The organism is Aporhodopirellula sallentina SM41, from assembly GCF_000346505.1.
In the GTDB taxonomy this organism is placed as follows: domain Bacteria; phylum Planctomycetota; class Planctomycetia; order Pirellulales; family Pirellulaceae; genus Rhodopirellula; species Rhodopirellula sallentina.
On sequence record NZ_ANOH01000074.1, the window covers coordinates 1 to 41,593 of the forward strand.

The 41,593-nt window shown below is 57.7% G+C and carries 27 protein-coding genes; 16 read left to right on the plus strand and 11 right to left on the minus strand.

Going from position 1 to position 41,593, the window contains the following annotated elements; all coding sequences use genetic code 11:
* Window positions 1-1,243: 1,243 nt before the first annotated feature.
* From RSSM_RS03900 to RSSM_RS03920, 5 genes are all read right to left on the minus strand, one after another.
* The gene (locus RSSM_RS03900; protein WP_008674770.1) at window positions 1,244-2,914 is read right to left on the minus strand and encodes a Kelch repeat-containing protein; all 1,671 of its coding nucleotides are present in this window, start codon (window positions 2,912-2,914) and stop codon (window positions 1,244-1,246) included.
* A gap of 113 nt (window positions 2,915-3,027) precedes the next feature.
* The gene (locus tag RSSM_RS03905; protein WP_008674772.1) at window positions 3,028-3,462 is read right to left on the minus strand and encodes a hypothetical protein; all 435 of its coding nucleotides are present in this window, start codon (window positions 3,460-3,462) and stop codon (window positions 3,028-3,030) included.
* Entirely contained in the window at window positions 3,459-4,379 is a 921-nt protein-coding gene (locus RSSM_RS03910; protein ID WP_008674774.1) for a DUF1559 domain-containing protein, read from the minus strand. The genes RSSM_RS03905 and RSSM_RS03910 overlap by 4 nt, the downstream gene beginning before the upstream one ends.
* A 388-nt stretch (window positions 4,380-4,767) precedes the next feature.
* Window positions 4,768-5,544 carry a hypothetical protein gene (locus RSSM_RS03915; RefSeq protein ID WP_044300989.1) on the minus strand — a complete coding sequence of 259 codons (777 nt, stop codon included), beginning with the start codon at window positions 5,542-5,544 and terminating at the stop codon, window positions 4,768-4,770.
* Between the two features lie 62 nt (window positions 5,545-5,606).
* Window positions 5,607-6,830 (minus strand): prenyltransferase/squalene oxidase repeat-containing protein, encoded by a 1,224-nt coding sequence (locus RSSM_RS03920; RefSeq protein WP_236620918.1) that lies wholly within the window; start codon window positions 6,828-6,830, stop codon window positions 5,607-5,609.
* 616 nt (window positions 6,831-7,446) lie between these two features.
* Between RSSM_RS03920 and RSSM_RS03930 the strand changes: the two genes are divergently transcribed.
* The 7 genes from RSSM_RS03930 to RSSM_RS03960 all read left to right on the plus strand — a co-directional run bounded on the left by RSSM_RS03930 (window position 7,447) and on the right by RSSM_RS03960 (window position 16,995).
* A complete protein-coding gene (locus tag RSSM_RS03930; RefSeq protein WP_044300993.1) occupies window positions 7,447-8,082 on the plus strand; it encodes an EF-hand domain-containing protein in 636 nt (211 codons plus the stop codon).
* Window positions 8,083-8,488: 406 nt separating this feature from the next.
* Window positions 8,489-10,708, plus strand: coding sequence for a peroxidase family protein (locus RSSM_RS03935; RefSeq protein WP_008674785.1), 2,220 nt, complete (start codon window positions 8,489-8,491; stop codon window positions 10,706-10,708).
* A 166-nt stretch (window positions 10,709-10,874) separates the two neighbouring features.
* Window positions 10,875-11,342 carry a hypothetical protein gene (locus tag RSSM_RS34490; protein ID WP_236620919.1) on the plus strand — a complete coding sequence of 156 codons (468 nt, stop codon included), beginning with the start codon at window positions 10,875-10,877 and terminating at the stop codon, window positions 11,340-11,342.
* Between the two features lie 174 nt (window positions 11,343-11,516).
* Complete coding sequence (locus RSSM_RS03945) at window positions 11,517-13,244, plus strand: prenyltransferase/squalene oxidase repeat-containing protein (protein ID WP_008674790.1); 1,728 nt, start codon at window positions 11,517-11,519, stop codon at window positions 13,242-13,244.
* Between the two features lie 124 nt (window positions 13,245-13,368).
* Entirely contained in the window at window positions 13,369-13,947 is a 579-nt protein-coding gene (locus tag RSSM_RS03950; RefSeq protein WP_144059554.1) for an RNA polymerase sigma factor, read from the plus strand.
* 330 nt (window positions 13,948-14,277) lie between these two features.
* The gene (locus tag RSSM_RS03955; RefSeq protein ID WP_044301012.1) at window positions 14,278-16,350 is read left to right on the plus strand and encodes a matrixin family metalloprotease; all 2,073 of its coding nucleotides are present in this window, start codon (window positions 14,278-14,280) and stop codon (window positions 16,348-16,350) included.
* Window positions 16,351-16,602: 252 nt separating this feature from the next.
* Window positions 16,603-16,995 carry a hypothetical protein gene (locus RSSM_RS03960; protein ID WP_008674796.1) on the plus strand — a complete coding sequence of 131 codons (393 nt, stop codon included), beginning with the start codon at window positions 16,603-16,605 and terminating at the stop codon, window positions 16,993-16,995.
* A gap of 416 nt (window positions 16,996-17,411) precedes the next feature.
* Here the strand turns inward: RSSM_RS03960 and RSSM_RS03965 are convergent, their stop codons facing one another.
* The gene (locus RSSM_RS03965) at window positions 17,412-18,812 is read right to left on the minus strand and encodes an outer membrane protein assembly factor BamB family protein (RefSeq protein ID WP_236620920.1); all 1,401 of its coding nucleotides are present in this window, start codon (window positions 18,810-18,812) and stop codon (window positions 17,412-17,414) included.
* Window positions 18,813-19,106: 294 nt separating this feature from the next.
* Here RSSM_RS03965 and RSSM_RS03970 point away from each other — a divergent pair, with 294 nt between their 5' ends.
* The gene (locus RSSM_RS03970; protein ID WP_044301014.1) at window positions 19,107-19,454 is read left to right on the plus strand and encodes a DoxX family protein; all 348 of its coding nucleotides are present in this window, start codon (window positions 19,107-19,109) and stop codon (window positions 19,452-19,454) included.
* A 165-nt stretch (window positions 19,455-19,619) separates the two neighbouring features.
* On the opposite strand, the gene RSSM_RS03975 is transcribed toward RSSM_RS03970, so the two are convergent.
* The 3 genes from RSSM_RS03975 to RSSM_RS03985 all read right to left on the minus strand — a co-directional run bounded on the left by RSSM_RS03975 (window position 19,620) and on the right by RSSM_RS03985 (window position 24,621).
* Window positions 19,620-20,285 carry a hypothetical protein gene (locus tag RSSM_RS03975; protein ID WP_236620921.1) on the minus strand — a complete coding sequence of 222 codons (666 nt, stop codon included), beginning with the start codon at window positions 20,283-20,285 and terminating at the stop codon, window positions 19,620-19,622.
* Between the two features lie 62 nt (window positions 20,286-20,347).
* Entirely contained in the window at window positions 20,348-22,195 is a 1,848-nt protein-coding gene (locus RSSM_RS03980) for a polyprenyl synthetase family protein (protein ID WP_044301023.1), read from the minus strand.
* A 113-nt stretch (window positions 22,196-22,308) separates the two neighbouring features.
* Window positions 22,309-24,621 (minus strand): prenyltransferase/squalene oxidase repeat-containing protein, encoded by a 2,313-nt coding sequence (locus RSSM_RS03985; RefSeq protein WP_008674805.1) that lies wholly within the window; start codon window positions 24,619-24,621, stop codon window positions 22,309-22,311.
* Between the two features lie 476 nt (window positions 24,622-25,097).
* Here RSSM_RS03985 and RSSM_RS03995 point away from each other — a divergent pair, with 476 nt between their 5' ends.
* From RSSM_RS03995 to RSSM_RS04030, 8 genes are all read left to right on the plus strand, one after another.
* Window positions 25,098-26,165 (plus strand): 3-deoxy-7-phosphoheptulonate synthase, encoded by a 1,068-nt coding sequence (locus tag RSSM_RS03995; protein WP_044301027.1) that lies wholly within the window; start codon window positions 25,098-25,100, stop codon window positions 26,163-26,165.
* Between the two features lie 173 nt (window positions 26,166-26,338).
* Window positions 26,339-27,037 carry a metal-dependent hydrolase gene (locus RSSM_RS04000; RefSeq protein ID WP_008674807.1) on the plus strand — a complete coding sequence of 233 codons (699 nt, stop codon included), beginning with the start codon at window positions 26,339-26,341 and terminating at the stop codon, window positions 27,035-27,037.
* Between the two features lie 119 nt (window positions 27,038-27,156).
* Window positions 27,157-28,215, plus strand: coding sequence for a histidinol-phosphate transaminase (gene hisC, locus RSSM_RS04005; RefSeq protein WP_081613685.1), 1,059 nt, complete (start codon window positions 27,157-27,159; stop codon window positions 28,213-28,215).
* Window positions 28,216-28,873: 658 nt separating this feature from the next.
* Entirely contained in the window at window positions 28,874-30,205 is a 1,332-nt protein-coding gene (locus RSSM_RS04010; RefSeq protein WP_008674810.1) for a PQQ-binding-like beta-propeller repeat protein, read from the plus strand.
* 111 nt (window positions 30,206-30,316) lie between these two features.
* Complete coding sequence (locus tag RSSM_RS04015) at window positions 30,317-31,585, plus strand: hypothetical protein (protein ID WP_008674811.1); 1,269 nt, start codon at window positions 30,317-30,319, stop codon at window positions 31,583-31,585.
* A gap of 753 nt (window positions 31,586-32,338) precedes the next feature.
* Window positions 32,339-35,869: a DUF1553 domain-containing protein gene (locus RSSM_RS04020; RefSeq protein WP_236620922.1), complete on the plus strand. Its 3,531-nt coding sequence runs from the start codon at window positions 32,339-32,341 to the stop codon at window positions 35,867-35,869.
* Window positions 35,866-37,407, plus strand: coding sequence for a DUF1501 domain-containing protein (locus RSSM_RS04025; protein ID WP_008674813.1), 1,542 nt, complete (start codon window positions 35,866-35,868; stop codon window positions 37,405-37,407). The genes RSSM_RS04020 and RSSM_RS04025 overlap by 4 nt, the downstream gene beginning before the upstream one ends.
* 167 nt (window positions 37,408-37,574) lie before the next feature.
* Window positions 37,575-37,964: an anthrone oxygenase family protein gene (locus tag RSSM_RS04030; protein ID WP_008674814.1), complete on the plus strand. Its 390-nt coding sequence runs from the start codon at window positions 37,575-37,577 to the stop codon at window positions 37,962-37,964.
* 527 nt (window positions 37,965-38,491) lie between these two features.
* Here RSSM_RS04030 and RSSM_RS04040 read toward each other — a convergent pair.
* Complete coding sequence (locus tag RSSM_RS04040) at window positions 38,492-39,421, minus strand: hypothetical protein (RefSeq protein WP_008674815.1); 930 nt, start codon at window positions 39,419-39,421, stop codon at window positions 38,492-38,494.
* 256 nt (window positions 39,422-39,677) lie between these two features.
* The coding region (gene glgB / locus RSSM_RS04045) for a 1,4-alpha-glucan branching protein GlgB (protein WP_044301005.1) at window positions 39,678-41,593 on the minus strand (1,916 nt) is incomplete at its 5' end.

Below are 41,593 nucleotides of genomic sequence, written 5' to 3' on the forward strand. Positions count from 1 at the left end.
AGCAATCGCAACCTTCTTTGCAGTTGCCGCATGCACAATAGTCGGCCTTCGCAACCGGGCAGTTGGCTTCGACGCAGCATGCTGTTTTGGCTGCTTCTTCACCACCTTCGTGGTGGTCTGCCGAAACGATGAGGGCCGGGAACACCAACAGGATCGTCATCAAAATACGCATTTATTCATCTCACTATTAAACGGTTTGGTCGCGGGAATCTCCCGCATGGGAATTAGGAAAGGTCAGGAGCGCAGCGGGCGCTCAACCGATGTACTTCCTAAATCAACCAGCGTTGCAGCGTGATGCAGAAGCCTCGACCGGGCGACTGTACGCGTATCAGAGAAGAAGTTTTAGTGAGTGATCGCGATCGCAAAATTGCGGACGAATCGAATCTCCCGTCGGTATCGATATACCAACAGAAGTTATCGTGAGAGTCACTGCGTACTTCCACGTTGCCGATGATCGCATGGCTGTCCGCCTGGACTTCGCACGTGCAAGAAGGTTTGCCTCCCGCGGTGGTCGGCCGGCAATGATTGCGACAACATCGGTGCGGTGTGCTGGGGTGAACGTTTTCGAACACCACTGCTGAAGACTGTGCCTCGGCTTGGTTTCGATCGGCGCTGGCACCATGGTCATGACAGCAGGACGAAGTACACGTTGCCGCTGAGTTGGCGTGTGCGGATTCCGGGCCTGCAGAATCACTCCGAACCGCTGCACTCGCGGTGTGTCCAGTGTTCTCGTGACAGCAACACCGCATCGTCGCCCCGAGAGGCTGCGCAGCGACTGCCCACATAATCACGAACGCAACCAGAGGTCGCAGTCGATCCGAGTGGGGCAGAATTTGCATGCGAAACAGGGCGAATGGTTTGCTGGTGGGAAAACGGGTCAGCGAAAACGATCGCATCACCGGCAGATCCGATGTACCAGGCACCGGCGATGAGCGTCAACGTTGTTCCGTACCATACCCCATCTTACCGAGGTGTACGGGCGACACGCAGCGTATTTTCTTGCAAATTTCGCCACGCCGGACACAACTTTGCGAACGATGCGGTAAAGAATGAAACTTCAGAAAAATCGGACGCCGGTCCGCGATTCCTCGACACTTGTGTCTCCACCGCCCGATCGCCAAGGCATCCTTCCCGCAGCAACCCTTCCGAGACCCCCGTTTAGGAGCCCCGTTTTAGGAATCCGACGGTGGAACTGCGATTCCGATCGCCGCGATATCCGGCAACCTCAGTTGGACACCCTCGTTCAATCATCGCCGCCGAGTTTCACCACATCGATGTCGGTGAATTTGCCGATCTGCATGTTGGCACCGCCAACGAGCAGCAATTCTTGGTCCCCACGCGGGAGCATCCGGTGGAAGAACCGTGCCGGGTCGCATTGGGCGATCGTCTCCCAACCTTCTCCGTCTTTGCTCAGACGGTGGATGTATCCGTCCATGGTGTTGACGTACAGTCGACCGCCGGTCACATAGGAGGCGGTACCGAACCCGGCCATGCCTTTGCCGGGAAGTGCGGGGGCATCCGTCCACGAATCCGCCGCAGGGTCGTACACGTCGACTCGCGTAGTTGGTCCGTTCTCAGGGTGCATTCCGCCGAGCACATAAAGTTTGCCCTCGAAAGCCGCGGCACTGATCGCACGTCTGCGAAACGGAGGTGTCGCGAGTGGTTGCCAGGTCGCGTTTGCGTCGCTGAGGTCGAGCGACCAGGCGGTTTGATGCCACGTGCTCCCGTCACTCTCGCCTTGCAGGCTCCATCCGCCAAACACGTAAACCGTGTCACCCAAGACGGCCGCATCGAGAGACGACCGTGGTTCGGGAAGATCCGCGAGAGGTGTCCATGTCTTCGATGCCGAATCGAATCGGGCGACCGACGTTTGCGACTGCAGATCGTGCTCCTCGCCTTCTTCGTTCAACGCTGTGAAACCACCGATCCGGATGACGTCGCTGCCGTGTGGCACGAGTGCGAGACCTTGCAGCGAAGGACCGGTCGCCAACTCTTGCCACTGTCCCTTTTCCGAGTCGCCAGCAGCGGAAAGGTCCAACGCCCAAAGCCGGTTCGACTGTTCGGCGGTGGAGTAGGAGTGTGCACTGCCGGTGTGTCCGCCGTAGACATACAAGGTCTCGCCCGCGATCGCTGCACCGAAGCTAGTCAATTCCTCCGGCAGTTCCGGAAGGTTCGACGAAGTGATCGTTGCGGTGCTGTCTTCGCTGACCTCCGGTGCAGGTTTTGGTGAAACACGAAAAGTCGCCGTCAGGTAGTCCGTCGTGCTGTGGTAAACGTCGCCGTCGTGCGTTCCCGATGCTTCTTTATTGGTGAATCCGACCACAATCGCATTGAGCCCCTCTTCCACCTCATCGTTGGCGAACCGAACGACGCCCTCATCGTTGGTTTCCCGCGATGCTTCTTCGTGGCCCTCTTCGCAGTACAGAGCGACTTTGGTGTTGGCCAGCGGTTTGCCTTCGTGCAGCACGGTGACTTCGACTGTCCCGTCGTCCTCTGCATGAATGAGGGTTTGCAGGCTCGCGTCTTCGCGAGGTTTTGACGGCCAATCTTTCGAGTTTGGCTCGGCGATATGTTCGACGTGGTAGGTCAATTTCGTTCCATGGTAGAGTCCGTAGGTGACCGATCCTGAGATCTCCGATCCGAGATCAACGGTCTGGTCGGATCGAATTCCAACAAAGTCGTCAGAGTCGATCGTTGTTGTCGGAATCGCCTTTTCCGACGCTCCCGAAGTCAGCGTGATCGATTGGATCGACGCGGGCATCGGATAAGTGCGGTCATCGGGCGATTCGCCGAACCACATCATGACTTTGCCGTCGTCATCGGTCGATAGCCATGGGAAATGTGCATACACCGGGCCGGACGCGATCATTAAGAACGCCGCGGCCATCGGAAACGACTTGGATAGGTATTTCATGATTGTTGTGTAGGTATTGATTATTGAACAGGTATGCAGGTGGAGCGCGACGCGTGCCGGATGTTTCTATTGTTTCCCAGCGGGAAGCGACGCGGGGGTTCTATTTCAGAAATTTAACGAGTGGTTAATTCAAAACGGCATTGGTTGTCCGCGCCCGCGACGACGGTGGCGTGCAGCGATCCAGCACGTTGATACTTTGCAGGAATGGTACGTGCGTTGAGCGGATCTCGTTCCCCCGCTTCGATCGCCGCCATCGCCTCGGTCAACTCGGGGTTGTTGGGCGTCACAATCACGTCGTAATCCCCGGAGGCGAGGCCGTTGTCTCGCTGGATTTGGAACATTCCGTTTTCGACGATCGTGACCGCGTCCCTGTTCCGTTGGTTGGAAATGAAGCGGATGGTGGCCGAGGAAACCGGACGCTTGTCGAGCGTGACTTCACCCGAAACCGGATACCGCTCGACCGTGGGTTCGGAATCGCATCCGAGCAGCATGATCGACACAATCGCGAGCGTGATCAGGCAGCATACGTTGTCGAACCGTACACTCATTGCGCCACCTCGATGACTTCGTGGCCGTTACGAGTCGCCAGCGAATCGAGTAGCTCGCGATCGAGAAACTCGGTCGCAAACCGGACGCTGCCGTCACCGTAGAGCATGTGAACGCCACCAGGATGCATGCTTTGAAAGCCGCCGTTGTTCGCCGCGGTATGAACATTCAGCTCTTTCTGCGACGTCCCCAGAGAAACGGCAGGGTAGCCAACGACCCAACGTGCCGTTCCCCATTTGATCTGCCCGGCCGATGGCGCCGGTGCCGTCCAAAGGTAGTCACGCATGTCATAGGTGGTTTCGCTGAAAGCCAATGTGTTGCTCGTTCCATCGGTGATGTCGCGAAACGCGGTGGCCGGGTTGTTGAATCCGTGCGGTACCCAGTTCAAACCAAACATTCCATCATTCTTTGGCATGTACGATCCCGTGCCCTCGCATGCAAGGTAACTCGATGGGCCACCGGTTTCCCCGTTGCTCGTATCGGGAACCAATCGCGGCAGCGGCATCGAGGGACACAAGTAGGTAGCGATTTCTTGCGCGGCGACTTCTTGGTTGTACGGATCCGAATACGATTTGCTGAAGTCGAACTGCGAGTAAGTGTTGCCCTCTTCGAGGTAGGGCAGGATGGCGGCGAGCGGGCCCATGAAGTTGCTCAATCGCGAACCTTCGGGGAACTTGTTGAAGCTGCCGTGATAGTTGTGCAGAGCGAGTCCGATCTGTTTCAAGTTGTTGCCGCACGACATGCGACGAGCCGCTTCACGGGCTGCTTGGACGGCCGGCAACAACAGCCCAACGAGCACGCCGATGATCGCGATCACCACCAACAACTCGACCAGAGTGAACGCGGTACGTGAACGACGAGTGGACCGCGAAACCGCGTTTGCGGATACGGATGATTGAGAAACATTGCATGCGGGCATGCATACATACAAGCACTTCATAGAGAGCTCCAGCGAGAGGGCACACGAAAGATAGATCAATCTCGAAAACCAATTTCGAGATGGGATCGAGCGTGGCTGGCTGGAGGGCGGAAGACGGCCTCTTGCTTGCTGCGTCGTCGAACGAACTGTCGCTTATTGCGAATCAGTCGCGATAAGTTTGCCTGTTGGTCAGAATCTTTGCAAGTGTTGGCGAGAAAAAAATTGGGAAGATACTGGAATGCTTCACGGCGAGTCTCTCACCAGGGTTTGAGGTGATCAATGACATTGAGCGTTCTTAAATATGACGTATCCGATGTCGTCATACTTCGGAGGTCTGAATTCAGGCGGATCCAGCGACGGGCCGCGAGCCCGTTCGTTTCAGATTGCTCTAGATAGATGCGATCTCGGCACGACGTTCGGTCGACCGTCGCTGCTCGGGCGCCGCGTAACGGACCAAGTACCATTGGCGTCCGACTTTGGTTGCCGTGACGATCTGGTGCGAATCGCCGAGCCCTCCAACGAACGATTCGGGTCGGCTCGCATCGGGATGCCACTCGGCCCAGTCATCATGTGATGATCCGCTGAGTTGAAACCGAATCGGTCCGTGTTCGTCCCCTTCGACGGCGGCGATGCACAGTTCATCGCCAGCCAGCAGTGGCGACTGCAACAGGATCAGCGTCGTCGGACGTCCGAACGGATACGCCATGAATGGACCGACGCCGGGCAATTCACCATCGCGCAACGGCCATCGCTGGCGGAGCGGTTCGGCGAGTGTTTCGAGTCGATCCACTTGAATCGCCATCCGCGCACGTTTGCCTTGCCACGCGAGCGACGATCGATTGATGAACACTCCGCACCAAACCGCAACGATGGTTGTGATTGCGAGCAGCGAAATGATCGAACGGGCTCGAGAGAAGTGTGCCGAGTGAAAGAGTCTGACAAACAGAGCAACCAACGATGACGCGGCTAGCAGAAGCGTCAACAGCAACAAGACGACTCGAACCGTACCGCTATCGTCCAACGTGCTCTGAAACGTCACCTGCGGATCCGACACGAAACGCGAAAGCGAACGCAGCAGCGGCTCGAACCGCAGGTCCAATGCTGCCCATAGGGTGACACCCATGAGTGTCAGGGCATGAACGATCCAGAGCCACTTTGTTCGCATCGACTGTTTGTTTTCCTCGGTAGGTTGATCCGCCGTGGGCGTATGATTTTTCGGATTGGTTGTTAGTCGCAGTACGCGAGTGCCATCAAGGCGAATGAGGTTGCAAGGTTTTTGTCGTTTTCAAACCATCGCTGATTCTCATTGCTCCACGATCCGTCTTCGTTCTGCCGCTCGGCCAACTCGGCGATCAAATCGGCACGCCAATCATGTTCTTTACCGTCTGAATCGGTCAGCGACTGAACGCCGGCGGCGTCGAGTGCAGCGGCGAAGGTGTGGTAGTAGTAATACAAACCCGCCGAACCCATGCCTGGATTTTTCTCGACGGTGTAGTGATCCCCGATCCACTTCACGGCGGCTTTCACACGTTTGTCTTCCGCGGTCAGGCCGGCAAAGATCATGCTCTTCAGACCTGTGTAGGTCATCGAACCGTAACTGCGCAAACCGCCGTTGTCGGTGTAACGTTCGTCCGACGTGCTCGGGTCGATTTTGGTCGTGGGTATTTCATAGTAGAAACCTCCATCGTCGACTTTGGCAGCGAACGCGGTATCGTTGTGTTCGGAATCCAGGTTTTGGCAACGCGACACGAACGCCAACGCACGTTGGATCGCCGGATCGGATGCTTCCGTCTCCGCGGCCCGCAAGGCTTCGATCATGTACGCCGTGTTCGACAAGTCGGGTCGCCCGGCACCACCGTAGCCAACGCCACCGTACCACGGATCCGAGGGGTCACGTTCGCCTCCGCCGTATTGCATTTCGGTGACAAATGCCTTGGCTCGCTGGAGCAGATTGTTGTACTTGCCGGTTTTGTTCGCTTCGGCAAAGCAGACCATCGCGACGCAGGTTTCGTAATTCTTGATGCGGCCGTTGCCATAAATCCCGCCGTCCGGTTTGACGTATCCTTCGAGCGCCTTCAGTCCCGCAGCGACCATCGGTTCATCGAGGGAGTGACCGTTGCGGAGGGCAGACGTGATCGCCAGAGCGGTGACTCCCGGTCCGGCCCGATCGGAGAACGTGCCCGCGTCAGACTGCCCTTGCTGGGCAAGAAAGCGGAGTCCCTTCTCGACGATTTTTCGTCGTTGTTTTTCACTCTCACTGACCTGCGCGTTTTCGCTCGACGCGTCCGCCACAGTTGTACCACTCGAGCGCGCTTTCGCCGTAGATACGTCCTGAGCGGCGAGTTGCCCGACAAGTTGCCCCGGCAAAAGTACGCCCATACCGAGAGCGGCCAATGCGGTGGCGCGGACAAAATTGCGGCGAGTGCGGTGGAAATTCCGTCGAAGGGGCATCGGTTGTCTTTCCGTTTGTTAAGAGACGATTGAGACTGGCTCTTGTGGCCACGTAGCGAAACGAGTTGAGAGCTTATCCGAAAACCACAGGAAATGATCGAGACAGTCAAAACGAGATCGACTGGTATGCACAACCTGTGCCGATCGGCGAAGAGCCGCGGCGGAGGAGTGCTTGCCTGTCCGCGTACCGGCGAGCAGATTTGGATTCGAAGGGCTCGACCGATTCGCGTTTCGGCTTGTTGCTTTCGCCGCCCCCCCGCCAAAAGGTCGTGCAGTTTTACTTCACCGTCCCTTTGAGAGGCTGATGACAAACGTCTGGCAATACAAAACTGAACAACCGCACGACCTCCCAACGAAAGGGTATTGGCTCGATGCAAAAGCAAGTGGTTGTGTGATGCCTCGATAGCGCGGCGGGCTAGCAAAACCACAGGCCGTTTTATGCATTCGCGAAAGACCGAGAAAATGGGAATGTCATAATTTTCAAAAACGCGCGGCGGGTTTTGGTTAGCGACGCAACTGGTCCTACGGCACGACGTCGAAAGGCGTCGTCCTCACGTTGTTGGAACAGCGTTGGTGGCAGGTCCAGACTTCTCTATCTCTTCCCAAAAAAAGCACCATGAGAACTTTCGCAAAACTCCTATTCGGTTTATCCGTCTTCGCAACGACCGGCTACGCATTCGCTCAACCGCCTGGCGGACGAGGTCGTGGTGGCGGTGGCGGCTCACCGGTTGATCGGATGATGATGATGGACGCCAACGGCGACGATCAGTTGACGCCAGATGAGGTAACCGACGATCGCGTGAAAAACATGCTCTATCGTGCCGACTCCAACCAAGACGGCGTGGTCACTCGAGCCGAATTGACCGTGATGGCGGAACAGTTCGCCGGCGGCGGGAATGCCCGTGGTCGCGGTGGTGCGATGCGTGGCGGAATGATGCAAGAAGGCGGACCTGGTGGAGGCGGCGGACCTGGAGGTGGACCGGGCGGAGCGGGCCCGGGCGGCCCTCCTCCGATCGGACAAATTATGCCTCCGTTTGCAGCCGAAGAGTTGCAACTAACCTCGGCTCAACAAGCCGCGATTGCGGAACTGCAAGCCTACGTCGACTCCAAATTGGCTGACATTTTAACCGATGAGCAAGAGCAGCAGATTGCCGACGGCGAATCGAACTTGCAGCGTGGTGGCCCGCCCGGTGGCGGCAACCAACGCGGTGCGAACCAGCGTAGCCAAGGCCGACAACGGATCGGTCGCTAGAGCGTTTTGAACAATGACGTTTCCGATGTGATCTCCAGTGCCGCCAGACGTCAGTGGGTTGAATCAAGCAGTTTGAATTCGGCCGACAGAATACGGTGAACAGAATTCGGTGAACAGAATTCAAAGAGCCTGAATTCGGGCGAATCCAGCTAACAGGATCGGACACGTTCCATTTCGAAATTCTCTCACATGCCTGCGACTTGAGTCACGCGAGAGATTCTCTTACGGCAACACACCCGTCCTCAAGGATGGGTGCGAGGAATTTTTCTGCGCCGGCGCGTGACATATTTTATCGCAAACCTCCCTGTTGAATGAGTGGCACTGCCTACGGCAGTGTTCCGGTTGTGGTGTTTCGCCCCACGGCCCCTTTTCTTCCCCACTCTTCGACAGCACGAGGACGCTAGCGATGCGACCCTACTCCACCTCGATTCAAAATTTCGTGGACGGTTTGACTCAACGGAACAAACCGCCACGAAAGCGTCCTGGCAAACCGAATCGGAAACACCGACGTCGCTTGCGAGGCGAACCGTTGGAAGCCCGTCGCCTGTTTGCGGCTGACTTCGAAGGGTTCCGGCATAACGCCTTCGACGCCGAGGACGTCAATGACGACGGCGAGGTATCAGCCGTCGATGCGTTGATGATCATCAACGCGATCAACCGCCACGATGCCGGCGATGGTGACATGTTCACCGACGTGAACAACGACGGCAAACGAAGCGCACTCGATGCACTCCGTGTCATCAATCGTCTTAATCGGGGACACACACCATCGGATCCCGACGACTCTCGCGGTGACCGAAACGATTCCGGCGAAACGCTGCCTGATTTGCCCGATGAAGTTCGCTCGATCGACGGAACCGGTAACAACCTAGACGATCCAGATCTCGGTTCGGCCGGACAACCGCTTTTGCGAATCGCCGACGCGGACTACGCCGATGGAATTTCATCTCCCGCAGGAGAAGACCGTCCGAGTACTCGCGAAATCAGCAACGCGTTGTCGGATGTTGTCGGGGAAGAGGTCATGAATGAGCGTGGGCTGACCGCGTTTCTCTATGTGTGGGGCCAATTCATTGACCACGACCTCAGTTTGAACGAGCAGGCCGAGGGGAACGATTCGTTCAACATCGAGGTCCCCGCGGGTGATCCGTTGTTTGATCCGGCGGGAACCGGCGAAGTCGAGATCGGGCTAACCCGGTCAACGACAGCAGAAGGAACCGGCACATCGGAAGACAACCCGGCCGAGCAAATCACGTTGATCACTTCCTACATCGACGGGTCGCAGGTTTACGGGAGCGATCAAGCAACCGCCGACGAACTACGCACGTTTGAAGGCGGCAAACTGGCGATAACCGACGACGGTTTGTTACCGCTCGACGAATTCGGAATGGTGATCGCGGGAGATATCCGTGCGAGTGAAAACATCGCCCTGGCGGCAATCCAAACACTGTTTGTTCGCGAACATAACCGGCTCGCCGATCAGATTGCCGCGGAGAATCCGGATGCGACCGATGAGGAAATCTACCAACAAGCTCGCGCGATCGTGATCGCGGAAATTCAAGCGATCACGTACAACGAGTTTTTGCCCGCGCTGTTGGGCGAGCGTGCGATCGACCGGTATGACGGATACGATTCGTCGGTCGATCCGGGCATCGCGAATGAGTTCTCTACCGCGGCGTTTCGGTTCGGACACAGCACGCTGAACGATGACATTGAGTTCTTCGATAACGAAGGACGACCGGTGCGGGATGAAATCGAACTCAAAGATGCCTTCTTCAATGCGTCGTTGTTGGAAGAAACCGGCATCGATTCGATCTTGAAATACGATGCGTCTTCGTTGTCGCAGGAGATCGATCTCGAAGTCGTCGACAGCCTGCGCAACTTCCTGTTCGGGGCTCCCGGTGCGGGCGGGTTTGATTTGGTCGCACTGAATATTCAGCGAGGCCGAGATCATGGCTTGAGCGACTACAACTCGACCCGCGTTGCCTATGGACTCGATGCGGTCGAATCGTTTGACGAAATTACCAGCGACGTTGAACTGCAAGAGAAACTCGCGGAGCTCTACGGCGACGTGAACAACATCGACCTGTGGGTTGGTTTGATGGCCGAGGATCATTTGCGTGGTGCCTCAGTCGGCGAGTTGACCAGCACGATCATCGCGGACCAGTTCGAGCGGACCCGGGACGGCGATCGTTTCTACTACGAAAACGTGTTCTCCGGTTCCGAATTGGCGATGTTGAATCGAACATCACTCGCCGATGTGATCGAGCGCAATACCGATGTCGAAGGTCTGCAGGAGAACGTTTTCTTCCTGCAGGCTCAGGTCAGCGGAAAAGTGACCGCGGTCGTGGCCAGCCAAGCGTCCCAGTCGCGGCATGGCGGCGATCGAAACGATTCGAGAAGGACGCAGCGAACCGGGGTGGAGGACGTCACGGTGGAACTGCTTAACGACGAAGGCGAGGTCGTCGAGGTCACCACCACCGATTCCCGAGGCTACTACCGATTCCGGTCGTTCTCCGAGACCGGCGACTACCAGATTCGCGTGCCATTCACAGGCGAAACACTGGACGTTTTGGTTTCCAACGGCGAGGCCCGGATCAGCGGGATCGATTTCGAGCTGGAACTCTAACGCACGAATTCGCAACGGAGTGTGACATTCGGTGGAAGGAACCTTCCTTCTAAATTGGACGACGAATCGGCGACAACACATGCGGGCCGGCATCTTCAGGCCTGGCCAGGGTTTCCGATTCGCCTCTCTTCGGCGACTCTTTTCTTGACCCAGTACGGAGGTGGACATGTTCCACACACGCAGTTTCCTCGGCAATGTTCGGATCTTCTCGGTTGCGTTGGGGATCGCAACGGTGTTTGTTTTGACCGGTAGCGAAACCATGGCACAGTGCAGCGGAGGCGGGGGCGGTGGTGGCCGCATGCCGACGGGCAGTCCCACAACCTTCAATCCGAATGCCGCCTACGCATCCAGTCCGTTGATTCAATCGACATCCAACCCGTTGGCGATGCAATATCAGCAATCGGTGCTGGCACAGCGGCAAGCCTACGCGATGGCTTATCAGAATTCGCAGCAGCAACGGTTGGCGCTGAGGCAGCGCAACGCGGAGCTATACGAAACCCGTTTGGCGAACGCGGAAGCAAAGCGGGCGGCGAAGGCGGAACGAATCGCGGCACGTTTGCGGGCTCGAAATCAATCAGCGAGTTCGTACATGTTGACGTCGGCCGAGATCGACACGGAAGACGAATCGTTGTAGCGAACGGACGTTCCACAAACCACGTGGACAATGTGAACGCGGTTCCAACGGAGTCGCGAGAGAGGGCGTTTCCTGGCGAAACATCTTCTCGCGCGGGTTCTTTTCGGAGCCGCTCAATCTCGCTCACTCATCATTCGGCACGCATGGATGCAACGCCCGTACCGGCCTCCATCGATGCAAGCGCCACCTCCACCACCGAAGACGATTCCGCCGCCCCAAAGCGTTGTGGCGACGGGGCGACGTGTCGTGCCGGCACCGCCGAAACCACCGCAACCGGCTTCGCTCGATCGCCGCGTTCGCTCACGAGCGTCGAGTGGCGAGGTACCAAATACTGCGCCGAAACGCAACGCGATTCAGCCACCTGTCGTATCAACAACACCTCCGCAACAAAACGATCATGAACAACCGCTCGCAAAAGAATCCCCGGTTGCGGTTCTGCTGCGTGTCGTTCAAGGGGTGCAGGCAAGCATCTTCGACGCGCCCGAGTGGATGATCAGCTTGGTGTTTCATGTTGTCGTGTTGTTGGTGTTGGCTTTGCTGACGACATCGACTGAGACTGTTGGGCGGATCGTGATCACGATGCAACAAGGCGAGGTCGACGGTGACCTTGACGCTGACCTTTCTGAGTTCGATCTCGATCCGGTCGAGATGCCTGACGCGGAAATCGAAGATGACTTCGAGGACACGCAACTGAACGACCAAGTATTCGATCTCGACACGACGATCGACTTGGCATCGCTATCGCCGTCGATGAACGTGATGGCGATGGACGTTGCCAAGGTTTTGGATGCATCCGGAGCGTCCGGATTGATCGACGAACCACGCAATATGTTTGCCGGGCGAAGCGGTCCGATGAAGCAACGGTTGCTCCGGGCGGCAGGAGGGACCAAGGAAACCGAGGAAGCGGTCAAGTTAGGACTCGAGTGGCTCCGGCGGAATCAGTTGAAAAACGGGAGTTGGAGCTTGTCCGGCCCGTACGCTCACGGGGCGCGAGCGGAAAACCAAGTCTCGGCAACCGCGATGGCGATGTTGGCGTTCATGGGCGCCGGCAGCACACACCGCGGCGGGAAATACAAGACCGTGCTGTGGAAGGCGGTTCGTTGGCTGGTCAAGCAACAGGACCGGCAAGGGTTCATGGCGGCACGTTCGGGCGAGCACGAGAAGATGTACTCGCAGGCTCAAGCGATGATCGCTCTCTGCGAACTCTACGCAATGAACGGAGATTCGTGGATTCGGCCGTACGCGCAGTCCGCATGCGACTTTGCCTGCGAGGCTCAATCTCGCGAAGGCGGTTGGAGGTATCGTCCGCGATTCGATTCGGACACCTCAGTGACAGGCTGGTTTTTGGTGGGACTCAAGAGCGGTGAAGCGGCCGGGCTCGACGTGGATCGCTACGTCTTTCCAAGAGTCGACGGCTATCTCGACACTGTCCAGGAAAAAGGTGCCACAGATTATTACCCGGGAGGGTATGCCTATCGCATCGGCGAAGCGGCGTCTCCTTCCATGACCGCCGAAGGCATCTTGTGCCGGCAGTATCTTGGGTGGCGTCGCAACACACCGGGAATGCGTTCCGGCTTGACTGCGCTGCAACAGAACCACCCGATCAATCCGCGAGAACGCGACGTTTACTACTGGTACTACGCGACCCAGGCACTGCATCACTTTGGTGGTCCGGTGTGGAAGAAATGGAACGACACACTCAAAGTCGAATTGCCCGCGTCCCAGGAACGAAAGGGCGCTGAACGCGGCAGTTGGTCACCGGCGCGGGATGCGTGGGGCATCTACGCGGGACGACTTTACACGACATGCTTTTCGCTGTACTGCCTCGAGGTGTACTACCGGCACATGCCGATCTACACGCCGGAGGAAATCATGGCCGAGGACGAACTCGATGATGTGTAGCGAGTCAGCGATCACTATCACAAACGATGCGTCTCGGTCGTAAACCGAATGGCCTAACCCGCGTCACCTCCCCCCGCTACCTACACCCTTTTCCCACGAGTTGTCTGATCGACGGTTATCCCCAATGAGAAGTAACGACATCACCTCTACCTACGCTCTCTTGCCGGACGATCGCCTCGTCGGTGATGCTCGGATTGGTAATCGGGCTGCGTTCGAAGAACTCGTTCGACGCTATCACAGCAAACTGACCCATGCGATCCGGTCGCGTGTTTCGTGCCGAATGACCGTCGACGACATTGTGCAAGACGCGTGGATCAAAGCGTTCCAGAATTTGACGCAGTTGAGAGTGGATGGCAACTTCTACTATTGGTTGTTGCGGATCGCGATGAACTCACGGCGAACCTACTTCCAAAATGGAAAGGAATCCGACTGGACGGACCCGCAACTGCCCCAGGTTTGCCAACCGCAATCGAGTCAGCCCGAAGCCGTGGCGGAACGGAACGAGGATTGTCAGCGGGTGCGTCACGCGTTGATGAACCTGGACGAAGGTCATCGGAGGATACTGGTTCTGCGCGACTACGAGCAGCAAGGATACCGTGAAATCTCCGAGACACTGAGCATCAAGGTCGGAACCGTACGCAGCCGGCTGCACCGTGCGAGATCACAATTGCGAAACCAGTTGAAATCGTCTTCGACCTCATGAACAACCGAGCTGGACAATCGTCGTGGTGAGGTTTTGAGCATTGATGGGCATGCTTCTGAGGAAACGTTGGGTTTAGAAAATTCCTGCCGACTTTTTGTTCTTTGCGCGTGACATCTCGGTGTTGCAATCGCCCTCTACGGGAAGCTCATTTTCCTGTCGATTGTCTGGCTGCGCCGGAGTGCGCCGGTCGCAATGTTCCGTCTGATGACGATCGGCTCGATTGAAAAATCCTTGGCGGAACACCTCCCTGCATCGATTGCCGCTGCAGGAGCACACGGTCGATTCCCCCGTCGATCGATGCCCCCAATTTCATAGTTATGGAGAGAAATGATGAAACGTCGTCCATTCGCCAAGCGTCGGCTTTCGGTCCAACCGCTCGAAGCACGACGGGTGCTCGCCGCGAGTCTCGGATGGGACGGCCCGGGTTTGGGCAGTGCGGAATTGACGTATCACGTTGCGAACTCGCCCGATTCCCTGACACAAGAGGAAACCGAGGCAGCGATCGCGACTGCGTTTGATGCGTGGGCGAGTGCGGCTGACATCACCTTCACGCCGACCGATCAGAGTGGCCTACAGGATTCGATCGACATTACATTCACCAGCATCGATGGTGTCGGCGGAACGCTCGCACAGGCATATTTTCCTGACGATGTGAATCCGGCGCGGATCGCGGGTGACATCGAGTTCGACATCGCCGACGCGTGGGAGGTCGGCAACTCGTTGGCGGGCCAAGCATTTGACCTCGTGTATGTCGCGGTGCATGAGATCGGTCACTCGCTCGGACTCGATCACACCGACGCGGTCGACAGCGTGCTCGCCCCGTTTGTCACCGCGAACCAATTCTTCACCACGTTGTCCGATGCGGACGCGGCGGCGGTTCAAGAGGTCTACGCGGCAGCGGACACGGTCGTCGACGATGATCCCCCGGTGAGCGAAGAACCGGTCGATGAAACGCCAATCGATGAAACACCAGTCGAGGACGATCCTGCGGATGAAACGCCCACCGATGAAACACCTAGTGACGAACTCCCGTCGGACGATGATGACGACCATGATCATGACGTGGATGACGACGACACACTGCCCGATAGCGAAGACGATCCGTTCCCACGACGGCGGTGGCGCCGCGGCGGAAACTGGCATCGTTGGGGAGGTCGACTCGAATCGACCGCACCTGAATACAACTATGTGAATCCGACCGACGTCAACGGCGACAATGCGACTACTGCGGTGGACGCATTGATGATCATCAATCAACTCAACCTCGGTACGTCGACCACGGACAATGAAGACATCGACGGGCTGTGTGACGCCAACGGAGACGGAGTGATCACCGCATTGGATGCGTTGACTGTGATCAATGCTCTCAACAGCGAAACCGAGCAAAACGCCGCCGTAGCCGAAAGCGTCGACGTGCTCGATGACACCCTGGATACCGAGGAAACCAATCCTCTCGAAACAGAGGAAGAACTCGTCGATGAAGACGTTGCGGATGAGGAGGATATGCTGATCGACGAGGAAGAACCCGTCGATGATCCGACCGACGTGATCGACGACGAGACAGCCGACGAGTCCGAGGAAGAAAGCACTGAAGAGAATACTGAAGAAGACACTGATGAGATGATTGACGACGGTGGTCTGGTCGACGAGACCGAGGACACCACCGACAACGGCGACACATCCGAGGAAGAAGAGTCGGATGAGGAAGAATCCGAAGAAGAATCCGGTGAGGATGAAGTCGACGACGAAACAGATAACGAAGAAACCGGCGACGAAGAAACCAGCGACGACGAAACCGTCGGTGACACCGAAGACGAATCCGATGAAGAGGAAGAAGAGACTGACGAAGACACCGACGTGGAAGACTGCCACGACGGAGTCGGACATCACTCGCGTCGCTTTGGCGTCGTCAACGTCGGCTTATTCCGTGGGGACGCTGAGTCGTTGATCACGCGGTTTGATACCGACGAAGATGGATCGCTGAGCGAAGAGGAAGTTCCCGAGCGCGTTTGGGAAAAACTATCCGAACTGGGAGTCGACGCGGACGCCGACGGTTTGGTGACCCTCACCGAAGTCGAAACGGCCATCGCGACGGCACGCCAAGACGCGTTCGACTCCAAGGATTCCGACAGCGACGGGGTGCTGACTGAGGACGAAGTCAGCGAACGATTCTGGGGCAAAATTTCGGATGCGGACACCGATGCCGACGACGCCGTCTCGTTCGACGAACTGGACGCATTCTTTGCCGAACGGTCCGCTCAGCGTGAGGAGTTCGCGGGAGAGTCTTTCGGGCACCGACATCGGACCACGGACGAAGTGTTCGCATCGATCGGACGTGGCGTGAACGCTCTGCGTGCCAGCACCCAACGTGCCAGTACCCAACGGTTCGGCCGTCGGCGATAGTCGAACGGATAAGCAGGCTCGCAATGAGTCTTCACTCGGAACGACGGCAGCGAGCAGATCATTTGGATGTGGGCCGCGGGCTAATGGAGCCTGCGGCCCCCGTGCTGGCCGGTCAAGCGTCGACTCTGTTTCCTTTGCTTGATCGATCGTCTCGCTAAAAAAAGAATCCTCTTTCTCACGGTACCACCGCGGGGAGACGGTGTTTCCTTTTCGTAACCCAACTCACGTTAGGCACATCACGGAAAGGATCCCATGCAGTCTCAAACGATCACATGTCCTCAAGGACACCAACTTCGCGCGTCGAAACGAGTGTTTGGCAAAACGTTGCCATGTCCTGTGTGTAAACAGTTGTTGACCGTCCCTTTATTTCCGCCACCGCCAGAGACCGATCCGGTTGCGGCGGACGCTTCGGCGCCGGAGGAGAAAAAGGACTCGCTTTCCGACACCGGAGTCATGCGAATTCTCGGGGACTATGTCGCTCGCGATGAAGAACACGCCCGCGACAAGTCGGTGGATGAGAAAGCACGGACGGTTCGCAGTTGCCCGGTGTGCGACAGCAGCCTGAGTGAAGCGGTAACGATTTGCAAGAACTGCAAATGCTACGTCGGACCGACACCCGATTTCTTTAAACAGTTTGCCCGTTAGTGGAACGCTACAGCCCAAATTTGGGTTGAGTCCGTTGCAAACGTCGCCAAGACTTTCGGTGATTCACTGGGCCCACCGAAACTCTTGGCGGGCTGTAGATTTATTCGTTTAACGGCAATAACGTTCAATTTTCGTTTAACCCGTGCCCGAAGGGTAGGTTCCGTTCCGTCAAGCGTCGCCTACGGCTACCGGTTAAACGAAAACGCCACAACCCGGTGCTTCATTGAACGGTATTGCGTTTAACGGGCAGCCAGAGGCGACCTACTTGCCACTGCCGCGTCGCCTACCGCTACCGGTTAAACGAAAACAGGTTGACTCTTGATTAAATCGACAAACCGTTGGCGAGTGTCGCTACTCGTTCATTTAGCCAACCCTGACGCATCAGGCATCGTGATCTGGTGAGGCATCGTCGTCTGCTAGTTTTTGCGAATGCAGTAGAGGTGTTCCTTGCTTCGCATGAAGATCTCATCGCCAACGATCGCGGCAGACGCATCGATCGTGTCGTCGAGTTTGTTGGTTGCCACGACCTCGAACGACTGACCGTGTCGCAGCACAACCGTCGTGCCGTCGCGTCCGGTCAAATAGATGTACTCACCCGCCGCGACCGGTGACGCATAAACCGTCGAGATATCCGGCACGCGGGTTTGCTTAATCAGCAGCTCCCCGGTCTTGGCGTCACGCGAGAGCAAAACGCCGTTGTTGGCTTTGAAGAAGTAAAGTTGACCTTCGTAGAGCAATGGCGAAGGAACGTAGGGGGCAGCGTCCTCCTCAACCCAGGTGACCGTATCGCTGTCGGTGATATCACCCTTGGAACTGAGCGGGATCGAATAGATCGCGTACCCTCGGTACCCCGTCATGACGATCACGTTGTCTTCGAACCGAACGGGTGAAGGGATCGGATTGCTGGCCTGCCCGCCGCATTCCCAAATAATCTCTCCTGTCATCAAGTCGTAACTGCGAACGCGAGTTGTCCCGTTCGTGATGACTTGCACGCGTCCGTCGTATTCGGTGATCAGCGGCGTCGACCAGGTGGTGCGTTCGTCTCGGTTCTGACGCCACTTCTCTTCGCCCGTTTTGGCGTCGAGCGCGACGATGAAGGAATCGCCTTCGTGGTCAAATGGAACGACGAGGATGCCATCGTGAACCGCCGGCGAACTGCCTTCGCCGAACTGAGCACGGGTTTGCATCTGGCCGAGCTTTTTGCTCCACAGAAGTTTGCCGTCGAGGTCCAGGCAATGAACACCGCGGGAACCAAACGAAACATAGAGCCGCTCTCCGTCAGTGACCGGCGATGAGGAGGCGAACGTATTGGTGTTGTGTCCGGCTTCGTGGGGGACTTCTTCGATCGCAGTCGTTCGCCACACTTCTTCGCCGTTTGCGCGGTTATAGCAAATCACCATGAAGGCGTAGTAGTTTGTTGGCGAAGCACCGCCTCGTCCTCCTCTTCCACCGCGTCCTCCCCGTCGCCCCTCTCTGCCACCGCGACGCTGGGGAGCGTTGGATGACGATTCCTGATCAGCGGTCTCGTTGGCGGAGTCGGCGTTGGCTCCCTCTTTCACCCGATCGGTTTTGACCGCGGTTGCGACAAAGACTCGGTCACCTAGCACGATCGCGGTGGAGCTTCCCGCTCCCGGCACAGCGACCTTCCATCCGATGTTTTCAGACTCGCTCCATCGGACCGGCGGGTCGGATGACGCGGAAGCCCCTGAGGCGTCCGGGCCACGCCACTGCGGCCAACCCGAGGAAATGTCTTCGGCACCAATCGAAGGAGCCAGTGCCAAGGGCAGCAACAACAGAACTGCAAATGAAAACTTCACGCTGATATCCATTTAAACGAGGAAAGTAGGACGACACGGGGATCCAACACCGGTGTATAGAATAAGTCTCGTTTTCCGGCGAGAATTCATCCGTCGGTGAGATTTGCTTTGCCGCATGCCGCGGCGACCTCGATCATACGGTCGCCCACCGCCGGGCCTGGCTTGTGTGTCAGGGCGGGACTCGATCGTGTGGTAGGGTTTGCTGACTCAACCTTGTATTTCGCGTTCGCGCCTCGCCAGTCGTTTGGTGGGCATTCAATCGGTAGATGGGCAATTGTTGGACGACCTGATTTGATGATTGACCCTGTGTTTCTCCAAACGGCCGCTTGGGCGGTGAGCCTCTGCGTCGCCTTGATGGCGATCGGTAGCGCGGCGATGAAGTTGTGGAATCCGCCGGCAATGAATGCGAAATGGAACCAGCAGCTCGGGATGCCGGATTCTCTGCGTGTTTGGGCAGCGGGGCTCGAGATCGCTGCCGCGGTGTTGTTTCTGCTTCCGCAGACGGCGATGGCCGGGGCGATCCTGTTGACCGCGTACCTCGGTGGCGCGATTGCGCTGCATGCGCGAGTGAAAGCGTTTCCCTTTGTCGTCTACGCGAGCGTGATCACCGGACTGATCTGGGCCGCGTTGTTAGTACGTTGACCCCTTTTGGGGAAACTGAATTCTGACGAGTCCCGCTACGGTTGTCGGACGCGTTAAATTTCAGAATTCACGGGTGTAGCAAAACCCGCCAAGAGTTTCGGTAGGCACTGCGAAACGCCGAAAGTCTTGGCGACTTTCGCTACGGGGTGGGGTGCGTCTGGCTGGCTACTTTACGATTTCGATTAATTCGATCGCGGGTTGGTCGTTACATCGGATCAAAGCGGTTCGGCCGTAGACGATTTCGCCGGGGGCGGTTTGCAAGAGCGACGACAGTGCGACGCCCGGCGTGACTTTCCATAGTTGATAGCGTTCAACGGATCGCAACACATTGTGTTTGATCAGGACGCGGCCGAGCGGGATTTCGCCGCTGGCGATCTCCATCCAAACGTCGCGACCGAGGGCGGACGGGTCGAGCCGCACCAAACCGTACTGAACGACTTTGCCGGTGTTGTGCGTCACCAACGTGATTTCACGCGTGTACGTGACCGTTCGTTCGGCGATCGCCAATCGAGCGTCCGTTTTCATCAGCGGATCGTTCTGCCAAACCGATTCACCGTCATCGAGCACACTGCGGCTGCGATGGACGACCACGTCGACCTCGTCTTTGTGGAAGGCTTCCACAGTAACGGTCATGTGGCTGTGGTGATCGAGCAGTTGGTCAAACGGAGGCGGACACTGCTCGACTTCCTCGAACAAAGCGAGTGTCGAGGTCGACGCGTAGAACTCCGCCAACAACGATCCGATGTTGATCTCGTAGCGGGTGTTCGGAGTCCCGTCAGTTTGTGGCGGATCGGTTTGAGACTGGGCTGCTTGAGATTCGGCTGTCGACATGGCTTTCTCGGTCATCTTGGCTCTGCGTGCGAGGCTCCGGAGTTCATCAACCAACCCGTCCGTCAACCGACCGGCGCGGCGATCGACAGTTGGATGGTTTTGGGGGTCGGCATCTCGGGGCGTTCGAGCACCGTGTCGACGAGGAAATACAGCAACCGTCGCAGCGGTTCGGATTCGATTTCGTCGGCGATCTGTTCGGCGCGGGCTTGATGTTTGTCGACCAGTTGCAGCGATGTTTCGAACACGTTCGCCTTACGATACAAACGCCCAGCGATCGAGAGTCGTTCGCTGGACGGAATCGCACAATCGTCCGCCGCGATTTGCAGAAGGGTCTCTTGGTCTTCGGCATCGAGGTGCTGCAACGCCAATGCCCACAGCAGCGTCGGGCGACCGGCGATCACATCGGCACCGGCGTTGAGTTTGTTCGAATCGTCGCCGATCCAATCATTGATGTCGTTGATGATTTGAAACGCCACGCCAAGGTTCCGCGAGAACTTGCGAATCGGTTCGACGAGATGCTCCGCGTCGCCCGCCATCCGCACGCCACTGTACAGGGCGGCTTCGAAGGCCGGTGACGTTTTGAGGGCGTAGATCTTCATCGCGTCGATCGGTTGCAACCGCCGGTCTTTGGCGTCCCGCCACAACAGTTCGGCACCTTGGCCTTCGGACAATCGCACGTGAGCGGCGGCGAGCGAATCGAGCAAATCGACTCGCGTGGCGGCGTCGATGTCATCACCCACCATCGTGCGGCTGAGCAATCGATAACCGAGTCCGATGAGGTAGTCGCCCACGTTGATCGCCGAGGCAACGCCGAACCGATGGTGGACGGCCGGTTGGCCGTAGCGGAACGCGTCGTCGTCTTCGATATCGTCGTGCACGAGGCTGGCTTTATGGAACGTCTCGATACTCAGTGCGGCACGTCGGACCGCGTCCGGGATGGTCGCCACCGATGCTTCGCCGTCGCCGCTGGTGGCTTGGCCGCCCGTCATCGCGTCGTAGGCTGCCAGAGTAATGAACGGGCGAGAGTGTTTTCCGCCACGGGCGAGAAAGTCGTACGCGATCGCTTCGGTCGCCGCGATCGGATCGACACCCTCGAGATGCTCGGGCCGGATCGCGTCGGATGCGTTCTGCGAGACTTCGCCGTTGAGTCGCTCAACCGCTCCGTCGACGCCTTCCTCGGTCGACACCGACGTGCGGCGTGACGTGGCGATCAAAGGCGATTCCGGATCAGGCAATCCGATCTGCCGCATCGGTGGAGCGAGGCGGTGCAGTTGATCACGTTCGAACAGCCCACCGGCTGATCGCATCAGGTGCACGTAGCTGCGGGTTTGAGCGGCGGCGGGAACGTACGGCGTGCGGATCATTTCCTCCACCCACGACTCGTCGACTTTCGTGTTCCGGCAATCGCTCGAAAGCAGCGGCACGGCCATGCACGGGATTCCCGCGAGCAAGACCTTGTCGATCGCTTTCTCGAGCACGTTCAAACACGCCACGCCGACCACGGCATCGACGTATCCGCCGACGATGATTTTCAGAACAACCGGAGAGCCTTCGGCGACGAGGACGCGGTACCCCATGTCCTCGGCGATGCTGCGGAAGTCCGCGATGCTGCACGCACCGCACTGTTTGCAGTTCATGCCGAATTGGTCGTATTCGGCGGGGCAGCCTTCGGCGTGTTTGAGGCAGTGCGGTAAAAGGAACAGGCGTCGTTCAGGCGGTACGGCCGAGAGTTGGTTCCGCCAAAACGCGCTGCTGATGTTGACCATCGTCCAGCCCAGCAAACCTTCGGGCAGATCGGCCTCCTCCAACATACGACGGGCGACCTGTTCCATCTCATCTTTGGTCAGCGGGTTGTCGTGATCGAGTCGGTCGGCGACTTCGCGACAGCGGTCCCGCAAACTTTCCCGCATCGCGAGCGTTTCGGGAACGTCCTTCAGATGACTGGTGTTGCGGCGGTTGTGTCGTTTCGCGCGCGGGCGATCCGAGTCATTACGCGTCGGGGGGAGTCCGGTCGACAAAATGTTTACCTAGGGAGAGTCGTGTCGGGTCGGGAAAGGGTGTCATCCAAACCGGCAACGCGGCCCAGGGCGGCCGTCGTGAAGATCAATGGATAGAGGCGTTCGTGGTACCAGAGTTTGGCGAAATAAAAACCGATCGGCCAAGCCACGTCGAGTCGCCCGCCGCGTGCGGCACGCATCAGCCACCTCGAGCCAGACAGTATAGCGTCTCGGGTACGATCAGTCAGGCGCGGCCCATCGGGATTGGGATCTGGAATACTCGCCACACCAGTGGTGTTCAAACGATCCCAAAGGCTCGCCAACGCCTCGACCGCCAACGCCGTTTCCTCCACGGTGCTGACGCCGAAATCGTGCGACGGTTTTGCCGTGGGGTTGGGTGCCTGCGTCGCATCCGTGTCCGAATTCGATGACGGATGCATAGACCGCTGCGGTGATACAACCCCGGAGCCCGCGATTTGTCTCGCAGCCTGACCATTTAAACTGTTCGACTGATCCGGTGTGTTCCAGAACCGCTCGACCGATTCTCCGCCGCCCCAACCGCCATCGGCGTTTTGATGGTTGATGAGGTATTCGATCCCGCGCACCACCGCGGTTTTATCGAGCCTGGGGTGCACGTCGACCAGCACTTTCGCGGTGCCGTAGATCGGATTGTCTTCTTCAACGCGGTCCTGATTGCCAAACCACAGCGGCACCCAAGAACCGTCGGGGCGTTGCTGTTTTCGAAGAAACGCCAACCCCACGGTGATCGCGGCATCGACCTTGGGAGAATCCGACAAATCATCGAGCGCCCGGATCGCGTGAGCCGTCAAATCCACGCTGCTGCGATCAAACGGCAGTTTCCCCCAACCGCGGCAGAACGTCGGCCAACCACCGTCGCGGTTTTGCAGCCCGAGCAACCAATCGCGGCCGTGTGAAATCGCCTGATCGATGCGTCCGCGCTGTTCCGCGTCGACATAGTTCCTCAGTTTCAGCAGCGCCAAGATCGCACCGGGAGTGTCGTCGGCATCCGGCACGGCACCGGACAAATCCGTCCACCCCCAACCGCCCGGGTCGGCACCGGTAAACGGGTGACGTTCGGTGTGTTGGCACGATAAGAGCCAATCGACCAACTCAACACCCGACCATTCACGCAGGTCGTTCGGGTCGCTGGTCAACGCGGCGATAGACAGTGAAGTAACCCAGGTCGCCAAATTCGTGTCGATCGGCCAACTGCCTTCGGGAGTGATCGACTGCTCGATAAAATTCAACCCGGTTTCGATCACTCGACACCGACAATCATCGGCACCCGATTGCCGATCAAGTTTCGGATTGAGTTGCAACGATTGAGCAGCCAACGAATCAACCAGCGACATGACCACGAACGAAGTCAGCGGTGTCGCCTCGAGGTATCCGCCACTGTCGGGTTGCATCCGTTCGAGCAGTGCGAGCGTTGGATTGAGCGACGCCTGACGAATCCAGGATAAAGGGGGCAGGCATCCGGATCGATAAAACTTGGCTTGCCCGATCGCCACCAAAGCCGGAACCGCGTAGCTGACCACGGGCATGCCGAGATAGCGGTACATCGACTGTGGGAACACCGCCGCTTCGAACGGCAACGCGGCAACCTCCGACCAGGGAACCAGCCCCGCGATCGCCAGGTTATTCAAAATAGGGACAACAAACGTTTTGTCTTTTCCGTATCGCTTTCGCAACGCGTCCAGACCACCGGCGTCGTCGAGGTACCGCCGCAGTCGTTCGTCTTGCGTGAACGGGTCAGAACCGGAGGGCGGGTCAGAACCGGCAGACTGGTCAGTATCATTGGACGATTCGGAACCGGAACCCGCGTCCGTGTTTTCTGGCAGGATGTCTTGTTCCGGTGTCCACATCGCATCGACCCGGCGCGCCAACGTGTGGGCGGCCAGAACCAGATAGCTGGTCGCGATGTTGGAATGACTGCGGTTGGTATCGCCAAAACCTCCGTCATCGTTTTGCTGGGACTGCAACCAAGTGACGCCACGCCGGATCAGGTCGAGATAGCGTTCGCGTTGCTCGCCGTCCTTTAACTGTTCGCACGCGACGCTCAACGCACTAATCGCGGTCGCGGTGCTCAGCGCCGACGCGGAGAGCTCGCCGATCCAGTGCGACCGGTCAGCCCGCTCGGCCAACAGTTGGTCCCGCAAGTCGTCGAGCGTTCGACGCACCTGATCACGGAACGCCTGATCGCGAAAGCCCTGGTTGCGAACAACCTGGTCGCTGGATCCTGCGGCGAGAGACTGATTGTCGGAGTGCACGGTGTCGGCAATCGCGGTTTCGTCGGGAAGGGCGGTCTGGGAAGGCACGAAACATTCAGCCTGTCGGGTACAGCCTACGAGAAACGGCAAGTGCGTTTTGCGTTCGGGGCAATACGGCGATGTCGGTGCCAGGAGGGAGCAACATCAGACCGCATCGCGGTGGACTGTTGCAAGATGTCCAATCGTACCCGATGGCCGCCTCGGTGGGTTATCCGGGCAAGCAGGCCGTCCGGGGATCGTGGTCGCTGCGGGGGGGTGGATGGGGAGAATTGGGCAGAGGCAAAAAAATGCGGGGAATCGTGGTCGGCATGCCGAACCGATAGAGCCCTCGTTGTTCTATAGCGGCAGCACGATCGTCTCGCGGGAGCACGCCTTTTCCCAACCGGAGATATGCCTTGGTGGGAAAACGCGGGCTGTGGTTGTGAATTTTGGATCGCCGCAAGTCCTGCCCGGTTGTATTTTTACAGTGATCAACGATAGTCGACGTTTCCCACACCACTCCGCAATTGTTCGCAGACAACGCGATGACCGAAAAGACTCAATCTCCGGCGACCGATGACCTCCGAATCAGTGAGATGAAACCGCTGATGCGGCCGCAAGAACTGATGGCCGAAATTCCTGCGACGCCGGAGATCGCCGAGACCGTTGCGTCCGCCCGTGCGGGCATCCAACGTGTGCTCAACGAGGAAGATGATCGGCTCGTCGCGGTCGTCGGCCCGTGCTCGATCCACGACCCCGACGCGGCGATGGAATACGCCCGGTTGCTGGCCGCCGAACAACAAAAGTACGCCGATCAATTACTGATCGTGATGCGTGTTTACTTCGAGAAACCTCGCACGACGGTGGGCTGGAAAGGCCTGATCAACGACCCGGGACTGGACGACAGTTTCGAGATCAATCGGGGTTTGCGGACCGCGCGTGGGTTGCTGCGTGATATCAACTCACTCGGATTGCCAACCGGGACGGAGTTCCTCGACCTGATCAGCCCGCAGTACATCGCAGACCTCGTCGGATGGGGGGCGATCGGTGCCCGCACGACCGAGAGCCAAGGTCACCGTGAATTGTCCTCCGGATTGTCTTGCCCGGTCGGGTTCAAAAATGGAACGAGCGGCAACGTCCAAATCGCCGTCGATGCCATCTGTTCGGCACGTCGGCCGCACCATTTCCTGTCGGTGACCAAAGAGGGAACCTCGGCGATTTTCGCCACGACCGGCAACAGCGACTGCCACGTGATTCTGCGTGGCGGGGCTCACACCAACTACGACGCGGCGAGCATCGACTCGGCTTCGGAATTGCTGGAAAAAGCGAATCTGCCGGTGCGGTTGATGATCGACACCAGCCACGCCAACAGCCGCAAGAAACACACCCGCCAACGCTACGTTTGTCGCGATATCTGCAGCCAAGTCAGTGACGGTGACCAGCGGATCATGGGCGTGATGATCGAGAGCAACCTGGTCGAAGGAAACCAAAGCCTCGGCAAAGGCGAATTGGTCCGCGGCAAGAGCATCACCGACGCGTGCATCGGATGGGAAGAAACGCAGTTGATCCTGAAAGACCTCAGCGACGCCGTGGTGGCCCGCCGCAAGGCGTGATCGGATCAGACATCGCCGCGTCAATTCCCCGCGACCGGATTGGGATGAGGCCGCCTTGGAATATTTGACTTGATCGGTCACGATATCCGCACTCTGGCCCAGGCAACCGAGCCTTCCATCAGGCGACCGAGCCTCGACCTATCCGTTTCCGTGGAGATTTCCGGAGAGATCCCTTGAGTATCGCATTGACGTGGCTGTCCCACGCTACCTGGCTAATCGAAGTCGACTCCCATCGTATCCTTCTTGACCCGTTTCTGAGCGACAATCCCGCTGCGGAAGCGACGGCCGACTCGCTCGATGCGATCTCTCACGTGCTGGTCTCGCACGGCCACTCCGATCACATTTCGGACGTCGAATCGATCGCCCGGCGAAACCAATGCCCGATCATTTCGAACTTTGAAATCGCTCAGTGGTTCGGCGCGAAAGGGTTCGGCCAGGACGGACTACCGGAACCGATCGGCATGAACACCGGCGGCCAATTGGAACTGCCCTTCGGCCGTTTGAAAATGGTGCCGGCGTTGCACTCGAGCAGCTTCCCCGACGGCAGCTACGCCGGAAACCCAGTCGGGTTTGTCTTGTCGGCGGGCAAACAAAGCGTCTACTTCGCGTGCGACACGGCTTACTTCAGCGACATGCGTTATTACGCCCACGGCGTCGACGTCGCGGTGTTGCCGATCGGCGACCTTTTCACGATGGGCATCGAAGATTCCGTCGAAGCGATCCGCACGATCGAACCTCGCATCGCGATGCCAACTCATTACGGAACGTGGCCACCGATCGAACAAAATCCGAACTCATGGGCTCGTAAGGTGCGGGAGCATACAGCGACAAAACCCGTTGTGCTCGGCGTCGGTGAACGGTACGAGGTCTAGGCGTTCGAACGTTTCGACGCGAATCCTCCGTAGCTGGATTCTCCTGAATTCAGATTCCCGAAGCCGGGCGACTCTGGCTACCCGCTGTTGGTTCCTACCTCTTTCCGCACATCACTACCTTGCAATACCGTCCCGCGCTTGCTGCGATGAAACCGTATGCCCCCGGTGAGCAACCACCGCCGGGCAAGTTCATCAAACTCAACACGAACGAGAACCCGTACCCGCCGCCACCGGAGGTTGTTTCGGCAATCACCGCCGCGGCGTCCGGACCGCTGAACCGGTACCCCGACCCGATGGCAACCAGCTTTCGACGTGCCGCGGCCGAGGCACTCGGCCTGCCCGGCCCCGAATGGGTACTCGCGGGCAACGGCAGCGACGAGATTCTGACAATCCTCGTTCGCGGATTCGTCGGCGAAGGTCAATCGTTGCGTTTGCCTTACCCGAGCTACATCCTTTACCGCACGCTCGCGGACATCCAAGGCGCGTCATGGGAGCAGGTTCCGTTTGAAGAAGGTTGGCAGTTGCCAGCGGCGTTCGGCCAATCGCGCGACGACCTGCGTTTAGTGTTGCTGCCCAACCCGAACAGCCCCAGCGGCACGATCGTTCCGAGCCAACAGATCAAGCAAGTTGCCGACTCGCTCGATTGTCCTCTCGTGGTCGACGAAGCCTACGTGGACTTCGCCGATGAAAACTGTTTGGACTTGGTCGCCGAGAACGAAAACGTCCTGGTGACTCGAACGCTGAGCAAGTCCTACGGGCTGGCGGGAATGCGTTTCGGTTTCTTGGTCGCCCAGCCTCAGGTGGTTGCGGAGTTGGCGAAGATTAAAGACAGCTACAATTGTGACACGATCTCGATTGCCGCGGCGACCGCCGCCATGCACAGCCAAGATTGGTTGGCAGAGAAAGTAGCCGCGATGAATCAAACCCGGCAACGGATGGCGGGCGAACTGGCCAAGATGGGATTTGATGTCGTCCCCTCGCACGCAAACTTCGTCTGGTGCACGCACCCAACCGGCCAGCACAAAGCGATCTACGAATATTTGAAAGCGAGCCAAATCCTGATCCGCTACATGGAGTTCCCCGAATGGGGCGACGGCCTACGGATCAGCGTCGGAACCGACGAACAGATCGACGCGTGTCTGTTAATGATCCAACGTTTCCTGGATCAATCAGAATAGCCACCAAGAACGTGAAAATAAAAGGCGAAGCCCCACGTAGCTCGGTCTTTCCAAGACCGAGGCCACAAGCGATCGAGCATAACCTTTCCAACCAAGCCGTCATGCAAAGCATGACCGACACCCGAACGACACAAGTGAGCCGAAGTGCGTAAGCACTCGGGTGTTGGGCATGTTCGCCCCCGACGATCGATCAACGCTCCAACCCGAGGCCTTACGGCCATTCGGCTCACGTAGCTCGGTCTTTCCAAGACCGAGGCCACAAGCGATCGAGCATAACGTTCCCCACCATGCCGTCATGCAGAGCATGACCCACACCCGAACGTCACAAGTGAGCCGAAGTGCGTAAGCACTCGGGTGTTGGGCGATGTTCGGCCACCGGCGATCGATCAACGCTCCAACCCGAGGCCTTACGGCCATTCGGTTCACCCACGTAGCTCGGTCTTTCCAAGACCGAGACCACACCACATCTTCCGCCGTTACTGCCGTACCTCGCGGCCAAACGTGCCCGCCTTGGAACGGCGGACCCTACGTGGCACCACGTCCCCCGGGCTATCACAAACACCGGGACCCCACCGACCGCTTTCCGATCGGTTATTCTGTGGGCTCGAATTCATTCCGGTTCGCCCCGCCTCCTTCCGTGTGTTCCAAACGGCCCGCCATGAGCAAATGTTTTGTTTTGGTCGCAATCGCTGCGTCCGCCATGCTTTCCTTTTCGCTCACTTTTGCGTCCGAGTCCTGGCCTCAATTTCGTGGTCCGCGTGGGGACGGGATCGCGATAGAGCAATCGCCGCCCGTTGAATTCGGTGAAGATCAAAACTTAACTTGGAAAACAGATCTGCCTGGCAAAGCGTGGTCGTCCCCGGTGATCGCCAACGGCGTGGTTTGGTTGACGACTGCGATCGAAAGAATACCGACCGAAGAAGAACGCGAAGCTCTTCTGAAAAACACCAAGAACGACGCCAAAAAGTTCAAAACGCTAGCCATCGCAAAAGCGATCGAGCTGAAACTATTGAAAGTCGACTTCGAAAGCGGTCGACTTTTGCAGACCATTGATTTAATGACGGTCGACACACCTGACGCGATCCATGCGACGAACTCCTATGCGTCACCCACACCGTTTCTCAATGACGATCACGTCTATTGTCACTTTGGAACGTATGGAACGTTCTGCGTGACGCGTGACTCCGGTGCAGTCGTTTGGCAACGCACGTTGCCGCTCGAACACGGTGTCGGACCAGGTAGCTCGCCGATTGTTCACGACGGACGGTTGCTCTTGATTCAAGACGGGATGGACCGCCAATACGTGACCGCGCTCGATGCCGCGACCGGGGAAACGTTGTGGACAACCGATCGTCCGCCGATGGAAGCCCCTTCGGGCGACCAGAAGAAGGCCTATTGCACTCCCGTGGTCGCCACCGATTCCAACGGTCGCCAACAATTACTGTGCATGGGATCCCAGTGGATGGTGTCTTACAACGCATCCACGGGTGAGGAGTTTTGGCGTGTCTTCCACGGCAAAGGTTTCTCAGTGGTTCCGCGTCCGGTGTTGCTCGGCGACGTCGTCTTCTTTGCGACCGGATTTGCCAGTCGCGAACTTTGGGCGGTTCGCATCGACGGAGTCGGGGACGTGTCGTCGACTCACGTCGAATGGACCGCCGGCAAAGGTGTCCCTACGAAATCGTCCCCCTTGCTGCATGACGGATTGATCTATCTCGTCGATGACAACGGGGTCGCCTCGTGTTTCGATCCAGAGACCGGTGATGTGGTTTGGAAGAAACGCCTCGGCGGGAAATTTTCATCCTCCCCGCTGCTCGCCGGCGGGCATTTATACTTCGGAAACCATGAGGGTGAGGTGTTTGTATTGACAACCGGCGAAGATGCCGAAGTCATTCAAACCAATCAACTCAACGGGCAAATCATGGCTTCGCCCGCGGCGATCGAGAACGCATTGATCGTACGCACCGACTCGGCTCTTTATCGATTTGAGTAGTTCGGTACGATACCTGCACGAATTTCCCGCCCAAAAACACTATTCGCCCGATGACACGATTCGCCGGATTGGACGAACGTTATCGAAGGTCCGCCGGAAAACTCTTTGCAAATGAATGTGGCATCGCCAGTCAACGAGGAAACGCCTGACCTCGAACCAACGCAGCGGGAGATGCCGCACTCGTTGATCGAGATCGGTGTTATTGTGGCCGGACCGCTGGACATGGTCGATGCGCTTGCGGTGAGGATGGCGGTCGAGCAAACGGACCAACGCTTGACGGAGCTATTCGAAGAGTTCCGGTTTAACTTTTTCGAAATCAAACGCCCCGAGATGACTGGCACGAGCACAACGGGCAACGGGCGCATCGAACCGAGCGTGTTGTTGCAGCAAGCAGTCGAGGAGCGTGATTCGCGGCATTGGGATTTCGCGTTTGTTTTGACCGCGTCGGAATTGGTCGGGAACTATTCTCCATTTTGCTTCGCGGCGATCAGTCGTCCGCTCGATGCGGCGGTGTTGTCGATGTCCTTGATCGACCCGTTGGCGCTCGGCGTGGAAGCGAACCGGAACGAGCGTGTTCAACGTATCGCGCGACGGTTAAGCCGATTGATGCTGCACAGTATCGGGCACTTGTGCGGCCTTTCCAAAAGTGATCACCCCAATGACCTGTTGTATCACCCACACAACGCGCAAGCCCTCGACTTGATGGCCGGCATGGATGCCGACAGCATCGATCGCCAACGCCGAGCTCTCATCGAGATCGCTGACCAGCGACTCGAAGAAGGTGCGGGTCGTTTGCTCGTCAAACCGATCTTTACGATCCAAGCGGCGTGGATTAACCGAACGGAAATCTTCCAAGCCATCTGGGCTGCCCGTCCGTGGGAGTTCCCCAAACGATTGAGTCGCTTGACGATTGCAGCGTTCTCAACGCTAGCGATTTTGTTCATGACGGCGGAGGCGTGGGACTTGGCCCTCGCGCAGAGTGTTGCACGACTGGGCGCGTTGTTCATCATGACGATGCTCGCGACGACCTTTTACGTGGTGCTGCGTCAACAATTATTGGTGCGTCGCGGGACACGACGTACAGAGCAATCGGTGGTGACGTCGGCATCGGCCCTGGGAATCGTCTTTGTAGGAATGGCCACGACGTGGACGGCGCTGTTCAGTGTGGGAATTTTGCTCGCCTACTTTCTATTCCCTGGCCCCTTAATCGCGGGCTGGGCATCGTCGACCACCCCAAACGTGAGCGAGTTGGTGTGGACGGACCGCCCGCAAATGGCCATCTTCGCCGCATCGCTCGGCTTGTTAATCGGCGCCCTCGGTGCCAGTTTCGAATCGCAGCATTACTTCCGCCACATCATCTTCGTCGACGAAGAAATTTGATTCGCCGATCCACAGTTCGACCGGTGAGCCGAAGTGCGTAAGCACTCGGGTGATCGGCGTGTTCGGTCCCAACAATCGATCGACGTGTCCACCCGAGGCCTCACGGCCATTCGGCTCACCCAAGTAGCTCGGTCTTTCCAAGACCGAGACCACAAGCATGCCCCACTCGCCAACGTCACAAGTGAGCCGAAGTGCGTAAGCACTCGGGTATCGGGCATATTCGGTCCCAAAAATCGATCGACGTTCCAACCCGAGGCCTTACGGCCATTCGGCTCACCCAAGTAGCTCGGTCTTTCCAAGACCGAGACCACACGGGATCGAACCTAACCTTTCCCACCACGATAACACCCCGGACTTCCTAGGTCCGAGGCCCAAGGAACCGCCCCGCGACCGCACGTGGGCAATTCCCTCACACCGGCACCTTAAAAATTTCCATTTTTTTCCGACACGTCTGACGCGATACACCGTGCGAATATTGATCGGTACTTGTACTGATTTTGCAAGTGACAACGTTGCGACTCACTGTGAACGAGTGAAGAGATCGAACGCTTGCACGACGCAACCGATGTGAGAGGCTACAGTTGCGCGTAGTCTATAGCCAATCGTGTGTTTTTCTGCCGTGGTGGTGTGCCTGTCCCTTTGCGGGGCAACCGGTTTACGTTTCCACATTTTCGATCGTCAGGTACAATGGAAATCCCGCCTGGCGACGTTTCTGTCGCAAACCACTTGCCTATGCAATCGATGGACTCGAACATGGTACCACGATGTCGTGCGACTCTTCGCATGCTCTTCTTACTCAGCGTGATGGGGTTTGGTCTCGAAGTACATGCTGACGATGGGCCGCCTTCGTTTCAAAACGACATTCGTCCGCTGTTGTCGGACCATTGTTTCTCGTGTCACGGTCCTGACGAAAACAAGCGTGAATCCGGTGTGCGTCTCGACACGGCCGATGGGGTTTCCTCGGTAGTCGATCTGGACGCGTGGGAGGAAAGTCTGCTCGTTGAACGGATCCGCACGGACGATCCCGACATGATTATGCCCCCGCCGCACTACCACAAACCGCTCGACGAAGAATCCAAAGCGTTGCTTGAAGCGTGGATTCGATCCGGAGCCGAGGTACAAGCTCACTGGTCGTTTATCCCGCCGGTCAAACACGAAGTGAACGATGCGGCCGCGAAAGCATCACGTGATCGAATCGATTATTGGATCGAGAAAGGCTTGGACGAGCGGTCGCTCTCGCCGAACGGACCGGCGGACCGGACCACGTTGGCTCGGCGGGTAGCGTTGGATCTGACCGGATTGCCACCGACATGGGACCAGGTGCAAGCGTTCGTTCATGACTCATCGCCTGACGCATACGAAAACTACGTCGACGCATTGATCGCAACACCGGCGTACGGCGAACACATGGCGAGGTACTGGCTGGACTTGGTTCGCTACGGGGACACCCATGGTTTGCACCTAGACAACTATCGCGAGATGTGGCCATATCGCGATTGGGTGATCGACTCGTTCAATCAGAACAAACCGATGGACGAGTTTATCACCGAACAACTCGCCGGAGACCTGCTGCCGGATGCGACCCTTGCTCAAAAAATCGCGTCCGGCTTCAACCGCCTCAACGTGACCACTAACGAGGGCGGTTCGATTTACGACGAGGTCTTTTCTCGAAACGTGATCGACCGGACTGACGCGTTCGGGACAGTGTTCTTGGGGCTGACGACGGGATGCGCGGTCTGCCATGACCACAAGTTTGATCCGATCTCACAGAAAGACTTTTTCGCGTTGTCGGCGTTCTTCAATTCGCTCGACGGCAGAGCGATGGATGGGAACGTCAAGGATCACGCACCGGTGGTTCGCGTTCCTAGCGAAGAGGACAAACAGAAGCTCAAAGAGATTGATGCGGAACTCGCCATCGTCGACGAACAACTCGAAGGAACTTTGCCAGAAGTCGACGAGGCCGAGAAACAATGGCGTGCATCATTAACACACACACCGAGCGACGTGCATGCCAACATCGCGGTACGCTCTGCGGAGTCCGAATCGGATACCGAAGTCTCCGTCATTGATGAGTCGGTCGTGCACCTGGGCGAGAAAGTCGCCGCCAAAGACACGATCACCATTGAAGCCGAACTGCCCGCCGGACGATGGCAGATGATCGAACTTTCCGCGTTGACCGACGAGGAACACGAACGCGTCGGGACGGCGGTGAACGGGAACGCGGTTTTGACGGAGATCGTTCTGAAATCGCGACCGCACGACGGAGAAGAATGGACACCGATCCAAATCGTTTCCGGCGTTGCCAGCCGTCAACAAGCGGGCGACATGTTCGCGGTCGAACGTGCCTTCGACGGCAAATTCGACACGATCAACGGATGGGCGGTCGGCGGTCACGAGAGCAAAGGCGACCGGTCGGCCTGGTTCCAACTAGCATCCGCGATCGAATCGACCGAAGCCAAACCAACGAACCTGAAAATCGAATTGCACTATCAATCAGTTCATGTGGCTCATGCGTTGAGGGATGTTCGCTTCACGGCGTATGAGTCGACCGAAGCAATTCCCGCGTCTCAGAAAATCAAACTGGCCAAAGCTCACGTGGTTGGGCCGATTCCAGTTGAAAAACCTTGGTACGCCTACCAAAACGACGTCGCTGGCGAGAGCAAAGATGCATTCGATGCAGACGCCGTCTTGCCTGACGAAGAGCCCGAGTTGAAATGGCAGCAATCCGAAATGCTGACGGTGGTCACCAATCAACTTCCTCAACCTGAGGACGGTGTGTCCGCGATGGTGATCCACCAAAGCGTGCATTCGCCTGCGGACAGCACCGTGGATCTGATGATCGGCAGCGACGACGGCTATGTCGTTTATCTCAACGGAAAGAAAGTCGGAGAGAATCGAGGCAAGCGGGAACTCGCACCTCTGTCAAACTCACACGAGCTGAAACTACGAAAAGGTGACAACCATCTGTTTATCAAACACGTTCACCACCAAGGCAACGCGGGTTTGACCTACGCGTTCGCGTCACGAAGGGTGGAACTATCCGAGCAGGTGCGGAAGCGGATTGCCTCGATTGATCCCGGCGCGAAGGATGTGGATCTGAAAGACGCTCAATCCGTTCGTCGGTTCTTCCGCAACGTCTACTGTGACTCGCCGCAATGGATGGCGATGCAGGACATGAAGAACGGACTTGAGAAACTGCGGAAAGAGACGCAGAACAAAATCCCAACCACGTTGGTTTGGAAAGAGACCGCGCAGCCGCGCAAAGCACACATCTTGTTGCGGGGCCAATACGACTCGCCGGGCGATGAAGTCGAACGTGGTGTGCCGTCGTTTCTGCCGGAGATCGGGACCGACGAAACTCCCGATCGATTGGATTTGGCAAAGTGGTTGACCGCGGACGACAACCCGTTGACCGCTCGGGTTGCGGTGAACCGTTTCTGGCAACAAATCTTTGGCACCGGGTTGGTGAAAACGAGCGAAGATTTTGGCAGCCAGGGAACGCCTCCATCGCACCCGGAATTGCTCGACGAGTTGGCGATCGACTTTCGCGAAAGCGGATGGGATGTCAAATCCCTGATGAAACGTCTCGTCATGACCGACGCTTATCAACGCGACGCGAAGACGACGCGGGAGATGCTGGCTGCGGATCCGAACAACCGGTTTCTCGCACGCGGGCCGCGATTCCGACTCGACGCAGAGGTGCTGCGTGACCAGATCCTGTCTGTTTCGGGGTTGTTAGTGCAGAAACTCGGCGGGCCGAGCGTGAAGCCTCCTCAACCTGCGGGGCTGTGGGCCGCGGTGGGTTACACGGACTCGAACACCGCGACCTTTGTGGCCGATGAAGGCGACAAAGTTTATCGCCGCAGCGTTTATACGTTTTGGAAACGCACGAGTGCTCCAGCGGTGATGGCGACGTTTGACGCGCCGAGCCGCGAATCCTGTACGGCTCGACGTGAGCGAACAAACACGCCGCTGCAGGCATTGCTGTTGCTGAACGAACCGCAGACTCTCGAAGCATCGATGAAGCTCGGGCGAGAAACGATCGAATCGGACGGCGGCGATCCAGACGCCAAAATGCGTGAGTTGTTCGAGCGAGTCGTCTTGCGATCACCGATGCAGAACGAACTCAACGCGTTGACCACATTGCTCGAAGATTTGACGAACTATTACAGCAACGATCCTGATCAAGCCTCCGCGTTGACGGGCGAGTCGGACGCTCGTTTGGCAGCGTGGTCCGTGGTTGCCAACACACTCTTGAATACTGACGAGGTGGTTTCGAAATGAGTCATTTATCTGATCAACGCATCGCAGAAATATTGGCGGCCTCGGACGCGCAGTCGCGGTTATCGCACTTAACACGTCGCTCGCTGTTCTCGCGTTCCGCCGCGGGACTCGGGGCAGCCGCGTTGGCTTCGCTCGAGGGAAACCGGGCGATGGGTGCAGACGTGGCATCGGTTACGTCCAATGAGCAACCGCCCGTGGCGGGCAGCGCCGCGTTCGGTGGGCGTCCCGATTTGCCACATCATCCGCCAGCAGCGAAACGGGCCATCTACTTGTTCATGTCCGGCGCACCCAGCCAAATGGACATGTGGGATCACAAACCGGCGATGGCGGAATGGTTCGATAAAGATCTGCCCGAATCGATTCGCCAGGGCCAACGACTCACCACGATGACCAGCGGCCAGGCTCGGTTCCCGATCGCGCCGAGCATCTACCAGTTCGCTCCACACGGAAAGAACGGCACGATGGCGAGTGAGTTGATCCCGCACATGGCCGGCAAAGTCGACGAGATCGCGTTGGTCAAATCGATGTACACCGAAGCGATCAACCATGATCCGGCGATCACCTACATTTGCACAGGGAATCAGTTGCCCGGCAAAGCGTCGCTCGGTGCGTGGTTGAGTTATGGCCTGGGGACCGAAAACGCGGACCTGCCCGCGTTCGTCGTCATGACGGCCTCGTGGACCGGACGAAAACAGGCACAGGCACTATATAACCGGTTGTGGGGCAGCGGTTTCCTGCCGAGCCGTTATCAAGGCGTTGCCCTTCGCAGCAGTGGCGACCCAGTGTTGTATCTCTCGAACCCATCGGGCATCGATTCGCGAGTCCGTCGACGGATGCTCGATACGTTGGCGGATTTGAATGAGGAGACGCTCCGCCGGATTGGTGATCCGGAAACCGATGCACGAATCGCTCAGTACGAAATGGCGTTCCGGATGCAAACGAGTGTGCCGGAATTGACGGACCTAAGCGACGAGCCGCAACATGTTTTGGATCTGTACGGTCCCGATGTGCTGAAACCGGGGACCTACGCGAACTGTTGCTTGATGGCACGCCGGATGGCCGAACGCGGCGTTCGGTTCACGCAGATTTTCCATCGTGGATGGGACCAACACGGCGCGTTGCCGAAGGATTTACCGAATCAGTGTCGTGATACCGATCAACCCTCGGCAGGCTTGCTGACCGATTTGAAGCAGCGTGGCTTGCTAGACGACACACTCGTTGTCTGGGGTGGCGAATTCGGCCGAACGATCTATTGCCAAGGCAAATTGACGAAAACGGATTACGGACGTGATCACCATCCGAAGTGCTTCACGGTCTGGATGGCGGGAGCGGGAATGAAACAAGGAATCGTTCACGGCGAAACGGATGAGTTCAGCTACAACATCGTGAAAGACCCGGTTCACATTCGCGACCTCAACGCGACGATCCTCGATCAACTCGGGATCGACCACCAAAGGTTCACGTACCCGTTCCAAGGGCTCGACCAGAAACTGACCGGCGTCGAAGAAAGCCGCGTAGTTCGAGAACTGCTGGCCTGATACACGTGGTTGTATCAGCAGGTGGTGTGGTCGATGATGTCTGCGTTCGTTTTCCGATCGACAGAGCCTCTATTAACATCACATCCACATGTTTTTCGTCGCAGTTGCCACGACCGTTGGCGCCGGATTGGTAACGGGATTGCTGTTCGCGTTTTTCAAATTTTGTCATGCGTGCGTTGGCGGACATCCCGGGTCCACAGGGCATGCTGGCAATGCAGCGGATCAATCTGCGGATCATCAATCCTTTGTTCGTGCTGCTGTTTCTCGGCACGCCAGTGTGCTGCTTGGTGCTCGCGTTTGTCGCGATACAAAGTTTGGATTCGCCGGGCAGTCTTACAACGTTGTTGGGGGCGGCCTGCTATCTGATCGGGCCCTTCGGCATCACGATGCTGAAGAACGTCCCGCTGAACAATCGACTCGCCGCGGCGGAGTTATCCGATACCGATACGGTTTGGGCCGACTATCAGATTCGTTGGCAGCGGTGGAACCACATTCGAACATGGATCGGCATCGTGTCGATGGCGTTGCTCGCGGCAGGAATGCAGAGGTTCGGTTGAGTCGTTATCCGAATACCTGAGATTTCAGTAATGATGTCGCTGAGTTCCGGGACGTCTGAATTCTATCGCATCCAACTATGGGAAATGTCCCCGCCAAATCGGCATCTGCCCAGGGTCGCGAAACTCGCCAAGAGTTTCGGCAGGCCCCCGCGAAGCACTGAAAGTCTTGGCAGCCTGTTGATTCAATGGGAGACCCTGAGGGTAGCGATGGTTACTAGCCCGACGCGCGAGCGAGGGTTTGATGCATTCGTTTAACGGGCAGCCAAAGGCGACCTACTTGCTACTGCACGTCGCCTACGGCTACCGGTTAAACGAAAACAGGTTGATTCTTGATTAAATCGGCAGCCCGGCGAGCGAGGGGTTGGGTGTGATCCCTTGCTTGCGCTGCGGGCTGGTAAATCGACAGGCCGCTGAGAGCTTCGGCAGGGCCGTGCGGAGCGCCGAAAGTCGTGGCGACTATCGCTACGGAGTTCACTCAGGTTTTGGGTGATCAATTTTTGGCCGCGATACGTGACGTTCTCGGGCTGCTACGCGTCTTTGGGTTTCTCGTAGAATTTGCTGAGATCGAACTCTTGGCGTTGTTCCTGTTCCATCAACTTGATGCGAGATTCGAGGCGTTCGATTCGGCGCAGCATCGCGGGAATGGTGTCGCGATCGGTTTCTTGTTTGACCGGACGGGGCACCGGTGGGTAGCCGAGGTGCCGCTGCATGGCGCCAAACAAGTACACCGGGTCTTTGCGGCGGTTCGCTAGCGCGATGCGGCCTTCTTTTTCGCCGAACAGGAAGGGTCCTTTGTCGTCGAGTTCGACTTTCTCTTCGATCAACCGCCGCTCGTATTCTTCACTGGCGAGGAAGAGGATGTCCGCCATATCGACGAGTCCCACGTTCGCTCTGAGTTCGAGCAACCATTTTGCCCACGCGGCGTCATAGACCGGGTCGTTGCTCATCGCGGTAAGCCCCGCGTCATAACCGAGCCGATTGCGTGAGATCGCTTCGAACTGGAAAAAGAAAAAGCCACTTCGGGCTCTCTGGATCATCGTGTCGGGCGTCATCGGTTTGCCGCCACGGGAGGCGGTAGCGAACGATTCGCCGAGATTGCCGCTCGCATCGATCGATTCGAGCGAAGCGGTGTAGTCGGCTCGCAACTTTGCGTCGGCCTGCAACACCTGGAGAGCGACGTGGATCGTGAAGCGTCCGGTTTCTCGTTCCGATTCACGGATCAGGAACGTTTGGACGGGAGCGAAGTAATGTGACAGACGCATCATCGCGTCACCCATCAACCCCGAGTGCCGCAGTTCGGTGAGCATGAAATCGATCGCCATCGGTAACCGCGTCGTGGCGAGCAGTTCATGGCGGAGTTGGCCGAGCAGTTCTTGCATCGGCGTCTGCTCGGCGATGCGTTCACGCAGAAGGTCGAAGAGGTAAGCCTGTTCGACGTATTCGGCGTTATCGAGCATGAACGAAATTCTCAAAGAGCGGAGGATAGCGCCGGTGAGTCAGCAAACTCGCGTGAGACTTGCGTCACAATCGTCGCGGTCCGTGTGATACGCCGGACGGTGAATGGTTGAACCGAATTACTCGGCCGTCCATTCACAACGTCGAGTTATACCACCTTCCGGCCAGTCGGACACGCCGCCTCCACGGGAGGGCGATGAAGGCGGGCGGTCCGAAGGTGATGCGGGTGGACAGCGTCTTGCTGCCCCCGCGGCAAAACTACTGCTCCAAACGCAGGATCGTCGTTCCCAGTGGTGGCAGCGTGACCGCGATGCTGTCCGGACGACCGTGGTGTCCGATTCCTCGCGAATGAGCACCGGGATAGTTGCCAACGTTGCTGCCGCCGTAGGCCTCACTATCGCTGTTGAAGACTTCTTTCCAGAAGCCTGCTTCCGGCACACCGATCGGATAGTTTTCACGAACGACCGGTGTGAAGTTGCTGCAGATCAACATCGGTGCCGTGCCAGGCATTCCCTTACGGAGATAAACCAGCGTGCTGTCTTGGGCGTTTTGGCAATCGATCCACTCAAAACCTTCGGGGCCAAAGTCATAGTGGTGCAGTGCGGCGTTGTCGACGACCAACTTGTTCAAATCGGAGACGAGTTGTTGTACGCCACGATGGGTGTCGAAGTCGAGCAACATCCACTGCGGGCCGTCGTCCTCATTCCACTCGTTCCACTGAGCCAATTCACCTCCCATGAACAGCAACTTCTTACCCGGGTGCGTCCACATGTAAGTGTAGAGCAACCGAAGGTTCGCAAACTTCTGCCACATGTCGCCGGGCATTTGGCTGATCAGCGATCCCTTGCCGTGGACCACTTCGTCATGCGAGAGCGGCAGCATGAAGTTTTCGGTGAACGCGTAGATCAGGCTGAACGTGAGTTCGTTTTGGTGGTATTGCCGGTGAATCGGCTCGTTCCGCATATAACGCAACGTGTCGTTCATCCAACCCATGTTCCACTTGTACGTGAATCCAAGGCCGCCTTCGCTGGTCGGTTTCGAAACACCCGGCCATGCCGTTGACTCCTCGGCGGCGGTGACCACGCCGGGGTAGTTCTCATGCACGGCGTCGTTGAATTCCCGAAGGAAGTCGATCGACTCGAGATTCTCGCGACCGCCATATCGGTTCGGAATCCACTCGCCATCTTCGCGGCTGTAATCGAGGTACAGCATCGATGCGACCGCGTCGACGCGGAGGCCATCGATGTGATATTTATCGAGCCAGAACAGAGCGTTCGCAATCAGGAAGTTCTTCACTTCGTTGCGGCCAAAGTTGAAGATCATCGTTCCCCAATCGGGATGCTCGCCCTGACGCGGGTCGGCATGTTCGTACAACGCCGAACCGTCGAATCGACGCAGGCCGTGATCGTCTTTCGGGAAGTGCGCGGGCACCCAATCGATCAAAACGCCGATGCCGTTTTGGTGCAAGTGATCGACGAAGAACATGAAGTCTTCCGGATTACCATGCCGGCTGGTCGGTGCAAAGTATCCGACGCTTTGGTATCCCCATGAGCCGGTGAAGGGGTGTTCGCTGATCGGCATCAACTCGACGTGAGTGAAATTCATCCGGTGGCAGTAGTCGGACAAACGACGGGCGAGGTCACGGTAGTCCAACCATCCGTGCGTGCGACCGGGTCCTTTTTGCCAACTGCCGAGATGGACTTCGTAGACGTTCATCGGCGCGTGCATCGGATCGAACTCGGCACGTTCCTGCAGCCAACTTTCGTCGTTCCATGCGTACGAGTTGATGTCCGAAATGATGTTCGCGGTCAACGGTGGCAGTTCGGATGCGAACGCGAGCGGATCGCACTTGTCCATCCACTGACCGTGCTCGCTGAGGATCCGGAACTTGTATCGTTGTCCCGATTTAGCGCTCGGGATGAACAGTTCCCAGATGCCGAGGTTAGGCAATTGGCGAGCACCGTGTTGCCGTCCGTCCCAACCGTTGAAGTCACCGACGACCTGCACCGCACGAGCATTGGGCGCCCACACGGCGAAGTTGACTCCTTCGACGCCATTGACAGTGCGTAGTTGGGCACCGAGTCGTTCATAGAGGCCGTGGTGCCGGCCTTCACCGATCAGGTAACGATCGAAATCAGAAAGCAAACTCGGGGTCGCGTAGGGGTCGGTCGTTT

Excerpts from the sequence above, each read along its gene's own strand:
- RSSM_RS03900 (WP_008674770.1), bottom strand. The coding sequence starts at position 2,914 with ATGAAATACCTATCCAAGTCGTTTCCGATGGCCGCGGCGTTCTTAATG.
- RSSM_RS03905 (WP_008674772.1), bottom strand. The coding sequence starts at position 3,462 with ATGAGTGTACGGTTCGACAACGTATGCTGCCTGATCACGCTCGCGATT.
- RSSM_RS03910 (WP_008674774.1), bottom strand. The coding sequence starts at position 4,379 with ATGCCCGCATGCAATGTTTCTCAATCATCCGTATCCGCAAACGCGGTT.
- RSSM_RS03915 (WP_044300989.1), bottom strand. The coding sequence starts at position 5,544 with ATGCGAACAAAGTGGCTCTGGATCGTTCATGCCCTGACACTCATGGGT.
- RSSM_RS03920 (WP_236620918.1), bottom strand. The coding sequence starts at position 6,830 with ATGCCCCTTCGACGGAATTTCCACCGCACTCGCCGCAATTTTGTCCGC.
- RSSM_RS03930 (WP_044300993.1), top strand. The coding sequence starts at position 7,447 with ATGAGAACTTTCGCAAAACTCCTATTCGGTTTATCCGTCTTCGCAACG.
- RSSM_RS03935 (WP_008674785.1), top strand. The coding sequence starts at position 8,489 with ATGCGACCCTACTCCACCTCGATTCAAAATTTCGTGGACGGTTTGACT.
- RSSM_RS34490 (WP_236620919.1), top strand. The coding sequence starts at position 10,875 with ATGTTCCACACACGCAGTTTCCTCGGCAATGTTCGGATCTTCTCGGTT.
- RSSM_RS03945 (WP_008674790.1), top strand. The coding sequence starts at position 11,517 with ATGCAAGCGCCACCTCCACCACCGAAGACGATTCCGCCGCCCCAAAGC.
- RSSM_RS03950 (WP_144059554.1), top strand. The coding sequence starts at position 13,369 with ATGAGAAGTAACGACATCACCTCTACCTACGCTCTCTTGCCGGACGAT.
- RSSM_RS03955 (WP_044301012.1), top strand. The coding sequence starts at position 14,278 with ATGAAACGTCGTCCATTCGCCAAGCGTCGGCTTTCGGTCCAACCGCTC.
- RSSM_RS03960 (WP_008674796.1), top strand. The coding sequence starts at position 16,603 with ATGCAGTCTCAAACGATCACATGTCCTCAAGGACACCAACTTCGCGCG.
- RSSM_RS03970 (WP_044301014.1), top strand. The coding sequence starts at position 19,107 with ATGATTGACCCTGTGTTTCTCCAAACGGCCGCTTGGGCGGTGAGCCTC.
- RSSM_RS03975 (WP_236620921.1), bottom strand. The coding sequence starts at position 20,285 with ATGTCGACAGCCGAATCTCAAGCAGCCCAGTCTCAAACCGATCCGCCA.
- RSSM_RS03980 (WP_044301023.1), bottom strand. The coding sequence starts at position 22,195 with ATGCGGGAAAGTTTGCGGGACCGCTGTCGCGAAGTCGCCGACCGACTC.
- RSSM_RS03995 (WP_044301027.1), top strand. The coding sequence starts at position 25,098 with ATGACCGAAAAGACTCAATCTCCGGCGACCGATGACCTCCGAATCAGT.
- RSSM_RS04010 (WP_008674810.1), top strand. The coding sequence starts at position 28,874 with ATGAGCAAATGTTTTGTTTTGGTCGCAATCGCTGCGTCCGCCATGCTT.
- RSSM_RS04015 (WP_008674811.1), top strand. The coding sequence starts at position 30,317 with ATGAATGTGGCATCGCCAGTCAACGAGGAAACGCCTGACCTCGAACCA.
- RSSM_RS04020 (WP_236620922.1), top strand. The coding sequence starts at position 32,339 with ATGGTACCACGATGTCGTGCGACTCTTCGCATGCTCTTCTTACTCAGC.
- RSSM_RS04025 (WP_008674813.1), top strand. The coding sequence starts at position 35,866 with ATGAGTCATTTATCTGATCAACGCATCGCAGAAATATTGGCGGCCTCG.
- RSSM_RS04030 (WP_008674814.1), top strand. The coding sequence starts at position 37,575 with ATGCGTGCGTTGGCGGACATCCCGGGTCCACAGGGCATGCTGGCAATG.
- RSSM_RS04040 (WP_008674815.1), bottom strand. The coding sequence starts at position 39,421 with ATGCTCGATAACGCCGAATACGTCGAACAGGCTTACCTCTTCGACCTT.